Genomic DNA, 57,401 nt, shown 5'->3' with positions numbered 1-57,401 from the left:
CGCCGCCCCCGCCAACCTCCTCGGCGACTACGCGGGCGGCTCCCTGTACCTGGTCGTCGGCGTTCTCGCCGCCCTCCACCACGCGCGTGCGAGCGGCACCGGCCAGGTCGTGGACGCCGCGATCGTCGACGGCACCGCCCATCTCGCCACGATGATCCACGGCATGCTCGCCGCCGGTGGCTGGCAGGACCACCGCGGCGCCAACCTCCTGGACGGCGGCTGCCCCTACTACGGCACCTACGAGACCGCAGACGGCCGGTACATGGCCGTCGGCGCCCTGGAGCCGCAGTTCTACGCGGAGTTCCTCGCCCTCCTCGGCCTCGGCGACCGCACCGGGGCCCGCACGGACATCGCCCGTTGGGACGAACTGCGCGAAGAGATCGCCGCCCGCTTCAAGAGCCGGACCAGAGACGAATGGACGGCCGTCTTCGACGGCAGTGACGCGTGCGTGGCGCCCGTGCTGTCGCTGCGCGAGGCCCCGCACCACCCGCACCTGGCCGCCCGCGGCACCTTCACCGACCACGGCGGCATCACCCAGCCCGCCCCGGCCCCCCGCTTCTCCGCGACCCCGACCTCCGTCCGCACCGGCCCGGCCCGGCCGGGCGCCGACACCGCGGACGTCGCCCGGGACTGGGACGTCCCCGGGCTCCTCCCCGCGTCCCGAAACCCTCAGTGAAAGGCCTCCTCGTGAGCACCGAAGCGTACGTGTACGACGCGATCCGCACCCCGCGCGGGCGCGGCAAGGCAGGCGGCGCCCTGCACGGCACCAAGCCCATCGACCTGGTCGTCGGACTCATCCACGAGGTCCGCGCCCGCTTCCCGGACCTCGACCCGGCCGCCGTCGACGACATCGTCCTCGGCGTCGTCGGCCCGGTCGGCGACCAGGGCTCCGACATCGCGCGGATCGCGGCGATCGCGGCCGGGCTGCCCGACACGGTGGCCGGAGTGCAGGAGAACCGCTTCTGTGCCTCGGGACTGGAGGCCGTCAACCTGGCCGCGGCGAAGGTCCGTTCCGGCTGGGAGGACCTCGTCCTGGCGGGCGGCGTCGAGTCGATGTCCCGGGTGCCGATGGCCTCCGACGGCGGCGCCTGGTTCAACGACCCGATGACCAACCTCCAGGTCAACTTCGTGCCGCAGGGCATCGGCGCCGACCTCATCGCCACCATCGAGGGCTTCTCCCGGCGCGACGTCGACGAGTACGCCGCCCTCTCCCAGGAGCGGGCCGCCACCGCCATGAAGGACGGCCGCTTCGACAGGTCCGTCGTCCCGGTGAAGGACCGCAGCGGTCTGATCGTCCTCGACCACGACGAGTTCCCGCGCCCCGGCACCACCGCCGACTCCCTCGCCAAGCTGAAGCCGTCCTTCGCGGACATCGGCGAACTCGGCGGCTTCGACGCGGTCGCCCTCCAGCAGTACCACTGGGTGGAGAAGATCGACCACGTCCACCACGCGGGCAACTCCTCCGGCATCGTGGACGGCGCCTCGCTCGTCGCGATCGGCTCCAAGGAAGTCGGCGAGCGCTACGGCCTCACGCCCCGCGCGCGGATCGTCTCCGCAGCCGTCTCCGGCTCCGAGCCCACCATCATGCTCACCGGCCCCGCCCCCGCCACCCGCAAGGCCCTCGCCAAGGCCGGACTGACCATCGACGACATCGACCTCGTCGAGATCAACGAGGCGTTCGCGGCGGTCGTGCTGCGCTTCGTACGGGACATGGGCCTGTCCCTGGACAAGGTCAACGTCAACGGCGGCGCGATCGCGCTCGGCCACCCCCTCGGCGCCACCGGCGCGATGATCCTCGGCACCCTCGTCGACGAACTCGAGCGCCAGGACAAGCGCTACGGCCTCGCCACGCTGTGCGTCGGCGGCGGCATGGGCGTCGCCACCATCGTCGAGCGCATCTGACCCCCTCCCGACGGATCACACGGAGCACCTCCACATGAGCACTGAGCCCACCACCATCCGCTGGGAACAGGACCGCACCGGCCTCGTCACCCTCGTCATCGACGACCCGAACCAGTCCGCGAACACCATGAACCAGGCGTTCCGCGACTCGCTCGCCGCCGTCACCGACCGTCTGGAGGCCGAGAAGGACTCCATCCGGGGCGTCATCGTCACCTCCGCGAAGAAGACCTTCTTCGCGGGCGGCGACCTGCGCGACCTCATCCGCGTCACGCCCGAGACGGCCCAGGAGCTGTTCGACGGCGGCATGGCCATCAAGCGGAACCTGCGCCGCATCGAGAGCCTCGGCAAGCCGGTCGTCGCCGCCCTCAACGGCGCGGCCCTCGGCGGCGGTTACGAGATCGCCCTGGCCTGCCACCACCGCGTCGCCCTCGACGCGCCCGGCTCCAAGATCGGCTGCCCCGAGGTCACCCTCGGCCTGCTCCCCGGAGGCGGCGGCGTCGTCCGCACCGTGCGCATGCTGGGAATCGCCGACGCCCTGCTGAAGGTCCTCCTCCAGGGCACCCAGTACAGCCCGCGCCGCGCCCTGGAGAACGGCCTCGTCGACGACGTGGCCGCCACCCACGAGGAACTGCTCGCCAAGGCCCGCGCCTTCATCGACGCCAACCCCGAGTCCCAGCAGCCCTGGGACAAGCCCGGCTACCGCATCCCCGGCGGCACACCGGCCAACCCCAAGTTCGCCGCGAACCTGCCCGCCTTCCCCGCCACCCTGCGCAAGCAGACGGGCGGCGCCCCCTACCCGGCGCCGCGCAACATCCTCGCCGCAGCCGTCGAGGGCTCCCAGGTCGACTTCGAGACCGCCCAGGTCATCGAGGCCCGCCACTTCGTGGACCTCGCGGCCGGCCAGACGTCGAAGAACATGATCCAGGCCTTCTTCTTCGACCTCCAGGCCGTCAACTCCGGCGCCAACCGCCCCAAGGGCATCGAGCCCCGCACGGTCCGCAAGGTCGCCGTCCTCGGCGCCGGCATGATGGGCGCCGGCATCGCCTACTCCTGCGCCCGCGCCGGCATCGACGTCGTCCTGAAGGACGTCTCCCTGGAGGCGGCCCTCAAGGGCAAGGGGTACTCCGAGAAGCTGTGCGCCAAGGCCGTCGCCAAGGGCCGCACGACCCAGGAGAAGGCCGACGCGCTGCTCGGCCGCATCACCCCCACCGCCGAGGTCCAGGACCTGGCCGGCTGCGACGCCGTCATCGAGGCCGTCTTCGAGGACACGTCCCTCAAGCACAAGGTCTTCCAGGAGATCCAGCACGTCGTCGAGCCCGACGCGCTGCTGTGCTCCAACACCTCCACCCTGCCCATCACCGCGCTCGCCGAAGGCGTGGAGCGTCAGGGCGACTTCATCGGCCTGCACTTCTTCTCGCCGGTCGACAAGATGCCGCTCGTCGAGATCATCAAGGGTGAGCGCACCGGTGAGGAGGCGCTGGCCCGCGCCTTCGACCTGGTCCGGCAGATCAACAAGACGCCGATCGTCGTCAACGACTCGCGCGGCTTCTTCACCTCCCGGGTCATCGGCCACTTCATCAACGAGGGCGTCGCCATGGTCGGCGAGGGCATCGAGCCCGCCTCGGTCGAACAGGCCGCCGCCCAGGCCGGCTACCCGGCCAAGGTGCTGTCGCTGATGGACGAGCTGACGCTGACGCTGCCCCGCAAGATCCGGGCCGAGTCCAAGCGGGCGGTCGAGGAGGCGGGCGGCACCTGGACGGCCCACCCGGCCGAGGCCGTCATCGACCGCATGGTCGACGAGTTCGGCCGCACGGGCCGCAGCGGCGGCGCCGGCTTCTACGACTACGGCGACGACGGCAAGCGCACCCGCATCTGGCCCGGACTGCGCGAGCACTTCACCCGGCCGGGGCACCGGATCCCGTTCCGGGACATGCAGGAACGCATGCTGTTCTCCGAGGCGCTGGACACCGTCCGGCTGCTGGAGGAGGGCGTGCTGACCTCGGTCGCCGACGCCAACATCGGCTCCATCTTCGGCATCGGCTTCCCGGGCTGGACCGGCGGCGTGCTCCAGTACATCAACGGCTACGAGGGCGGCCTGCCCGGCTTCGTGGCACGCGCCCGTGAACTCGCCGAGCAGTACGGGGAGCGCTTCGCCCCGCCCGCGCTGCTGGTGGAGAAGGCGGAGAAGGGGGAGCGGTTCGCCGACTCAGCCCGCGCCTGACTCCCGTGACGCCTCGGTGAGCCACTCTCCCAGCTCTTCCCTCAGCGACCGCTGGAAAGCGGTGAGGAGCGCCTGCACCACCAAAGGCTGCATGTGCGCCGACAGGGACCGCACGTCCCGCGCGTCACGCTCCGCCACCTCGCCGCGGAAGAGCTGGGAGAGTTCCCGGGCCGCGGCGCGCGCGTGCTCGATGAGAACCTTGCGCGCCGCGAAGATCGCCTCCTGGGAGAGGGGCACGTCCAGCAGCCCGACACCCAGCCGGAGCAGACCGAGATCCGCCTCGTAGCCGCCGTCCGCCGGCCGCAGCACGCCCATCGCGACCAGCCGCTCGACGTCCTCGCCGTCGAGCGGCCGCCCGGCCCGCCGCTGAAGTTCGTGCCGCGTGACCGTCTCGACGGCGTCCGGCGCCCAGGAGGCGACCACCGCGCGGTGAACGGCGAGGTCGCGCGGGCTGAGGTCCGGCGGCAACCGGCGCAGATAGCGCTCGATGCCCGCCAGCGTCATGCCCTGCTGCCGCAACTCCTCGATCAGCGCCAGCCGGGCCAGATGCTCCTGCCCGTAGTGCCCCACGCGCCGGGGACCGAGCACCGGCGGAGGGAGCAGCCCCTTCGTGCCGTAGAAGCGCACCGTGCGCACCGTGACACCGGCCCGGGCGGCCAACTCGTCGATCGTGAGGGTCGGCTCCTCGGTGTCGGTCGTCATGTGCAGCAGTATCGCTGTCCCACCAGCGCTGTGAAACCTCCGGGGCCGAACGTGAAGGCCGTGTGAGAAGGAGCGCTCTGTGACGTGAGCCGCCGCGTCCACGGTGGCGTCATGTGGGGGATCACGTACGTCCGGGTGACGCCACCGTTCCGCCGATGAAGGGCGTCAAGGGAGTCGAGGGACCGGTCGGCTCAGCCCTGGCTGTCGAAGGCCCGCACCAGGCAGTCGCGGAGGGCCCGCGCGAGGGTGCCGCCGGGGTCCAGCCGGGGGTTGAAGATCGCGACGGTCAGGCCGACGGCACCGCCGCCGGACAAGGCCGTACGCAGTACCGTCTCCAGTTCCTGCCAGGTCAGACCGTCCGGCTGCCGGTAGTCGACGGCGGGCATGATCGCGTCGTCCAGCACGTCGACGTCGAGATGGACCCAGTACCCCGCCCCCGCCCCGTCCCCGGTCAGCAGCCGGACGGCGCGCCGGGCCGCCTCGGCCGCCCCCAGGGCGCGCACGATGTCCAGCTCCATCGCGTGCAGCCCGGACGGCAGCGGTTGCATCCCGTACGCCGCGGACTCCTCCGCGTCCCGGAACCCCAGGGCGACGACGTCCTCGTCCCGCACGAGCGGGCCCCGGCCCTCCAGGTCGGCCAGCACGCGCGGGCCGCGCCCGGTGGCCAGGGCGAGTTCCATGGAGGCCACCTCGTCGGCCGGCTCCGCCGAGGGCTGGTAGAAGTCGCTGTGCCCGTCGAGGAAGAGCAGACCGTGCCGGTCACGGCGGCGCAGCGCGAGCAGGGTGCCGAGCAGCACACTGCAGTCGCCGCCGAGCACGACGGGGAACCGCCCCTGGGCGAGGACCTCGCCCGCGGCGTCGGCCAGCGCCACGGAGTACGCGGCGATGCCGCCCGCGTTCAGCAGCCCGGTTTCCGGATCCCGCTCGGGGTCGTACGGCGGCGGTTCCACCCGCCCCGCCCGCGTGGCCCCGAGCCCTTCGGCCAGCCCGGCCCCGAGCAGCGCGCCCGGCAGCTCCTCCACCCCGGTCGGACGCAGCCCGAGCACGGAGGGTGCCTCGACGATCCCCACATCCCGCACGCCCGGCTCCTCGGTCAGCCCGACAACGCCGCCGGACCGACGGGCCCGGCGCACGGACCCACCGTAGTCCGAGGGGAGGTCCAAGGGAGGAAGGAAGCGCGCCCGCGCGTGCGATGCCCGGGCACGGCAGACCTGGTGCCAGGGCGCACCGCCAAGCCCTCGCCCCGGCTCCCCGGGTGAGGGGCGCCGCGCCACCCGGCGCGTCGGCCGGGGCCGCAGTACGCACACCCGCACCGCCCCAGCCGTACGCACCTCCACAAGCTGAACGCCCTGTCCGTTCGGGCTGTTCACGCGAGCGGGCCCGTGACCCGTCGAGCGGACCGGCCGTCTGCGGCAGCGCGCCGAGCCGCGGGAACCGCCGAGCCGCGGGAACCGCCGAGCCGCGGGAACCGCCGAACGCCGGAACCGCTGACACCGCCCGCCTACCCGCACCGCGGTAGACACCCGCCCCAAAGGCTCGTCCCGGACACGCCGGACCGTCAGCTGCCCTCTTCTGAACGGGAGTTCACCGATGTAGCGTCCGGCGCATGCCGAAACGCACGCGCTTCACGACCTGGAGACCGCTCGCGACGGCGGCCACCGCCGCCCTCTTGGCCACCCTGCTCACCCCGGCGGCCGCACAGGCCGCCCCCCGTGGGAGCGAACCCGTGTACTCGTACGGGAACGCCATCCGCGAGGCCGTCTGGGTGGACACCGGACTCGACGGCGACCGGGACGGAAGGACCGACCGGGTCGCCGTCGACATCGTCCGCCCCCGCGAAACCGCCCGGCAGGGCCGCAAGGCCCCCGTCATCATGGACGCCAGCCCGTACTACTCCTGCTGCGGGCGGGGCAACGAGAGCCAGAAGAAGACGTACGACGCACAGGGCCGTATCGCCCGGATGCCGCTGTACTACGACAACTACTTCGTCCCGCGTGGCTACGCCTTCGTCGGCGTGGACCTGGCCGGGACGAATCGCTCCGACGGCTGCGTCGACGTCGGAGGCCGCTCCGACATCCAGTCGGCGAAAGCGGTCGTCGACTGGCTGAACGGCCGCGCCAAGGCCTACACGAGCCGCACCGGCACCACCCGCGCCCAGGCGGGCTGGACCAACGGCCGCACCGGCATGATCGGCAAGAGCTGGGACGGCACCATCGCCAACGGCGTCGCCGCGACCGGCGTCAAGGGCCTGAAGACCATCGTCCCGATCAGCGCCATCTCCTCCTGGTACGACTACTACTTCCAGCAGGGCGCCCCCCTCTACGACTCCGGCCCCGAGTGGCTGTCGGACTACGTCAACAGCCCCGACGCCCGCGCCCAGTGCGACGCCGTCCAGCGCGAGCTCGTCGACGGGGCCCCGCGCACCGGCGACCGGACCCCGCTGTGGAGCGAGCGCGACTACGTGAAGGCCGCGCGCAAGGTGAAGGCCAGCGTCTTCCTGGTCCACGGCATGCAGGACCTCAACGTCCGCATGAAGCACGTCGGCCAGTGGTGGGACGCCCTCGCGAAGAACGGCGTCGACCGCAAGATCTGGCTGTCGCAGACCGGCCACGTCGACCCCTTCGATTTCCGGCGCGCGGAGTGGGTCAAGACGCTGCACCGCTGGTTCGACCACGAACTCATGGGCTACGACAACGGCATCGACCGCGAGCCCATGGCCGACATCGAGCGCGCCCCCGACCAGTGGACGACCTCCGCGCTCTGGCCGCCGAGCGGCACCCGGGCCACCACCCTGCGCCCCGACCGGGGCACCACGCCCGGCGTCGGCACCCTCGGCCTGCACCGCGGCCACGGCACCGAGAACTTCACCGACGACCCGGCGCGGAGCGAGATCGACTGGGCCGCGCGGATCGACCGGCCGACACCGGAGAAGGCCGGTTTCGTCACCGGGCCGCTCACCCGCGACCTGCGCCTGTCCGGCTCCTCCGAGGTCACCGTCACCGCGACCCCCAGCACCCCGACGGCCCACCTCTCCGCCGTCCTCGTGGACATCGGCCCGGCGACCATCCGCGACTACGCCGATCCCGGCGAAGGCATCACCACCCTCACGGACCGCACCTGCTGGGGCGCGAGCACCACCGCCGACAGCCCCTGCTTCAAGGAGACCGAGGCGAAGACCGCCGCCGTCGACTACACGGTCGTCAGCCGCGGCTGGGCGGACCTCGGCAACCACGCCTCGGACCTCAAGGGCGCCCCGCTCACCCCGGGCAAGCGGTACAGCATCACCCTCGACCTCGCGGCGACCGATCACGTCGTCCCGAAGGGCCACCGCCTGGCACTCGTCGTCGCCGGCACCGATCAGGGACTCATCGACCCTCCCTCCGACAAGCCGACCCTCACACTCGACCTCTCCCGCACCTCGGCGCGCGTCCCCTTCGTCGGCGGAGCCACCGCCTTCGTCCGCGCCACCACGGGCGCCGCGTCCGCCACCCCCGACGCCACCGTCCTGGACGGCGTAGGGGAGCCGCGCACCACGCACCGGGTCCCGGAGGCGAGCCGGTGACCCGGAACACCACCCGCGTCCGGGCGCTGATCGTGACCACCGCGGCCCTCGCGGCCTCCCTGGTCGCCGCACCGGCCCACGCGGCCCCCGGCACGGCGCCCCGCACCGGGTTCGAGCAGTCGAACGGCGTCCGCTGGACCACCCAGTCCGAGGAACAGGACTTCCTCAGGGCCGTCGACCGGTCCAGTGGCCGCGTCTCCATGACCCGCGTCGGAACGACGAAGCAGGACCGCCCGCTCCACCTGCTGCGGATCGGCAACCGCCCGAGCCCGGACAAGGTGCTGCTCGTCTGCAGCCAGCACGGCGACGAACCCTCCGGCCGCGAGGCCTGCCTGACCACCGTCCGCGACCTCGCCCACGCCCGCGACAGCCGCACCCGGCACTTCCTGGACCACACCACCGTCCTGGTCGTGCCCACCGCCAACCCGGACGGCCGGGCGGCCGACACCCGCGGCAACAGCGACGGCCTCGACATCAACCGCGACCACCTCGCCCTGAAGACCGCCGAGGCCCGCGCCCTGGCCGCCGTCATCCGCGACCAGCGCCCCGACATCGTCTACGACCTGCACGAATACGGCGCCACACCCCGGTTCTACGACAAGGACCTCTTCGACCTGTGGCCGCGCAACCTCAACACCCACGAGGCGGTCCACGGCGAGGCGCGGACCCTCTCCGAGGCGTACGTCCGCCCCGCCGCCCAGCGGGCGGGTCACTCCACGGGCACCTACGGCATCTGGACCGACCCGGAGACCGGTGAGCCGGTCGAACAGGTCGCCGGGGACGGACAGGAGCGCATCCTGCGCAACATGTCCGGGGTGAAGCACTCCGTCGGGCTGCTCATCGAGAGCCGCGTGGACCCGCTCACCGAGGCCGAGAAGGCGGACGAAGCCCTGAACAACCGTCGCCGCGTCATCTCCCAACTCGACGCCCTCAGGGGTCTGTTCCGCTATGCCGACCAGCGTCGCGACCGCCTCGCGGCAGCGACGGACAGGGCCCGGCTCGCGGGCCACGCCGCCACCGGCCCGGTCTACGTCGGCGGCGCCGACAACGACCCGCCCGACCCGGCCGACATCATCGAGAACCCGCCCTGCGGCTACCGCCTCACCGCCGCCCAGTACGCCGAGGTGGGCGACGAACTCGCACTGCACGGGGTGCGCGTGCGCCGGGACGCCGAGGGCGTGCTCGTCCCCCTGCGGCAACCCCTGCGGGCACTGGTGCCGCTGCTGCTCGACGACCGGGCCGAGTACCACCTGACCGGAGGTTCATCCGAAACCGCATGCTGAGAGGGGTGAAATTCCGCCATACGTGGTAGCAGCGTCTACGGAGGGCCTACGTCCTCGCCAGCTGTCCCGATGAAAGGTGCCGCCTGTGACGCAAGAACGACCGACCGACAAGGACTCCCCGGGAGGAGCCGCGCTGCCGGGATCGGAAGCGGGCCTGCCCGGTCAGGACCGGCCGCAGACCGACCGCATCGTGTTCGGCGTCACGGCGGTGCTCACCCTCGCCTTCGTGGTCTGGGGCGCGGTGGCGACCGACTCGCTCGAAGACGTCTCCACCAGCATGCTCGGCGGGCTGATGCACAACGGCGGCTGGGCGTTCATGCTCGCCGCCTCGGGCTTCGTGGTCTTCGCCCTCTGGATCGCGATCAGCCGCTACGGCCGTATCCACCTCGGTGCGGAGGGCGAGGAGCCCGAGTTCCGCACGGTGTCCTGGGTCGCGATGATGTTCAGCGCGGGCATGGGCATCGGCCTGATGTTCTACGGCGTGAGCGAGCCGCTGTCGCACTACGGCACGCCCCCGCCGGGGTCCGACCCGGCCGACTCCGGCGAGCGCATGGAGACGGCCATGGCCACCACCCTGTTCCACTGGACGCTCCACCCCTGGGCGATCTACGCGGTGGTGGGCCTCGCCATCGCCTACAGCACCTTCCGCAGGCGGCGCCGGCAGACCATCAGCGCCGTCTTCACCCCGCTGATCGGCAAGAAGAACGCCAACGGCGGCGTCGGCCGGGCCATCGACATCCTCGCGATCATCGCGACCGTCTTCGGCTCCGCCGCCTCCCTGGGGCTCGGCGCGCTCCAGATCGGCTCCGGTGTGCAGGAGCTGAAGTGGATGGACGAGGTGAGCACCGGGCTGCTCGTCACGATCATCGCGGTGCTGACCCTGGCCTTCGTCGCGTCCGCGATCTCCGGTGTGGAGAAGGGCATCCAGTGGCTGTCCAACACCAACATGGTGCTGGCGCTGGTGCTCGCCCTGTTCGTGTTCGTGGCCGGCCCGACCATCATCGTCCTGGACCTGCTGCCCACGTCCGTCTTCGCCTACCTCGGCGACCTGCCCCAGCTGGCCGGCCGGACCGAGGCGAGCGGCGGCGAGGGCGTCGCCGACTGGCTGAGCAGCTGGACGGTCTTCTACTGGGCCTGGTGGATCTCCTGGACGCCGTTCGTCGGCATGTTCATCGCCCGTATCAGCCGGGGCCGCACGATCCGCCAGTTCGTCGGCGGTGTCATCCTCGTTCCCAGCACGGTCAGCCTGATCTGGTTCGCGATCTTCGGTGGCTCGGCGATGAGGATGCAGGGGGACGGGCGGCTCGGCAAGGAGGCGACCCCGGAGGGCCAGCTCTTCGGCGTGCTCCAGCAGTTCCCCGTCGCCACGGTCACGAGCCTGCTCGTGATGGTCCTCGTCGGTATCTTCTTCGTCTCGGGCGCCGACGCGGCCTCGATCGTCATGGGCACCCTGTCCCAGAAGGGCGCGCTCGAACCGGGCCGGTTCGTGGTGGTGTTCTGGGGCGTGGTCACCGGTGCGGTGGCGGCGATCATGCTCCTGGTCGGCAGCGGCCAGGGCGACGCGCTGACCGGTCTGCAGAACCTCACGATCCTCGCGGCGGCGCCGTTCGTCATCGTGATGATCTTCATGTGCGTCGCCCTCATGCGCGACCTTCGCCGCGATCCGCTGATCGTGCGTGAGCAGATGGGCTCGGAGGCCGTCGAGATGGCCGTCATGGCGGGCCACAAGAAGTACGACGGCGAGTTCGAGTTCCGGGTCGGCCCGGGCCGCGGCCCGGACATCGAGGGAGACCCGATCGGCAAGCACTGATCCGTACGGCGGGGGCGGCCCGGGGATCAGAGGTCCGGGCCGCCTCCGCCTTCGCGTTCCGCGGCCCGGGTCGCGCCGCCGAACGTCCGCGTGATCCGGGCGGCGGCCAGCCGTTCTCGCGGTAGGGACGGGGCACGTGCCCCGTCAGCCGGAGACCAGCCGGGCCGCCTCCCGCGCACACCCCCAGGCCACGGTGACGCCCGCGCCGCCGTGGCCGTAGTTGTGCACCAGGAGCCGGCCGTCCGGCAGGGCCTCGCGCTCCAGGCGGACCGCCGGCCGGGTGGGTCGCAGCCCGACCCGGTGCTCCAGCACACGGGCCCCCGCGATCTCCGGCCGCAGGACCGCACAGCGGCGGACGATCGCCTCGGCCGTCGCGGGGTCGGGCTCCAGCGACCACGCGCCCTCCTCGGACGTCCCGCCGAGGACGAGCCCGTCCGGCTGCGGGAACAGGTAGGTGTGCTCCCCGGCCGCGTCGGTGGAGACCAGCCAGGTGTCGATCCCCGGGTTCTCCACGACGACCAGCTGCCCGCGCACGGGCCGTACGGAGGGATCCGGCACGAGCTCGCGCGCGGCGAGTCCCGTGCAGTTGACCACGACCGGCGCGTCCACCTCCGCGAAGGCGGACACCGTACGCGTCTCGACCACCCCGCCCGCCGCCACCAACCGCTCCCGCAGCCACGGCAGATGAGCCGGCATGTCGATCAGCGGCAGCCGAGCCCGGACACCCGTCCCCGCGTACTCCCGGGCCGTGGCCGCCCGCAGCCCCGGCACCCGCCCCGCCAGCCACCCCTCGGCCTCGTCGAGACGGGTCTCGCCCTGTACCCCTTCGACCATGCGTACGCCGGTGTGCTCGGGCCGCGCCGCCAACTCCTCGTACACCTCCAGCGACCGCAGCGCCCACACGCGTGCCGTCGCGACCGGCTCGATCCGGTACGGCCACCACAGCGCGCCCGCAACGGCTGAGGTGGTCGCCTCGACGGCGTCCCGCGTCCACACCCGTACCCGCCGGCCCTGCTCCGCGAGAACCAGCGCGGTCGTCAGCCCCGCCACCCCGCCGCCGACCACCACGATCTCGCCACTCGCCTCGCTCCGCATACCCGGACCGTAGCGGAACCTGTCATGCCGTGCTCACATCACCCGAAGTATGGGGATACTCACCGTATGTGTGCCGAGTACGCGACCTTCGGCCTGGCACCCGCGATGCGGGCCGGGGGAGTCCTCAACGACGGCGGTTACCAGGTTCACCGGGACTTCGTGGACTTCATCGTCGACGAACGCCCCCTGCTGTTCCAGCTCTCCGACCTCGACGCGGTCTCCCCGCTCGCCTCCGACGTCCCACCCGCGATCTTCACCGCGCAGGTCCGCAGCCTGCTCCTGGAGAGCGCGGCCCCGTTACCGGGCGGCCGGTACGTCGTCTACGGCTGCCCCGAGTGCGAGGACCTGGCCTGCGGTGCCGTCACCGCGGTCATCCGGAGCGACGGCGAGGACTTCGTCTGGCAGGACTTCGCCTGGCAGACCGGCGAACACGCCGACCTGGAGCGCAACGGCTACCACGGCATCGGCCCGTTCCGCTTCCGCGGCGCCGAGTACCGGACGGCGCTCGGCGCCCTGCTCAACGGCTCCGGGCCCCACCCCAGGCGCCGCGTCCTGCTGATCGGCGCCCGCGTCGCCGCCCTCGCCAAGCTCGCCGCGGCCCTGCGCACCATCGGCGTCGGCGCCGACATCACCCAGGACGCCCACCGTGTGTCTCCCGACGAACTGCGCGGTTACGGCGCCGTCGCCTTCGGCCACGCGGCGGGCGAGCGGGAACGTGCCGCCGTCCGGCGCGCCTTCGACAACGCCGGGGCCACGGCCGCCCACGTCGACGGCCTCGCCCCGATCGTCCCGCTCCTCGTCGCCCAGATCGAACACGCCCTGGACCGCAGCCCCGTCGCACTGCGCCGCCTCACCGGCCTCACCGCCTCCGACGCCGGGGCGGACCTCGAGGTCACCTCCGCCTGCCGCGTCACCCTCACCGCCTACCGCCTCGACCGGCTCTCCCGCACCCACACCCACGAGATCTTCGACGGCGTCCTCCCCCCGGGCCGCCACCGCGTCGCCCTCGACGCCAAAGCGGTCAGGGGCCAGGCGTTCGTCGTGGCGCGCACCTCCGGAAGCGTCCTGGTGACGGCCGTGCACCCCTGAGCGCCCGGCCGTTAGGATCGGCGCTCTGATGACTGCCACTCTCGTCGCCAAGAACCTCGCCGCCGGCCACGGCGACCGCTCCCTGTTCACCGGCCTCGACCTCGTCGTCGCGCCCGGCGATGTGATCGGCCTGGTCGGGGCCAACGGCGCGGGCAAGTCCACGCTGCTCAGGATGCTCGCCGGACTCACCGCACCCGAGCAGGGCGATCTGCGCCTGTCCCCGCCGACGGCCACCGTCGGACACCTCCCGCAGGAGCCCGACCGCCGGCCGGGCGAGACCGTACGGGCCTTCCTCGCCCGCCGCACCGGTGTCGCCGAGGCCCAGCGGGCCATGGACGAGGCGACCCAGGCCCTGGTCGACGGGGCACCCGGCGCCGACGACGCCTACGCCACGAGCCTGGAGCGCTGGCTCGGCCTGGGCGGCGCCGACCTCGACGAACGCGCCGAAGAGGTCGCCGACTCCCTCGGTCTCGCGGTCGACCTGGAGCAGCCGATGACGTCCCTGTCCGGCGGTCAGGCCGCCCGCGCCGGTCTCGCCTCCCTGCTGCTGTCCCGCTACGACGTCTTCCTCCTCGACGAGCCGACCAACGACCTGGACCTGGACGGCCTGGAGCGCCTGGAACGCTTCGTCGGCGGCCTGCGCGCCGGGACCGTGGTCGTCAGCCACGACCGCGAGTTCCTCGCCCGAACCGTCACCAAGGTCCTTGAACTCGACCTCGCCCAGCAGCAGATCAATCTCTTCGGCGGTGGCTACGAGGCCTATCTGGAGGAGCGGGAGGTCGCCCGCCGGCACGCCCGCGACGAGTTCGAGGAGTACGCGGACAAGAAGACGGCCCTCCAGGACCGCGCCCAGACGCAGCGTTCCTGGATGGACAAGGGCGTGAAGAACGCGCGCCGCAAGGCGGGCAACGACAACGACAAGATCGGCCGCAAGTTCCGCAGCGAGGCCAGCGAGAAGCAGGCCGCGAAGGCCCGCCAGACCCAGCGCATGATCGAGCGTCTGGAGGTCGTCGAGGAGCCCCGCAAGGAGTGGGAGCTGCGCATGGAGATCGCGTCGGCCCCGCGCTCGGGCGCTGTCGTCGCGACCCTGCGGGACGCCGAGGTGCGCCGCGGCGGTTTCGTCCTCGGCCCCGTCTCCCTGCAGATCGACTGGGCGGACCGGGTGGCGGTGACGGGCGCGAACGGCGCCGGCAAGTCCACGCTGCTCGCCGCCCTCCTCGGCCGGGTCCCGCTGGACGCCGGGCACGCCGCGCTCGGTTCGGGCGTCCTGCTCGGCGAGGTCGACCAGGCCCGCAAGCTGTTCCACGGTGAGGAGGCCCTGCTCGACGCCTTCCGCGCGGCCGTCCCGGACACCGAACCGGTCGAGATCCGCACGCTGCTGGCCAAGTTCGGTCTCAAGAGGGACCACGTCCTGCGGCCCGCGGGAAGCCTCTCCCCGGGCGAGCGCACCCGGGCCGCCCTGGCGCTGCTCCAGGGCCGGGGCGTCAATCTCCTCGTCCTCGACGAGCCGACCAATCACCTCGACCTGCCGGCCATCGAGCAGCTGGAGTCCGCCCTCGATGCCTATGAGGGCACCCTCCTGCTGGTCACCCACGACCGCCGCATGCTGGACGCCGTGCACGTCACCCGCCGCCTGGAGGTGGCGGACGGCAAGGTGACCGAGCGCTGACAGACTGTCAGGCGCCCGGCCGGTCGCGGACGGACCCGTCCTCGTCGCACTCCGGGTCGCTGTGGACATCGCGGGAGGAGCAGCGGACGCGTCGGCACGCGGGTTCGCCCTCGCCGGGCGCGGGCGGCTGTTCGCCGGGGCCCGGCACGGGGGCGGACCGGATGCGTGCACGTCTGCCGTGACGGCCCACGGTCAGGTCCCGCACCCGACATCCAGGCCATCAGGAAGTCCCGCTCGCCGGGCGTCCGGTGGCGCCCGTGCCGGACGACGGCGGCCATGCCCTCACTCCAGGCACCGGCAGGGGAGCGCCGGGACGTCGAACTCCCCTGCCAGGGGTGCGGGGCGTGCGGCTACCGTCGCGCGGGCGCGCCCGGCGAGGACGGACCGGCACCTCCCCCCGGCCGCCCCTCCGCAGCCGTCAGCGGCGCCCGTTCTTCGGATCGGCCAGACCCGCCCGACGCAACGCGTCGGCCATCGCGCTGTTGGCCGGCGGCGGAGCCTGCCGCTGCTGACCGCCGCGACCGCCGCCCTGGCCACCGCGACCGCCGCCCTGGCCCCCACGGCCACCGCCCTGCCGCTGCTGCGGCGGACGCCCGCCGCGCTGCCGGCGCTCGCCGGGACCGGCGTCCTGCCGGGAGGCCGCCTCGTCGTCCAGCCGCAGTGTCAGCGAGATCCGCTTGCGCGGGATGTCGACGTCGAGGACCTTCACCTTCACGATGTCGCCGGGCTTGACCACGTCGCGCGGGTCCTTCACGAACGTCTTCGACATCGCGGACACATGAACCAGACCGTCCTGGTGGACACCGATGTCCACGAACGCCCCGAACGCGGCGACGTTCGTCACGACGCCCTCCAGGACCATCCCGGACGACAGGTCGGAGATCTTCTCCACGCCGTCCTTGAAGGCGGCGGTCCTGAAGGCCGGCCGCGGGTCGCGGCCGGGCTTCTCCAGTTCCTTCAGAATGTCGGTGACCGTCGGCAGACCGAACATCTCGTCCACGAAGTCGTGAGGCTTCAGCGAGCGCAGCACCCCGGTGTTGCCGATGAGCGAGGCGACCTCCTGTCCGGCGGTCTTCACCATGCGCCGGACCACCGGATACGCCTCCGGGTGCACGCTCGACGCGTCCAGCGGATCGTCGCCGCCGCGGATCCGCAGGAAGCCCGCGCACTGCTCGTACGCCTTCGGGCCGAGCCGTGCCACCTTCTTCAGCTCACCGCGGGCCTTGAACGGCCCGTTCTGGTCGCGGTGCGCCACGATGTTCTCGGCGAGTCCGGAGGTGATGCCGGAGACCCGGGCGAGCAGCGGCGCCGAGGCCGTGTTGACGTCCACGCCCACACCGTTCACACAGTCCTCCACCACCGCGTCCAGCGAACGCGACAGCTTCACCTCGGACAGGTCGTGCTGGTACTGGCCGACGCCGATCGACTTCGGGTCGATCTTCACCAGCTCGGCCAGCGGGTCCTGGAGCCGGCGGGCGATCGACACGGCGCCGCGCAGCGACACGTCCATGTCGGGCAGCTCCTGCGAGGCGAAGGCGGACGCCGAGTACACGGACGCGCCGGCTTCCGACACCATCACCTTCGTGAGGTTCAGCTCCGGGTGCTGGGCGATCAGTTCACCGGCGAGCTTGTCGGTCTCGCGGGAGGCGGTGCCGTTGCCGATCGCGATCAGTTCGACCGCGTGCTCCTTCGCGAGCCGGGCCAGCTTGGCGATGGCCTCGTCCCACCGGTTGGCCGGGACGTGCGGGTGGATGACGTCCGTGGCGACGACCTTGCCGGTCGCGTCGACCACGGCGACCTTCACACCCGTGCGGAAGCCGGGGTCGAGGCCCAGTGTCGCGCGGGTGCCCGCCGGGGCGGCGAGCAGCAGGTCGCGCAGGTTCGCGGCGAAGACCCGCACCGCCTCGTCCTCGGCGGCCGTACGCAGCCGCAGCCGCAGGTCGATGCCGAGATGGACGAGGACGCGAGTGCGCCAGGCCCAGCGGACCGTGTCCTTCAGCCACTTGTCGCCGGGGCGGCCCCGGTCGGCGATCCCGAACTTGTGCGCGATGATCCCCTCGTACGAGGAGGGACCGTCCGTGGCCTCCTCGGGCTCCAGGACGAGGTCGAGGACCTCCTCCTTCTCGCCGCGCAGCATCGCGAGGACCCGGTGCGAGGGCAGCTCCGTGAACGGCTCGGCGCAGTCGAAGTAGTCGGCGAACTTCGCGCCCGCCTCCTCCTTGCCCTCCCGGACCTTGGCGGCGAGCCGCCCGCGCACCCACATGCGCTCGCGCAGCTCGCCGATCAGGTCGGCGTCCTCCGAGAACCGCTCGGTGAGGATGGCCCGGGCGCCGTCCAGGGCGGCCTGCGGATCGGCCACGCCCTTGTCGGCGTCGACGAACGCGGCGGCCGCGGCGAGGGGCTCGACGGAAGGATCGCCGAGCAGCCCGTCCGCCAGCGGCTCGAGGCCCGCCTCGCGGGCGATCTGCGCCTTGGTGCGCCGCTTGGGCTTGTACGGGAGGTAGATGTCCTCCAGGCGCGCCTTCGTCTCGGCGCCCCGGATGCTCGCCTGAAGCTCCTCGGTGAGCTTGCCCTGCTCGCGCACCGACTCCAGGATCGCCGTCCGCCGCTCCTCCAGCTCCCGCAGATAGCGCAGCCGCTCCTCGAGGGTGCGCAGCTGCGCATCGTCGAGCATCTCGGTCGCTTCCTTGCGGTAGCGGGCGATGAAGGGCACCGTAGAACCGCCGTCGAGCAGTTCCACGGCGGCCCTGACCTGCCGCTCCCGTACGCCGAGTTCCTCGGCGATCCTGCCTTCGATGGACACTGCGCTGATGGACCCGTTGGACCCGGGTGTCGTCACGATCCCGTACCGCCTTCTCCGCTGAGGTTGCGCGGCAATTGTGGCAGGTGGCACGGACACCCGGGGATCAGGGCGGCACCCGGCAGGTCGGGGTCCCGCTCAGGCCCTGCGGCTGCGGGTGGAGGACGAGGCTCCGCCGAAGAGCCGGGCGAGCGCCCGGAAGGGCAGCGTCACGACGGTGGCGATGGCCCCGCCGATCTGGCGCAGCACGTCTGCGATAGCACGGAACACGGAATTCCCCTTTCTCACTCCCGGCCGTGGCGGCCGGTGGAGAGCGGGTACCTCACCGGCGCGTCACTATGCGTCACCCTTGCCGATCAGATCCGCCGGGAACGCCCCCGCCACGAGCGCCGCGTGCGCGAACGTCGCGCTCAGCTCCGTCAGCCGGGCCACCCCCTCCGGGCCCAGGTGCTCGTACGGCGCACGGTCCAGGCGGTCCGTCTCGTGCTCGATCTCCCGGCGCAGGGCGACACCCTGTTCGGTGAGGTCGCCGGACGCCTCCAGCAGCCCGCGCTCCCGCAGCCGGTCCGTCGCCGCGTCCCACTCCTCCCGGCTCCAGCCCCGAGTGGAGAAGACCCACTTCGGGGTCATGCCCTTGCCCGTCGCCGTGTGGGTGACCATCGCCTCCAGCCCGTCCAGGCCCGCGGACATCAGGACGGCCAGGTGCCCGTCGCCCCGGTGCTCGCGCAGCAGCGTGGCCGCGTGCCAGTAGGCGAGGTGCGGCTCTTCGGGGAGGGGCAGGTCGGCGTGCGCGGAGTACAGCGGCCGTGCCTCGCGCGAGCAGGCCTCGGCGGCGCGCAGGGCGAGCCGCGCGGCCTCGGACATCTCCGCCGATGCGAGGGCCTCCTCGCCGAGCAGGCGGCGCAGCGTCGCGTCGACCGCACGCGCGCGTGCCGCCAGCACCTGCCCGGGTGTGGCGGTCTCCCACACCGCCGGCACGTGCCGGGCCACGAGCTCGTACTTGTAGTTGTAGAAGGCGGCCGTCACGGCTCCGGCCCCGACCGGCCCGAGGGCGGCCGACCGCACGGCGAAGTTCACGGCCCGCGGATCGCCGACCCCCACGCCGCCCAGCTCGCGCCCGAGGTCGGGTGAGAAGTAGTGCGTCGAGTGCAGAGAGTTGAGCATGTTGTGGCAGCGTCGGCCGGCGCGCGGCTCCAGGGCGGCAGTCGTCATGCCCGGCAGGTTACCAACCGCTTGGTATGTCCTCTAGGGCTCGATCTCGCATGGCAGGAAAGGTGGGGCACTCGTCATTGCGGCCACCCTTCGCCCCCGCGAACAATCGACGGCATGACCCAGCGCACGGTTCTCGTCGTCCTCTTCGACGGCCTGCAGAGTCTCGACGTCACCGGGCCCGTGGAGGTCTTCGCGGGAGCGGAGCTGCTCTCCCCGGGCGCCTACCGGATCCGCACGGCGTCCGTGGACGGCGGGCCCGTGCGGACCACCAGCGGCCTGACCCTCGTCCCCGACGGGTCCCTGGCCACCTCGCCCGACCCGGACATCCTCCTGGTCCCCGGTGGAACGGGCGGCCTGCGGCCCGATCCGCGTCTGGTCGACTGGGTGCGCGAGCACGGGCCGCGTGCCGCGCGCCTGATGTCGGTGTGCACCGGCGCGGCCGTGCTCGCCGAGGCCGGCCTCCTGGACGGCCGCCGCGCCACCACCCACTGGGCGTACTGCGAGCGGATCGCCCGCGCCCACCCGGCCGTCGAGATCGACCCCGACCCCGTCTACGTGCGCGACGGGAACATCGCCACCTCGGCCGGTGTCACCGCGGGCATCGACCTCGCCCTCGCCCTGGTCGAGGAGGACCTGGGCCGGGACATCGCCCTCACCATCGCCCGCCACCTGGTGGTGTTCCTGCGCCGCCCCGGGAACCAGGCTCAGTTCAGCGCCCAGCTCGCCGCCCAGACCGCACAGCGCGAACCCCTGCGCGAGGTTCAGCGGTGGATCAGTGACCACCCCGACGCGGACCTCTCCGTCGAGACCCTCGCCGCCCGGGCCCGCCTCTCGCCCCGCCACTTCGCCCGCGCCTTCCGCGCCGAGACCGGCATGACACCGGGCCGCTACGTGGACCGCGTCCGCCTCGAACACGCCCGGCGCCTCCTGGAGGACACCACCGGCGGCATCGAGGAGATCGCCCGCGGCAGCGGCTACGGCACGCCCGAGGGGATGCGCCGGGCCTTCGTCAGGACCCTGGGAACGCCTCCGGCCGAGTACCGCCGCCGCTTCCGCCCCGCCACCACACCCTGACCCACCTCGACATCAGCCGAAGGAGAGACGTTCATGCAGATCGCCATCGTCCTCTACGACCGCTTCACCGCCCTCGACGCCGTGGGCCCCTACGAGACGCTCGGCCGGCTCCCCGACGCGGAGACCGTCTTCGTCGCCGAGCAGCCCGGCCCCGTGCGCAACGACGGGGGGAACCTCGCGCTCACCGCCGACCGCGGGCTGGCCGACGTGCCCCGCCCCGACATCATCGTGGTCCCCGGCGGCCCGGGCCCCCTCCCGCTGGCGGCGGACGGCCCCCTGCTCACCTGGCTGCGCGCCGCCGACGAGACCAGCACCTGGACGACATCCGTGTGCACCGGCTCCCTGCTGCTCGCCGCCGCCGGACTCCTTCGGGGCCGCCGCGCCACGTCCCACTGGCTGGCTCTGGAGGAACTGAAGCGCCATGGCGCCGAGCCGACGGGGGAGCGGGTCGTCACCGACGGCAAGTACGTCACGGGGGCCGGCGTCTCCTCCGGCATCGACATGGGACTGACCCTGCTCGGCCGTATCGCGGGCGACGACCACGCCCGGATCGTCCAGCTCGCCACCGAGTACGACCCGCAGCCGCCCTACGACGCCGGATCGCCGGAAAAGGCCCCCGCGCACCTGGTCGAACTGGTCCGCACACACTCCGGTGTCATCCTGACGTAGGCACACTCCAGCCGAACCGCGGCGGCCGGCGCTCCAGGAACGCGGCGACGCCCTCCGCGGTGTCGCCGCTCCGGCTCGCCTGCCCCGCCCAGTGCGCGTCCCGGTCGGTACGCCCGTCCGCGAACTCCTTGGCCGCCGCCTGCGTCAGCTGCGAACGCGCCACCAGGATCCGGGTGAACTCGGCGACGCGCTTGACGAGTTCGCCCTCGGGCAGCACCTCGTCCACCAGTCCGGTCCGCAGGGCCCGCGGCGCGTCGATCAGCTCCCCCGAGAACAGCAGGTACTTGGCGGTGGCCGGCCCGACCAGGGACACCAGCCGCCGGGTGGAGGACGCCGGGTACACGATGCCGAGCTTCGCGGGCGTCACACCGAACGACGCCCCTTCCTCGGCGAACCGCAGATCACAGGCCGCCGCCAACTGCGCCCCGCCCCCCACGCAGTGACCCCGGATCGCGGCCAGCGTCGGTTTCGGGAACGCGGCCAGCGCCTCCTCGGCCCGCACGGCCAGCCCTTGTGCCTCCTCGGGCGAGCTCCGCAGCGTCGAGATGTCGGCCCCGGCGCAGAACGTCCCGCCCTCACCGGTCAGCACCAGCGCCCGCACGGCCGGATCGACGGCGGGTTCCTCCAGCAGTGTGGGCAGGGAGCGCCACATCGCGGCCGTCATGGCGTTGCGCTTCTCGGGATGACGGATGACGACCGTCGCGACCGAGTCGGTCACGCGGTACTCCAGCTGCGGCTCCATGCGCCGGATGCTATCCGGATGCCAAACCCGTACAACCCGAATAGTTCGCCGAGACGGCACAACAGGGACAGGACCAGTCCCACAACTGACCGTGTCATACGCCAACGGTCAGAAGTGCTCGATAGTTGCTGACTTCTGTTCAGTCCCGGGGTGTGAGGCGCATCGTTACCAACACTCGACGTGTGGCGACAATCGAGCGCGAGGGTGGCGACCGGACGATGGACGACGACGGGCGTGGGTCCGGCCCTCGCCCAGAGGGCGGCGCGGCGCCCCTCGGCCCCGGGCCCGCGGATCCGCTGCCCTACGAAGGGGTCTGGAGGTTCACCGCGCCGGCGGTCGACGCCTCGGTCCCCCAGGCGCGGCACGCCGTACGGGACCTGCTGCTGCGTCAGGGGGTGCCGGTCTCGGACGATCTGGCCCAGGGGCTGCTGCTGATCGTCTCGGAGCTGGTGACGAACGCCGTCAAGCACGCGGCGGTGCTGTCCCCGACGATCGCCGTCGAGCTGGCCGTCGGTGCCGAGTGGCTCCGGCTGTCGGTGGAGGACAACCACCCCTACCGGCCCACCGCCCTGGAGACGGACCACGCCCGGACCGGTGGGCGCGGACTGCTCCTGGTGCGGGAGATCACCCGCGAGGCGGGCGGGGTGTGCGAGGTGGACTACACGGCGAGCGGCGGCAAGGTGATCTGGGCCGCCCTGCCGCTCAAACCCGCGCGCTTGTCCTGAACCCCGCCGCCGGGGCCGGACTCACCAGCCCGCCGACGGGCCCGTCAGCTCCCTGATCGCCGGCCGGGCCGCGTCGAGGACGGTCATGAACCAGGACGAGAAGGTGTCCTTGGCGTGCCGCTCCGCGAGCTCCGGCGGGGTCACGAAGACCGTCGACGCCACCTCCTCCGGGTCTGGCCGCACCACGGCCTGCACCATGCCGATGAAGAGGTGGTTGTACTCCTGCTCCACCAGACCGGACTCCGGGTCCGGGTGGTTGTAGCGGACCGTGCCCGCCTCGGCCAGCAGGGACGGGGAGGCGCCGAGCTCCTCGAACGTGCGCCGTGCCGCCGCCGCGAAGGGCGCCTCGCCGGGGTAGGGGTGGCCGCAGCAGGTGTTGGACCACACGCCGGGGGAGTGGTACTTGCCCAGCGCGCGCTGCTGGAGCAGCAGCCGGCCGTACTCGTCGAAGAGGAACACCGAGAACGCGCGGTGCAGCCGCCCGGGCGGCTGGTGGGCGGCGAGCTTCTCCGCGGTGCCGATCGTCACGCCGTCCTCGTCGACCAGTTCCAGCAAAATCGCGTCCGCGGTGCCGTTCGACGGGGTGTGCGTCGCGGTGGCAGGTGTGATCGGCATACCCATCCTTCACATCGGTCTTCGCGCCCCAAGTCTGCCGTACCAATCCGGCACTCCCGGCACTTCGCGGCACGCCCGCATGTCCCGCGCGGTGGCGCGGACCGCGGCCGGCACCGGTCGGACGCCGGGGTAGGGACCCGGTAGGTGATCGTGCCCGGCCAGGGAGGCGGAAAATCGTCCCCACCGGAGCTGTGGGGCTCATGACGCGGGCGAGCAGCGGAGGGTTGCGTTCCTCGGCGCACTCGCAGTGGAGCGCGCCCCCTCAGTGGCAGAGCCGCGCCTCGTGCTCCGCGTGACCCCTCGGTTCCAGCTGGAACGTGCAGTGCTCCACGTCGAAGTGGTCGCCGAGGCAGCTCTGGAGCTCGTGGAGCATCTTCTCGTGGCCTATCGCGTTCAGGGCCTCCGAGCTGACGACCACGTGTGCCGACAGCACCGGCATGCCGGAGGTGATCGTCCAGGCGTGCAGGTCGTGGACGTCCTCGACACCGTTCGTGGCGAGGATGTGCGAGCGCACCTCCGCCATGTCGACGCCCTTGGGGGCGGCCTCCAGCAGCACGGAGAGCGTCTCGCTCAGCAGCTTCCACGTCCGGGGCGCGATCATCAGCGCGATGACGAGCGAGGCGATCGGGTCGGCGGCCTGCCAGCCCGTGAGCATGATCACCGAAGACGAGACGATCACCGTGACCGAACCCAGGGCGTCCGCCGCCACCTCCAGGAAAGCGCCCCGCACGTTCAGGCTCTCCTTCTGCCCGCGCATCAGCAGCGACAGCGACACCAGGTTCGCCGCCAGGCCGATCACGCCGAACAGCAGCGCCAGCCGGCCCTCGGTCTGAGCCGGCGTGATGAAGCGCTGGACCGACTCGTACACGACGTACCCGCCCACGCCCAGCAGCAGCAGGCAGTTGGCCAGGGCGGCGAGGATCTCGGCCCGGGCGTAACCGAAGGTGGCCCGCTCGCTGGGCGGCCGGTTCGCGAAGTGGATCGCGAGCAGCGCCATGCCGAGACCCAGGGCGTCCGTCGCCATGTGGGCCGAGTCCGCGACGAGGGCGAGCGAGTCGGCGAGGAGACCGCCGACGACCTGCACGACCACGATGCCGAGCGTGATCGCCAGCGCCATGCGCAGCCTGCCGCGGTACGCCGAGGTCGCCGTACCGCCGGCCGCCGCGCCGTGCGCGTGCCCGTGATCATGCCCAGCCCCCATGAGAAGTCAGCCTCCGTGTGTCCGCCTGATCGTGCTCGGGCACCCCAGTGAACTACGGGGAGGGGGTATGCGCAACGCGGCACTGAACACCGTTGTCATGTGCCCTGACCTGCGCAAACGATGGGCAGGTCAGGGCACCTGCAGGGGCTCGGGAGCGTGGTGCAGTCGCCAGCCCCGCCAGGCCGACTCGGCCATCTCGCGCACCCCGCGCCGGGCCGTCCAGCCGAGTTCGGCGGCAGCCCGGGCGGCCGACGCCACCGCCCGCGGGGCGTCACCGGGACGCCGGTCCTCGACGAGCGGGGGCCGGCGGTCACCGGTGACCTCGCCGATGACCGTGATGAGCTCACGGACCGAGACGCCCTCGCCGCGGCCGATGTTGACCGTCAGATCTCCTGTGAGGCCGCCCTCGGCCAGCCGCCGGGCCGCCGCCAGATGGGCCTCGGCCAGGTCGGCCACGTGGATGTAGTCACGCACGCAGGTGCCGTCCGGGGTCGGATAGTCGTCACCGAAGATCCTGGGCGCCTCGTCACGCGTCAGCCGGTCGAAGACCATCGGAACGATGTTGAAGACACCCGTGTCCGCCAGTTCCGGCGCGGCAGCGCCCGCCACGTTGAAATAGCGCAGGCATACGGTGGAGATCCCGTGCGCTTCTCCCGCCGCCCGCACCAGCCACTCCCCGGCGAGCTTGGTCTCGCCGTACGGGTTCACCGGCGCGCACGGGCTGTCCTCCGTGATGAGGTCCACACCCGGGTCGCCGTAGACGGCGGCCGACGAGGAGAACACGAAACGCTCGATCCCGGCTTCGGCCACCGCGTCCAGCAGCGTCACCAGGCCGCCGACGTTCTCCCGGTAGTAGCGCGTGGGCTGTGCCACGGACTCGGCGACCTGTTTGCGCGCCGCGAGATGCACCACACCCGTCACACCGTGCTCGGCGAAGGTCCGCTTCAGCAGCTCCCCGTCCAGCGACGAGCCCCGCACGAGCGGGACATCGGCCGGGAGCCGGGCGGGCACCCCGGCCGAGAGGTCGTCCAGGGCGAGGACACGCTCCCCGGCCTCGGTCATGGCCCTGGCCACATGGGCTCCGATATAGCCGGCACCGCCGGTGATCAGCCACGTCATGGTCGCCCACCCTATGCGGCCCCGGACGGGCGCCACACCAGGTCCCCGATGTCCGCTCTGGCAGGCGCGGTTTGTGGGGCGGGCCCCGGATCCCCGATGATGATCGCGGCAGGGGCTTGTGCGAACCGCGTCGATCCATCCGCCGAACGGCCGGTGAACGGGGCCTTCGCGGCATCCGATACCCTCTGCCGACATGCCGCCCGGGAGCCACCGGAGAGGGCACCCCCACCATGTACGTCACCGGCGCGGACGCGTCGGTACCCAGGGAGTGAATTCGGTTGTCGACCGCCATCCTCACCGGCCAGCCGGTCCCCGGATCGTCGATCGAGGCCGACCTGCGCGCCCTCGGGTTCGACGTGCGGACCGCGCCCGACGCCGTCGAGGCCGAGACGCTCCTCGCCGAGGTGCCGGGCGACGAACGGGTCGCGCTGGTCGACGCCCGGTTCGTGGGGCACGTGCACGCGCTGCGCCTCGGTCTCACCGACCCCCGCTTCCCGCTCTCCGCGATCCCCGGCGCCGTCACCGCTCAGCCCGCCGGCCGTCAGGCACTGACCCGGGCGATGGCCCGCGAGAACTCGGCCGGCGGCGGCACCACCCTGGTCGACAGCCTCGCCGACCGCATCCTCACCGCCCTCGACGCCGACGACACCGACGTGCACCGCCCCGAGCTGGGCACCCTGGTCGCCGCCGTCCCCGCCGACCCGCAGGCCCGCAACGAGGCCCGGCAGGCGGTCGCGGACGTCGACGACGAGGCCGTACGCCTGAAGTCGGCCGTGAAGGCCCGCGACGGCTTCTTCACCACCTTCTGCATCAGCCCGTACTCCCGCTACCTCGCCCGCTGGTGCGCCCGCCGGGGCCTCACGCCGAACCAGGTCACCACCGCCTCGCTGCTCACCGCCCTCATAGCGGCGGCCTGCGCGGCCACCGGCACCCGCGGCGGCTTCGTCGCGGCCGGCGTCCTGCTGATCGCGTCCTTCGTGCTGGACTGCACCGACGGCCAGCTCGCCCGCTACTCGCTGCAGTACTCCACGCTCGGCGCCTGGCTGGACGCCACCTTCGACCGGGCCAAGGAGTACGCCTACTACGCCGGCCTCGCCCTCGGCGCGGCCCGCGGCGGCGACGATGTCTGGGCCCTGGCCCTCGGCGCGATGGTCCTGCAGACCTGCCGGCACGTCGTGGACTTCTCCTTCAACGAGGCCAACCACGACGCCACCGCCAACACCAGTCCCACCGCCGCCCTCTCCGACAAGCTCGACAGCGTCGGCTGGACGGTCTGGGTGCGGCGGATGATCGTGCTGCCCATCGGTGAGCGCTGGGCGATGATCGCGGTCCTCACCGCCGTCACCACCCCCCGCATCACCTTCTACGCGCTGCTCATCGGCTGCGCCTTCGCGGCGGCGTACACCACGGCGGGGCGGGTGCTGCGGTCGCTGACCCGCAAGGCCGAGCGGACCGACCGGGCGGCCGGCGCCCTGGCCGACCTCGCCGACAGCGGCCCGCTCGCGCAGGGCTTCGCAGAGGCGTTCAAGAAGGCCGCCCGCAAGCTGCCGGGCTTCACCGCCCCCGCCGTCGCCCTGCTCGGCGGTCTGGCTGTCGTCCTCACCGCGGCGCTGACGGACTTCGGCGGCCCCTGGCCGATCGTCGTGGCCCTCGGCTACGCCCTGACCTCCGGCCTCGCCGTCGCCCGCCCCCTCAAGGGCCCCCTCGACTGGCTCGTCCCCCCGGTCTTCCGTGCCGCCGAATACGGCACCGTCCTCGTCCTCGCGGCCCGAGCGGACGTGAACGGAGCCCTTCCTGCGGCTTTCGGGCTGGTGGCCGCGGTCGCCTACCATCACTACGACACGGTCTACCGCATTCGCGGCGACGCCGGAGCGCCCCCGGCCTGGCTGGTGCGCTCCATCGGGGGGCACGACGGGCGGACGCTGCTGGTCACCGTCCTCGCCGCGCTGCTCACCGCCTCGCAGTTCAAGGTCGCGCTCACGGCACTGGCCGTGGCCGTCGCCCTGGTGGTGCTCGTCGAGAGCATCCGCTTCTGGGTCGCCGCCCACCGGGGTGGCGCACCCGCCGTACACGATGAAGGAGAACCCGCATGATCGGCCTCGTGCTCGCGGCCGGCGCCGGACGGCGCCTGCGTCCCTACACCGACAGCCTGCCCAAGGCGCTGGTGCCGGTGGGCCCCGCGGGCATAGAAGGCGAACCCACGGTTCTCGACCTGACCCTCGGCAACTTCGCCGAGATCGGTCTCACCGAGGTCGCGGTCATCGTCGGCTACCGCAAGGAAGCCGTGTACGCGCGCAAGGAAGCCCTTGAGCGGAAGTACGGCCTCCAGCTCACCCTCATCGACAACGACAAGGCCGAGGAGTGGAACAACGCCTACTCCCTGTGGTGCGGGCGTGACGCCCTCAAGGACGGGGTGATCCTCGCCAACGGCGACACCGTCCACCCGGTCTCCGTCGAGAAGACGCTGCTCGCCGCCCGCGGCGACGGCAAGAAGATCATCCTCGCTCTGGACACGGTCAAGGACCTGGCCGACGAGGAGATGAAGGTCGTCGTCGACCCCGCCCACGGCATGACGAAGATCACCAAGCTGATGGACCCCGCCGAGGCCACCGGCGAGTACATCGGCGTCACGCTGATCGAGGGCGACGCGGCTCCCGAGCTGGCCGACGCGCTCAAGACCGTGTGGGAGACCGACCCGCAGCAGTTCTACGAGCACGGCTACCAGGAGCTGGTCAACCGCGGCTTCCGTATCGACGTGGCGCCGATCGGCGACGTCAAGTGGGTGGAGATCGACAACCACGACGACCTCGCCCGTGGACGGGAGATCGCGTGCCAGTACTGACCCGCCTCATCCCCTCGCCGCTCGTCGTCGACATCCGTCCGGGTGCCCTCGACGACCTGGCGTGCGTCCTCGCCGACGAGCGCATCTCGCACTCCGGCCGCCTCGCCGTCGCCGTCAGCGGCGGCTCCGGCGCCAAGCTGCGTGAGCGCATCTCGCCGAGCATGCCCGGCGCCACCTGGTACGAGGTCGGCGGCGGCACCCTCGACGACGCGGTCCGGCTGGCGAGCGACATGAAGGCCGGCCACTTCGACGCGGTCGTCGGCCTCGGCGGCGGCAAGATCATCGATTGCGCCAAGTTCGCCGCGGCACGCGTCGGCCTGCCCCTGGTCGCCGTGCCGACGAACCTCGCGCACGACGGCCTGTGCTCCCCGGTCGCCACCCTCGACAACGACGCGGGCCGCGGCTCCTACGGTGTGCCGAACCCGATCGCGGTCGTCATCGACCTGGACGTCATCCGCGAGGCCCCGGTCCGTTACGTCCGCGCCGGCATCGGCGACGCCGTCTCCAACGTCTCCGCGATCGCGGACTGGGAGCTGGCCAACCGGGTCAAGGGCGAGCGGATCGACGGCCTCGCCGCGGCCATGGCCCGCCAGGCCGGCGAAGCCGTACTGCGGCACCCGGGCGGCATCGGGGACAACGACTTCCTCCAGGTGCTGGCCGAGGCGCTGGTCCTCAGCGGCATCGCCATGTCGGTGTCGGGCGACTCGCGGCCTTCCTCCGGGGCGTGCCACGAGATCAACCACGCCTTCGACCTGCTCTACCCGAAGCGCGCGGCCGCCCACGGCGAGCAGTGCGGTCTCGGCGCGGCCTTCGCGATGTGGCTGCGCGGCGCGCACGAGGAATCGGCGTACATGGCGGAAGTGCTGCGCCGGCACGGCCTGCCCGTGCTGCCGGACGAGATCGGCTTCACGACGGACGAGTTCGTCAAGGCCGTCGAGTTCGCCCCGGAGACCCGGCCCGGCCGCTACACCATCCTCGAACACCTCGACCTGAACACCGAACAGATCAAGGACACCTACGCCGACTATGTCAAGGCCATCGGTAGCTGAACTCCGCCCCGTCGTCCACCCCCCAGGGGTGAAGGACAGGCGCAGCGGTGAGCACTGGATGGGACGCCTCTACATGCGCGAGGTGTCCCTGCGGGTCGACCGCTACCTGGTCAACACCAGGGTCACGCCCAACCAGCTCACGTATCTGATGACCGTCTTCGGCGTGCTCGCGGCCCCGGCACTGCTCGTGCCGGGGATCGCGGGTGCCGTGCTCGGCGTGGTGTGCGTCCAGATGTACCTCTTGCTGGACTGCGTCGACGGCGAGATAGCGCGCTGGAAGAAGCAGTACTCGCTCAACGGCGTCTATCTGGACCGCGTCGGCGCCTACCTCACCGACGCCGCGGTGCTCACCGGCTTCGGCCTGCGCGCCGCCGACCCGTGGGGCAGTGGCCGCATCGACTGGCTGTGGGCCTTCCTCGGCACCCTGGCCGCGCTCGGCGCCATCCTGATCAAGGCCGAGACCGACCTCGTCGGCGTCGCCCGGCACCAGGCCGGCAAGCCGCCGGTCAAGGAAGCCGCCGCCGAGATGCGCTCCTCCGGCATGGCGCTGGCCCGCAAGGCCGCGGCCGCCCTGAAGTTCCACCGGCTGATCCTCGGCATCGAGGCCTCCCTGCTGGTCCTGGTGCTGGCGATCGTCGACCAGACCCGCGGCGACCTGTTCTTCACGCGCCTCGGCGTGGCGGTGATGGCCGGCATCGCGCTGGTGCAGACCCTGCTGCACCTCGTGTCCATCCTCGCCTCGAGCAGGCTGAAGTGAGCGGTATGAAGGTCGGCGCAGTCATCATCACGATGGGCAACCGGCCCGAGGAACTGCGCGCCCTCCTCGACTCCGTCGCCAAGCAGGACGGCGACCCGGTCGCGGTGGTCGTCGTCGGCAACGGCTCGCCGGTGCCGGACGTCCCCGAAGGCGTCCGCACGATCGAACTGCCCGAGAACCTCGGCATCCCCGGCGGCCGCAACGTCGGCGTCGAGGCCTTCGGCCCGGCCGGCCGGGACGTCGACATCCTGCTCTTCCTGGACGACGACGGGCTGCTCGCGGGCCACGACACGGCCGAGCTGTGCCGCGAGGCGTTCGAGGCCGACCCGAAGCTCGGCATCGTGAGTTTCCGCATAGCCGACCCCGAGACCGGCGTCACCCAGCGCCGCCACGTGCCCCGGCTGCGGGCCTCCGACCCGATGCGCTCCTCCCGCGTCACCACCTTCCTCGGCGGTGCCAACGCCGTCCGCACCCGCGTCTTCGCCGACGTCGGCGGACTCCCGGACGAGTTCTTCTACGCCCACGAGGAAACCGACCTGGCATGGCGGGCCCTCGACGCGGGCTGGATGATCGACTACCGGTCCGACATGGTGCTGTACCACCCGACGACCGCCCCCTCACGGCACGCGGTCTACCACCGCATGGTCGCCCGCAACCGCGTCTGGCTGGCCCGCCGCAACCTTCCCGCGCCGCTCGTCCCGGTCTACCTCGGCGTGTGGCTGCTGCTCACTCTCCTGCGCCGTCCCTCCCGCAGTGCGCTGCGGGCCTGGTTCGGCGGATTCCGCGAGGGCTGGACCAGTTCCTGCGGCCCCCGCCGGCCCATGAAGTGGCGTACGGTGTGGCGGCTGACCCGGCTGGGCCGGCCCCCCGTCATCTGACAAGCTCGTATCCGGGAACACCCGGGAGCCCCCCGGGCCGTACCCTGGCCCCGGTTCATGCCAGGCCGGCACAGGCCGAGCATCTCGAAGACGAAAGTTTCCACTAGTGAGTGAGACAACGCACGACGCCACGGTCGCGGTGAGCGCGCCCGCGGCGCCCGACGAGGGCCTCACGGCGAGGGAACTCGCCGCCAAGCACGGGCTGACCGTGAGCGGCGCCCGTCCGTCCCTCATCGAGTACGTCCGTCAGCTCTGGGACCGGCGGCACTTCATCCTCGCCTTCTCCCGGGCGAAGCTGACCGCGCAGTACAGCCAGGCCAAGCTCGGCCAGTTGTGGCAGGTGGCCACGCCACTGCTGAACGCCGCCGTGTACTTCTTCATCTTCGGCATGCTGCTGGAGGCCGACCGGGGCCTGCCCCGCGAGGTGTATGTCCCGTTCCTGGTCACGGGCGTGTTCGTGTTCACCTTCACGCAGAGTTCGGTGATGGCGGGCGTGCGCGCGATCTCCGGCAACCTCGGCCTGGTCCGCGCCCTGCACTTCCCACGGGCCTCGCTGCCGATCTCCTTCGCGCTGCAGCAGCTCCAGCAGCTGCTGTTCTCGATGATCGTGCTGTTCTCCATCGCGGTCGGCTTCGGTCACTACCCGGATCTGTCCTGGCTGCTGATCGTGCCGGTGCTGGCTCTCCAGTTCTGCTTCAACACCGGTCTCGCGCTGATCATGGCCCGGGCCGGGGCCAAGACCCCCGACCTGGCGCAGCTGATGCCGTTCGTGATGCGGACGTGGATGTACGCGTCCGGGGTGATGTTCTCCATCCCGGTCTTCCTCGCTGACAAGCCGGGGTGGATCGCGAACGTCCTGCAGTGGAATCCCGCCGCGATCTACATGGACCTGATGCGCTACGCGCTGATCGACGACTACGGCTCCCGGTACCTGCCCGACCACGTGTGGGCGGCCGCGGGCGGCTGGGCCGTGCTGTTCGCCCTCGGCGGTTTCGTGTACTTCTGGAAGGCGGAGGAGAGGTACGGCCGTGGCTGAGCAGAACCAGGATGCGCGGATCCCCACCGTCATCGCGGACGATCTGCACATCGTCTACCGCGTCAACGGCGCCAAGTCCGGCAAGGGCAGCGCCACCGCCGCCCTCAGCCGCATCCTCAAGAGGGGCTCCGCCGACGGGGAGCGCGGCGTGCGCAAGGTGCACGCCGTGCGCGGCGTCTCCTTCGTCGCCTACCGCGGCGAGGCCGTCGGCCTGATCGGCTCCAACGGTTCCGGCAAGTCGACCCTGCTGCGGGCCATCGCCGGACTGCTCCCCGCCGAGCAGGGCAAGGTCTACACCGACGGCCAGCCCTCGCTCCTCGGCGTCAACGCGGCCCTGATGAACGACCTCACCGGCGAACGGAACGTCATATTGGGCGGGCTCGCCATGGGCATGTCCCGTGAGGAGATCACCGATCGCTACCAGGGCATCGTCGACTTCTCCGGCATCAACGAGAAGGGCGACTTCATCACCCTGCCCATGCGGACCTACTCCTCCGGCATGGCGGCCCGGCTCCGCTTCTCCATCGCCGCGGCCAAGGACCACGACGTCCTGATGATCGACGAGGCCCTGGCGACCGGTGACCGGAAGTTCCAGAAGCGCTCCGAGGACCGCATCCGGGAGCTGCGCAAGGAAGCCGGCACGGTGTTTCTGGTCAGCCACAACAACAAGTCCATCCGCGACACCTGCAACCGCGTCCTGTGGCTGGAGCGCGGCGAGCTGCGTATGGACGGCCCCACGGACGAGGTGCTCAAGGAGTACGAGAAGTTCACGGGCAAGTAACCGGGCTCGGTCGGGGCCCCGCCGGAACTGCTCCGGCGGGGCCCCGCGTCTGCAAAGGAAACGTCAACTCCGGCCCATCTCAGGAATCTTGGGGCCAATCGGTGCGTTCTCGTGATGCGCAGGACACCCTGACGAACCGTGTCGCGTTGTACAACGTAAGCTGTACCGGTCCCGAAACACGGCAATCAGGGCAATAATGCGCGACACCGACCGTCGGCCCACCGTGCGGGCAGGTGGGCGGCGTGTCCGAAATAGTGTGTATTGGGTCGGCAGTGTAGAACGGGAGATGTGACGGCGATGGCTACGGAAACTCCCCAGCTCCACGCAGCACGTGCCGTCCCCGCGCCGGGCAGCCGGCGGTGACGGGAACCGGCACGGTGCGCGCCCTCGATCCGGAGCGCGGCACGCTCGACAAGGCCGCCGGTGAGAACTTCCCGGTGGCCCCCTTCTTCCTGCCCCGGGCCTGGCGCACCGACCTCATGGCCGTCTACGGCTTCGCCCGCCTGGTCGACGACATCGGCGACGGCGATCTCGCCCCCGGCGGCGCCGACGCCCGCCTGCTCGGCGTCTCCCCCGACGAGGCCGAGGACCGGCTGGTCCTGCTGGACGCCTTCGAGGCCGACCTGCGCAGGGTCTTCGACTCGACGCCCCGTCACCCCCTGCTGCGCCGGCTCCAGCCGACGGTGCGCCGCTGCTCGCTGACCCCCGAGCCGTTCCTCGGCCTGATCGCCGCCAACCGTCAGGACCAGCTGGTCAGCCGCTACGAGACCTACGACGACCTGCTCGCCTACTGCAAGCTGTCCGCCGATCCCGTCGGCCGTCTCGTCCTCGCCGTCACCGGCACCTCGACACCCGAGCGGATCCGCCGCTCCGACATGATCTGCACGGCTCTCCAGATCGTCGAGCACCTCCAGGACGTGGCGGAGGACCTCGCCCGCGACCGCGTCTACCTGCCGGCAGCCGACATGAAACGCTTCCACGTCCGGGAAGCGGATCTCGCCGGGGAATCCGCCGGAGCGTCGGTGCGTGCGCTGATCGCGTACGAAGCGCGAAGGGCCCGTGATCTCCTGAATGAAGGCGCCCCCCTGGTGGGTAGCGTCCACGGCAGGCTGAAGCTGCTGCTCGCGGGGTTCGTGGCGGGGGGGAGGGCGGCCGTCCACGCGATCGCCGCCGCCGAATTCGACGTTCTTCCCGGCCCGCCCAAGCCCGGCAAGGTCCGGTTGCTGCGTGAGGTGGGCGTGACTCTGCGAGGAGAGGGGTGATCCGGACCGTGGAGTCGGAACCACACGCGTCACCACCGGTACTCGCCGCCTACAGCTACTGCGAGACCGTCACCGGGCGGCAGGCCCGCAACTTCGCCTACGGCATCCGGCTGCTGCCGACGCCCCAGCGCCGTGCGATGTCGGCGCTGTACGCCTTCTCGCGGCGGGTCGACGACATCGGCGACGGCGCGCTCGCCGACGACGTCAAGGTGGCCAGGCTGGAGGAGACCCGGACGCTGCTCACCCGGATCCGCGGGAACGAGGTCGACGAGGACGACACCGACCCGGTCGCCGTCGCCCTCGCGCACGCAGCCGGCCAGTTCCCGATCCCGCTCGGTGGCCTGAACGAACTCATCGACGGTGTCCAGATGGACGTCCGCGGTGAGACGTACGAGACCTGGGACGACCTGAAGGTCTACTGCCGCTGCGTGGCGGGCGCGATCGGGCGTCTCTCGCTCGGCGTGTTCGGCACGGAACCGGGGGCGCGCGGAGTGGACCGCGCGCCGGAGTATGCCGACACGCTCGGGCTCGCACTGCAGCTCACCAACATCCTCAGAGACATCCGCGAGGACGCGGTCGACGGGCGGACCTACCTGCCCGCCGACGATCTCGCCAAGTTCGGCTGCTCGGCCGGCTTCAGCGGGCCGCGGCCGCCGGAGGGCTCCGACTTCGCGGGCCTCGTGCACTTCGAAGTGCGACGGGCCCGCGCTCTGTTCGCCGAGGGCTACCGGCTGCTCCCCATGCTCGACCGGCGCAGCGGCGCCTGTGTGGCCGCCATGGCCGGCATCTACCGCCGGCTCCTCGACCGCATCGAGCGCGACCCGGAGGCCGTGCTGCGCGGCCGGGTCTCGCTGCCGGGCCGCGAGAAGGCCTACGTCGCCGTGCGCGGCCTGTCCGGCCTGGACGCCCGGCACGTGACCCGGCGGACCGTCAGGAGGCGTGCGTGACCGATACCGATGCCACCGCCGACGCGAAGCGGCGGGCAACCCTCCGGCCCGGGGCCGCGTCCCTGACGGAGACGGCCGGTCGTGCACCGTTCGAAAAGCACGCCCGGGCCGCGGGGGAGGGTGCGCGATGACCCACGGAACACGGTCCCGGGGACCGGTGGCGCAGGGGCGGCACGCCGTCGTGGTCGGCGGCGGGCTCGCCGGTGTCACCACCGGGCTCGCGCTCGCCGACGCCGGAGTACGCGTCACCCTGCTGGAGGGCAGGCCGCGGCTGGGCGGTCTGGCCTTCTCCTTCCGGCGCGGAAAGCTGACCGTCGACAACGGCCAGCATGTCTACCTGCGTTGCTGCACCGCCTACCGCTGGTTCCTCGACCGCGTCGAGGGCGCGGCGCTGGCCCCGCTGCAGGACCGGCTCGACGTCCCCGTCCTCGACCTCGCCCGTCCCGAGGGGCGGCGGCTCGGCCGGCTGCGGCGGGACGCCCTGCCCGTGCCGCTGCACCTGGGGCGCAGCCTCGCCACCTATCCGCACCTGTCGCTCGCCGACCGCGCCAGGGTGGGCCGGGCCGCGCTCGCGCTCAAGGGACTCGACCTCGCCGATCCGGCGCTGGACACCCAGGACTTCGGCAGCTGGCTGGCCGCCCACGGCCAGTCGGCACGCGCCGTCGAGGCCCTGTGGGACCTCGTCGGGGTCGCCACCCTCAACGCGGTCGCCTCCGACGCCTCCCTGGCGCTCGCCGCGATGGTGTTCAAGACCGGTCTGCTGTCCGACCCGGGCGCGGCCGACATCGGCTGGGCGCGGGTCCCGCTGGGTGACCTGCACGACCGGCTGGCCCGCAAGGCACTCGACTCCGCGGGAGTACGCACCGAGGTCCGCACGCGCGTCACCTCCGTCTCCTCGGACGGGGAGGGGCGGTGGAGCGTGCGGGTCCCCGGCGAGACGCTGGAAGCCGACGCTGTGGTCCTCGCCGTTCCGCAGCGCGAGGCGTACGACCTGATCCCTTCGGGCGCCCTCGACGCGCCCGAACGGCTCCTGGAGATCGGCACCGCGCCGATCCTCAACGTCCATGTCGTGTACGACCGGAAGGTCCTCGGCCGGCCGTTCTTCGCCGCCCTCGGCAGCCCGGTGCAGTGGGTCTTCGACCGGACCGAGGCGTCCGGGCTGCGCGAGGGCCAGTACCTCGCCCTGTCGCAGTCGGTCGCCCAGGACGAGATCGACGAGCCCGTGGCCGTGCTGCGCGAGCGGTACCTGCCCGAGCTGGAGCGGCTGCTGCCCCCGGCCCGCGGCGCCGCAGTGAGGGACTTCTTCGTCACCCGGGAGCGCACCGCGACGTTCGCTCCCGCCCCCGGCGTCGGGCGCCTCAGGCCCGGCACCCGCACCAAGGCACCCGGCCTGTACCTGGCCGGAGCGTGGACCGCCACCGGGTGGCCCGCGACCATGGAGAGTGCGGTCCGCAGTGGTGTGAGCGCGGCGGACGCCGTGCTGGGCGCCCTGGGCCGGCCCCGCCCGCAGCACCTCTTCGCGTTCGAGGAGGCGGCATGATGCCGGCCCAGGCCGGAGCGGCAGGCGGCCCCCGCACCCCCGGTACCGCGACAAGAGGAGAGACTGTGCCCACTGTGCCCCCGGCCCCGAAGAATGCCGAGGCGGTGGACGTGACCGCGCTGCTGGAGCGCGGCCGAACCCTGGCCACACCGGTACTGCGGGCGGCCGTCGACCGCCTGGCCCCTCCCATGGACACTGTTGCCGCCTACCACTTCGGCTGGATCGACGCCCAGGGCAGGCCCGCGGAGGGGGACGGCGGCAAGGCCGTGCGCCCCGCCCTCGCGGTGCTGTCCGCCGAGGTCATGTCGGCCGCCCCCGAGACCGGCGTTCCCGGCGCCGTCGCCGTGGAACTCATCCACAACTTCTCCCTCCTGCACGACGACCTCATGGACGGCGACGAGCAGCGCCGCCACCGTGACACGGTCTGGAAGGTGCACGGCCCCGCCCAGGCCATCCTGGTCGGCGACGCGCTGTTCGCCCTCGCCAACGAGGTGCTCCTCGAACTCGGCACCGTAGAAGCAGGCCGCGCCACCCGCCGCCTGACCACCGCCACCCGCGCCCTCATCGACGGCCAGGCCCAGGACATCTCCTACGAGCACCGCGACCGCGTCAGCGTCGAGGAGTGCCTGGAGATGGAGGGCAACAAGACCGGTGCCCTGCTCGCCTGCGCCAGCTCCATCGGCGCGGTCCTCGGCGGCGCCGACGACCGCACCGCCGACACCCTGGAGAAGTACGGCTACCACCTGGGGCTCGCCTTCCAGGCCGTCGACGACCTGCTCGGCATCTGGGGCGACCCGGTCTCCACCGGCAAGCAGACCTGGAGCGACCTGCGCCAGCGCAAGAAGTCCCTGCCGGTCGTGGCCGCCCTCGCGGCGGGCGGCTCCGCCTCCGAGCGGCTCGGCGAGATCCTCGCCGCCGACGCCAAGAGCAGCGGTGCCGAGAGTTTCTCCGAAGAGGAGTTCGCGGCGCGCGCCGCCCTCATCGAGGAGGCCGGCGGCCGCGAGTGGACCGCCGACGAGGCACGCCGTCAGCACACCATCGCCATCGAGGCCCTCGACGCAGTGGACATGCCCGACCGGGTGCGGGAGCAGTTCACGGCGCTCGCGGACTTCGTCGTCGTACGGAAGAGATGATCACTATCGGTCGAATAGCCCTCGCGTAGTCGCCGGCCGGTGCCGCGAGTCATCACGGAGCACCGGCCGACGGCGGACCCACAGCAGCTGCACACCTTGCACCACTGCACGAAGGGGAAGCCATGACAGCGACGACCGACGGAAGCACCGGGGCCCCGCCGCCCCGCGCCGCCGCGGCCAGCGACACCGACGCAGACATCCCCGCGGCGGCCGGGGTTCCGGAAGCCGCCGCACGCGCCGCCCGGCGTGCCACCGACTTCCTGCTCTCCCGGCAGGACCCCGAGGGCTGGTGGAAGGGCGACCTCGAGACCAACGTCACGATGGACGCCGAGGACCTGCTGCTCCGTCAGTTCCTCGGCATCCGCGACGACAGGACCACCCGGGCCGCCGCCCTGTTCATCCGGGGTGAGCAGGGCGAGGACGGTACCTGGGCCACCTTCTACGGCGGACCGGGCGACCTGTCCGCCACCGTCGAGGCGTACGTCGCGCTCCGCCTGGCCGGTGACGCGCCCGACGCCCCGCACATGGCGAAGGCGTCCGCCTGGATCCGCGCGCAGGGCGGCATCGCCGCGGCCCGGGTCTTCACCCGGATCTGGCTGGCCCTGTTCGGCTGGTGGAAGTGGGAGGACCTGCCCGAACTCCCGCCGGAACTCATCTTCTTCCCGTCGTGGGTACCGCTCAACATCTACGACTTCGGCTGCTGGGCGCGCCAGACCATCGTCCCGCTGACGATCGTCTCCGCCAAGCGGCCGGTACGCCCCGCGCCCTTCCCGCTCGACGAGCTGCACACCGACCCGGCCCGGCCCAACCCGGCCAAGCCCCTTGCGCCGCCGTTCAGTTGGGACGGGGCCTTCCAGCGGATGGACAAGGGCCTGCACGCCCTGCGGAAGGTCGCCCCGCGCAGACTGCGCAGAGCCGCCATGAACAGCGCCGCCCGCTGGATCATCGAGCGGCAGGAGAACGACGGCTGCTGGGGTGGCATCCAGCCCCCGGCCGTGTACTCGATCATCGCCCTGCATCTGCTCGGCTACGACCTCGGACACCCCATGATGCGCGAGGGGCTGGCCTCCCTCGACCGGTTCGCCGTGTGGCGCGAGGACGGGGCCCGGATGATCGAGGCCTGCCAGTCTCCGGTGTGGGACACCTGCCTGGCGGCCATCGCCCTCGTCGACGCCGGACTGCCCGCCGATCACCCGCAGTTGGTGAAGGCGGCCGACTGGATGCTCGGCGAGGAGATCGTCCGGCCCGGTGACTGGTCGGTGAAGCGGCCCGGACTGCCGCCCGGGGGCTGGGCGTTCGAGTTCCACAACGACAACTACCCCGACATCGACGACACCGCCGAAGTCGTCCTCGCGCTGCGCCGGATCACCCACCACGACCCGGAGCGGCTCGACGGGGCCATCGCACGCGGTGTGCGCTGGACGCTCGGCATGCAGTCCAGGAACGGCGCCTGGGCCGCCTTCGACGTCGACAACACCAGCCCCTTCCCCAACCGGCTGCCGTTCTGCGACTTCGGCGAGGTCATCGACCCGCCCTCCGCCGACGTCACCGCGCACGTCGTCGAGATGCTCGCGGTGGAAGGGCTCTCCCACGACCCGCGCACCCGGCGCGGCATCGAGTGGCTGCTGGCCGAACAGGAGTTGGACGGCTCGTGGTTCGGGCGCTGGGGCGTCAACTACGTCTACGGCACCGGGTCCGTCGTGCCCGCCCTGACCGCCGCCGGCATCCCCGCCGCCCACCCCGCGATCCGGCGGGCCGTGGCCTGGCTGGAGTCGGTCCAGAACGACGACGGCGGCTGGGGCGAGGACCTGCGCTCCTACAAGTACGTCAAGGAGTGGAGCGGCAGGGGCGCCTCGACCGCCTCGCAGACGGCCTGGGCGCTGATGGCCCTGCTCGCGGCGGGGGAGCGGGACTCCAAGGCCGTCGAACGCGGTGTCGAGTGGCTCGCCGCCACGCAGCGGGAGGACGGCTCCTGGGACGAGCCCTACTTCACGGGGACGGGCTTCCCGTGGGACTTCTCGATCAACTACCACCTGTACCGGCAGGTCTTCCCGCTCACCGCGCTCGGCCGCTACCTGCACGGAGAGCCCTTCGCCCAGAAGCTGCGGGCGGCCGGGGCGGCCGGGGAGCTCCGGGGGAGCCGGGCCGGGATGCCGCTCGTCGAGGCCAAGGGGAGCGGATGAGCGCACAGCCCGCCCCGGCCCCGCTGCTGATCGCCTGCGCGCTCGGCATCGAGCAGTTCGCCCTGCGCGCGGGCGGCCGCGGCGGGGCCGGCGGGCCGGTCACGGTGCTGCGGACGGGCATGGGACCGGTCGCCGCCGAACGGGCCGTCACCCGCGTGCTGGCCGACCCTGCCCTGCGTGACGCCGCCGTGCTGGCCACCGGATTCTGCGCCGGGCTCGCGCCGGGCATGCACCCCGGCGATCTGGTCGTCGCCGAGGAGACCCGCGGCCCACGCGGCACGACCCCCTGCGTCGGGACCGGCCTGCTGGTCGGGGAACTGGCCCGCGCACTGCCCGGGCGGACCGTGCACACCGGCCCGCTCACCGGCTCCGACCACGTCGTGCGCGGCCCCGAACGGTCCGCTCTGCGCGCGACGGGGGCGATCGCGGTCGACATGGAGTCCGCCGTCACGCTCCTGAGCGCCGTGCGCGTGGGCGAGCGCCCGGTTGCGGCCGTCCGGGTGGTCGTGGACGCCCCTGAACATGAACTCGTCCGGATCGGCACGGTACGCGGTGGAATATCGGCTTTCCGCGTTCTTCGTTCCGTCCTTCCCGCTTTCTTTGAATGGCACCGTTCCTTGCTGCTCCCCAGGAGGTGAGCCAGATGGCCATGCCGCTCCGACAGTCCATCAAGGTCGCTACATACTTGGCTGAACAGAAGATCCGCCGACGGGACAAGTTTCCGCTGATCGTGGAGCTGGAGCCGCTGTTCGCCTGCAACCTCAAGTGCGAGGGGTGCGGCAAGATCCAGCATCCGGCCGGGGTGCTGAAACAGCGGATGCCCGTCGCCCAGGCCGTGGGGGCGGTCATGGAGTCCGGTGCCCCGATGGTGTCCATCGCCGGTGGTGAGCCGCTGATGCACCCGCAGATCGACGAGATCGTGCGTCAGCTGGTGGCCAAGCGGAAGTACGTCTTCCTCTGCACCAACGCGATGCTGCTGCGCAAGAAGATGGACCACTTCACGCCGTCGCCCTACTTCGCCTTCGCGGTGCACATCGACGGGCTGCGCGAGCGGCACGACGAGTCGGTCGCCAAGGAGGGCGTGTTCGACGAGGCCGTGGAGGCGATCAAGGAGGCCAAGCGGCGCGGCTTCCGGGTCACCACCAACTCGACCTTCTTCAACACCGACACCCCGCAGACCATCATCGAGGTGCTGAACTTCCTCAACGACGACCTCCGGGTCGACGAGATGATGATCTCTCCCGCCTACGCCTACGAGAAGGCCCCCGACCAGGAGCACTTCCTCGGCGTGGAGCAGACCCGGGAGCTGTTCAAGAAGGCCTTCTCGGGCGGCAACCGGCGGCGCTGGCGGCTCAACCACTCCCCGCTCTTCCTGGACTTCCTGGAGGGCAAGGTCGACTTCCCGTGCACGGCGTGGGCGATCCCCAACTACTCGCTCTTCGGTTGGCAGCGCCCCTGCTACCTGATGAGCGACGGGTACGTGCCGACGTACCGGGAGCTCGTCGAGGACACCGACTGGGACAAGTACGGCCGCGGCAAGGACCCGCGCTGCGCCAACTGCATGGCGCACTGCGGCTACGAGCCCACGGCCGTCCTCGCCACCATGGGATCGCTGAAGGAGTCCCTGCGCGCCATGCGCGAGACGGTCTCCGGGAACCGGGAGTGAGGCCATGACCGCCATTGAGCTGGGCGTCCCCGAGGTACCGGTCCGGCCGGTCGCGGAGCGGCGCGTCTCGCGCCGGATCCAGGTCGGTCCGGTGGCGGTCGGGGGCGGGGCCCCGGTGTCGGTGCAGTCGATGACGACGACCCGCACGTCGGACATCGGCGCCACCCTGCAGCAGATCGCGGAGCTGACCGCGTCCGGCTGCCAGATCGTCCGGGTCGCCTGCCCCACCCAGGACGACGCGGACGCGCTGGCGACCATCGCCCGCAAGTCGCAGATCCCGGTGATCGCGGACATCCACTTCCAGCCGAAGTACGTGTTCGCCGCCATCGAGGCGGGCTGCGCGGCGGTCCGCGTCAACCCGGGCAACATCAAGCAGTTCGACGACCGGATCAAGGAGATCGCCCAGGCGGCGAAGGACCGCGGCACCCCGATCCGCATCGGCGTCAACGCCGGATCACTGGACCGGCGCCTGCTCCAGAAGTACGGCAAGGCCACCCCGGAGGCCCTCGTCGAGAGCGCGCTGTGGGAGGCGTCCCTGTTCGAGGAGCACGGCTTCCGGGACATCAAGATCTCCGTCAAGCACAACGACCCGGTCGTCATGATCGAGGCCTACCGGCAGCTCGCCGAGCAGTGCGACTACCCGCTGCACCTGGGCGTGACCGAGGCGGGGCCCGCGTTCCAGGGCACGATCAAGTCGGCGGTGGCGTTCGGCGCGCTGCTGTCCCGGGGCATCGGCGACACGATCCGGGTGTCGCTGTCCGCGCCGCCGGCCGAGGAGGTAAAGGTCGGCATCCAGATCCTCCAGTCCCTCGGGCTCAAGGAGCGCCGGCTGGAGATCGTCTCGTGCCCGTCCTGCGGTCGCGCCCAGGTCGACGTCTACAAGCTGGCTGAGGAGGTCACGGCGGGACTCGACGGCATGGAGGTGCCGCTGCGGGTCGCCGTCATGGGGTGTGTGGTCAACGGGCCCGGCGAGGCGCGGGAGGCCGATCTGGGGGTCGCCTCCGGCAACGGCAAGGGGCAGATCTTCGTCAAGGGCGAGGTCATCAAGACCGTCCCCGAGTCCAGGATCGTGGAAACGCTGATCGACGAGGCGATGAAGATCGCCGAGCAGATGGAGCAGGACGGCGTGGGGCCGGGGGAGCCGGCCGTCACCGTGAGCTGAGCAGCACGGAATGCGAAGGGGGCCCGAGCGTGACGATTCTGGAGAGCATCCGGGGACCACACGACCTGAAGGCGCTGTCCGAGGCGGAACTGGGAGAACTGTCCGAAGAGATCCGTGAGTTCCTGGTGCACGCGGTGGCCCGGACCGGCGGCCACCTCGGACCCAACCTGGGCGTGGTGGAGCTGACCGTCGCCCTGCACCGGGTCTTCGAGTCGCCGGTCGACCGCATCCTGTGGGACACCGGCCACCAGAGCTACGTCCACAAACTGCTGACCGGACGCCAGGACTTCTCCAAGCTGCGCGGCAAGGGCGGCCTGTCCGGCTACCCCTCACGCGAGGAGTCCGAGCACGACGTCATCGAGAACAGCCATGCCTCCACCGCCCTCGGCTGGGCCGACGGGCTCGCCAAGGCACGCCAGGTGCGGGGCGAGAAGGGCCATGTCGTCGCGGTCATCGGCGACGGCGCCCTCACCGGAGGCATGGCCTGGGAGGCGCTGAACAACATCGCGGCCGCCAAGGACCGTCCGCTGATCATCGTCGTCAACGACAACGAACGCTCCTACGCCCCCACCATCGGCGGTCTCGCCGACCACCTCGCGACGCTGCGCACGACCGACGGCTACGAGCGGGTCCTGGCCTGGGGCAAGGACCTCCTCCAGGGCACGCCCCTGGTCGGCCACACCCTCTACGAGGCCCTGCACGGCGCGAAGAAGGGCTTCAAGGACGCGTTCGCCCCGCAGGGCCTGTTCGAGGACCTGGGCCTGAAGTACGTGGGGCCGATCGACGGGCACGACATCGGGGCCGTGGAGTCCGCGCTGCGGCGTGCGAAACGCTTCCACGGACCGGTGCTCGTCCACTGCCTCACGGAGAAGGGCCGCGGCTACGAGCCCGCCCTCGCCCACGACGAGGACCACTTCCACACCGTCGGCGTCATGGACCCGCTGACCTGCGCACCGCTGTCCCCGACGGGTGGTCCCTCCTGGACCTCGGTGTTCGGCGAGGAGATCGTCCGGATCGGCGAGGAACGCCAGGACGTGGTGGCGATCACCGCCGCCATGCTGCACCCGGTCGGTCTCGGCACCTTCGCCGAGCGGTTCCCGGACCGCGTCTGGGACGTCGGCATCGCGGAGCAGCACGCGGCCGTGTCCGCGGCGGGACTGGCGACGGGCGGCCTGCACCCGGTCGTCGCCGTCTACGCCACCTTCCTCAACCGCGCCTTCGACCAGCTGCTCATGGACGTCGCCCTGCACCGCTGCGGGGTGACTTTCGTCCTGGACCGGGCCGGGATCACCGGTGTCGACGGGGCCTCCCACAACGGCATGTGGGACATGTCCGTCCTCCAGGTCGTGCCCGGTCTGCGGATCGCCGCGCCCCGGGACGCCGACCAGCTGCGCGCCCAGCTGCGTGAGGCCGTCGCCGTCGACGACGCGCCGACGCTGCTGCGGTTCCCGAAGGAGTCCGTCGGCCCCTCGATCCCGGCCGTGGACCGGGTGGGCGGACTGGACGTGCTGCACCGATCGTCTGCGCCGCAGGTCCTCCTGGTGGCCGTCGGCGTGCTGGCGCCGGTCTGCCTCCAGGCCGCCGAGCTGCTCGAAGCGCGCGGCATCGGCTGCACCGTCGTCGACCCTCGCTGGGTCAAGCCCGTCGACCCGGCGCTGACGGGCCTGGCCGCCGAACACCGCCTGGTCGCCGTGGTCGAGGACAACAGCCGCGCGGCCGGGGTCGGTTCGGCCGTGGCGCTGGCCCTGGGTGACGCCGACGTCGACGTGCCGGTACGGCGGTTCGGCATCCCCGAGCAGTTCCTCGCGCACGCCAAGCGCGGTGAGGTGCTCGCCGACATCGGCCTGACACCCGTCGAGGTCGCCGGACGGATCAGCGCGAGCCTGACCGTCAAGGAAGAGCTGTCCAAGGAGCCACAGGAATGACAACCGCCGAGTCCGCGCCGGAGTCGTCGCAGGCCGGGGAGTTCGACCTCGGCACACTGCTGGCCGAGCGCGGAGCCGAGCGCTACGAGCTGCACACCCGCTACCTCAACCACCAGCTCCCGCGCATGCTGCACACCATCGGCTTCGACAAGGTGTACGAGCGCGCCGAGGGCGCCTACTTCTACGACGCGGACGGCAACGACTACCTGGACATGCTCGCCGGCTTCGGGGTGATGGGGCTCGGCCGTCACCACCCCGTCGTGCGCAAGGCGCTGCACGACGTGCTGGACGCCTCTCTCGCCGACCTCACCCGGTTCGACTGCCAGCCGCTGCCCGGCCTGCTGGCCGAGAAGCTGCTCGCGCACAGTCCCCACCTGGACCGGGTGTTCTTCGGCAACAGCGGCACCGAGGCCGTCGAAGGGGCCCTGAAGTTCGCCCGGTCCGTCACCGGCAGACCCAGGGTCCTGTACTGCGCGCACGCCTTCCACGGCCTGACCACCGGCTCCCTCTCGGTGAACGGCGAATCCGCCTTCCGGGACGGCTTCGCCCCACTGCTGCCGGACACGGCCGTACCGCTCGGCGATCTCGACGCGCTGGAGAGGGAGCTGAAGAAGGGCGACGTCGCCGCGCTGATCGTCGAGCCGATCCAGGGCAAGGGCGTCCTGGAGGGCCCGCCCGGCTGGCTCCGGGCCGCCCAGGAACTGCTGCACCGGCACAAGGCGCTGCTCATCGCCGACGAGGTGCAGACCGGCCTCGGCCGGACCGGCGACTTCTACGGCTATCAGCACGAGGAGGGAGTGGAACCCGACCTCGTGTGCGTGGCCAAGGCGCTCTCCGGCGGCTATGTGCCGGTCGGCGCCACGATCGGCAAGGACTGGATCTTCAAGAAGGTCTACTCGTCCATGGACCGGGTGCTCGTCCACTCGGCGAGCTTCGGATCGAACGCGCAGGCGATGGCTGCGGGCCTCGCGGTGCTGTCGGTGATGGAGAACGAGCAGATCGTCGCGAACGTCCGGGCCACCGGGGAGCAGCTCAGATCCCGGCTCGCGGCGCTCACCGAGAAGTACGAGATGCTCGCCGAGGTCCGCGGCCGGGGCCTGATGATCGGCATCGAGTTCGGCCGGCCGAAGTCGCTGAAGCTGCGCAGCCGCTGGGCCATGCTCCAGACCGCCCGCAAGGGGCTCTTCGCCCAGATGGTCGTCGTGCCGCTGCTGCAGAAGCACCGGATCCTCACCCAGGTCTCCGGCGATCACCTGGAGGTGATCAAGCTGATTCCGCCGCTGATCATCGGCGAGCGGGAGGTGGACCGGTTCGTCGACGCCTTCACGGCCGTGATGGACGACGCGCACAACGGCGGGCTGGTGTGGGACTTCGGCAAGACGCTCGTCAAGCAGGCCGTCGCCAACCGCTGAGACTCCGCTCGTCCGCATTTTTGCCTGGGAGGCAAAAAATTTGCCGGTGAGGCAAAGGTCCGACTGAATGGAGGCATGAGCTCCTCCGAGACCGAGCGGCCCCACGGGGCCGACTCGCCGGGCGAACCGGCGGCCGGTGCGCTGCCCGCCGTCGCGCCCCGGCTACGGGCACTGAGACGGCAGGCCTCCCTGACGCTGGAGGCCGCGGCCCGCGCCGCCGGGCTGTCGCCCGCCCATCTCTCCCGACTGGAGACCGGGCAGCGCCAGCCCTCGCTGCCGATGCTGCTCGCACTCGCCCGTGTCTACGGTACGACGGTCGCCGAGCTGCTCGGTGAGACGGTCGTCGGCCGGGACGCCGTCATCCGCGCGGCCGACATGGAACCGACCGTGGCGGGCGGCTGGACGTACTGGCAGGCCGGTGCCCCCGGCCGCGGGATGCAGGCCCTGCGCGTCCACGTCCCCTACGGCTCCCAGGGCGACGTCGTGCGCGTCCATCCCGGTGAGGAGTGGCTGCATGTGCTGCGCGGCCGGCTGCGGCTGCGCCTCGGTGACACCACCCACCGGCTGGCGGCCGGCGACAGCGCCCACTTCGACTCGCTCACCCCGCACCGGATCGCCGCCGAGGACCACGACGGCGTCGAGCTGCTGTTCGTCCACACCCTGCTGCAGAGCCCCACGGCCGCCCTGTGCCTGGGCCCCACCCCCGGAGACCTGTCATGAGCGACCTGGAGGAGAAGTTCCCCCGCGCCCTGTGGGTGAGGCTGTTCGTCTACCTCATCGCCGGCCACATCTTCGCCGCGTTCGTGTACCTGCTGTTCGAGGTCGGGGCGAAGTAGCCACTCCCCGGGCGGCGCCTCAGTCGAGGAGCCGCTCGCGCAGCCGCTCCCGGGTCTCCGGGCTGAGCCGCAGTCCCTTCTCCAGATAGGCGTCGACCCCGCCCCAGGTCTCCTCGATGGTGTCGAAGGCCGTCTGCAAGTACTCGGCGCGCGCGTCGAAGAGAGGGCTGAGCAGCTCCATGACCTCGGGGGAGTAGGCCGAGGCGACGGAGCTGCTGCGGTGCACCTTGTAGCGGCGGTGCTTGGCGTTCGACTTCAGGTAGTCCTCGACGATCGCCTCGCGCTCCACGCCCACCGCGAGCAGCGTCACCGCGACGGACAGACCCGCGCGGTCCTTGCCCGCCGCGCAGTGCATCAACGCGGGAACGCTGTCCTGCGCGAGCGCGTGCAGCACCCGGGAGTGCTCGCCCGTGCGCTCCTTGACGATCATGCGGTACGAGGCGATCATCCGGTCCGCGCCCTTGCCGTCGGCGAGGATCGCGCGCAGCTGGTCCAGGTCGCCGTCGCGGACCATCTTCCAGAACTCGGCGCCGTCGGCCGGGTCGCTCAGCGGCAGGTTCACATTGCGCACGCCGGGCAGCTCGACGTCCGGCCCCTCGAGCTTCTGGTCGGCCGCGTTGCGGAAGTCGAAGATCGTGTGCAGGCCCAGGGTGGTCAGGAAAGCGGCGTCCTCCCCGGTCGCGTGGGCGAGATGGCCACTGCGGAACAGCACTCCGTGCCGCACCCGCCGGCCGTCCACGGTCGGAAGTCCGCCCACATCACGGAAGTTGCGCACTCCGGCCAGCTCGGGCTCGGTCGACGGGACCTGCTGTGTCACGAGGGCTCCTCCCCTTCGGCGCCGCCGGCTCGGCTCGTCGACGGGCGTCACTCGACGATACGACATGCCTGCCTGGGGCAATGAGTTGTCCACAGGCGTTGCCCGGAGGCCCCACCGCACTCGATGATGTTGCCGCCTGGTCGCACCTGAGCGGGCTTGTTCGAATCTGTGAGGGCATGATGCTGGAGATCTCCGAAGACGGTCGTACATGGGTGCTCTCCGGGCCGGCCAGCAGCTACGCCGTCCATGTCACCGACCGGGACGAGTTGCTGCACCTGCACTGGGGTCCCCGGATCGGGCTCGCCGACGCCGAGGCCCTCGCCGTGCGGCCGCTGCCGGACTACTGGCCCTTCGAGTCCCCGCTCGACGGACGCGAGGAGTACCCGGTCGAAGGCGGCCCCCGTTTCGTCCGCCCCGCCCTGTCCGTGCGCACGGCCGAGCGGCGCGGCACCGAGTGGGTCTTCGAGGGGCACGACACGGAGGACGACGAGCTGCGGCTCCGGTTCCGCGACGGTGACCTGGCCGTCACGCTGCACTACCGGGTGCGCTCCGGGGCGGACGTCGTCGAGCGCTGGGTGACCGTCGACAACCGGGGACCGGCCGTCGAGCTGCTGCGCACCGACTCCGCGACCTGGACCCTGCCCGACCGGGACGCCTGGCGACTGTCGCAGCTGCACGGCCGCTGGGGTGCCGAGTCCCGGCTGACGCGCTCCGGCCTCACCCACGGGGAGAAGGTCATCGGCAGCCGCCGCGGCCACACCTCCCACCAGCACCTGCCCTGGGTCGCCCTCGACACCGACGCCACCGAGGAGCACGGCGAGGTCTACGGCTGCGCCCTCGGCTGGTCCGGCTCCTGGCGCATCGCCGTGGCCCGGCTCCCCGACGCCCGCGTGCAGATCACCGGCGGGGCCGGCTACGACGACTCCGGCCTGCTGATGCTCGGCACCGGGGAGTCGTACACGACCCCTGTCTTCGCCGGGCTCTGGAGCGACGGCGGTTTCGGCGGGGCGAGCCGCGCCTGGCACGCCTATCAGCGGGCGTATGTGATCCCGGACGCCGAGCAGGACCGGCCGGTGCTGTTCAACTCCTGGGAGGCCACCGAGTTCGACATCTCCGAGGAGCAGCAGCGGGCGCTCGCCGAGCGGGCCGCCGCCCTGGGCGTCGAGCTGTTCGTGGTCGACGACGGCTGGTTCGGGGCGCGCACCAGCGACCGGGCCGGGCTCGGCGACTGGACCCCCAACCCCGACCGCTTCCCGGGCGGGCTGAAGCCGCTCGCCGACCACGTGCACGGCCTCGGCATGCGGTTCGGCATCTGGGTCGAGCCCGAAATGGTCAACCCGGACAGCGACCTGTACCGGGCGCATCCCGACTGGGTGCAGTACCAACCAGGACGAAAGAGGACGGAGTTCCGCAATCAGCTCGTCCTCAACCTGGCTCGCGAGGACGTCCGGGAGTACCTGTGGGAGCAGCTCGACGGGCTCCTCTCCGGCGCTCCGGTCGACTACGTGAAGTGGGACTTCAACCGCTGCTTCACCGACGCCGGGTGGCCGGACGACCCCTACCCGCAGCGGCTGTGGGTCGACCACGTGCGCGGCCTGTACGCCCTGCTGGACCGGCTGCGGGCCGCCCACCCGGGTGTGGCCTTCGAGTCCTGCTCGGGCGGCGGCGGCCGGATCGACCTCGGGGTGCTGAGCCGTACGGACCAGGTGTGGACCTCCGACAACACCGACCCCCTCGACCGGCTCGCCATCCAGCACGGCTTCAGCCAGCTCCACCCGGCCCGGGTCATGGCCGCCTGGGTCACCGACAGTCCGAACGCCATGCTCAACCACCGGGCCAGTTCGCTGCGGTTCCGGTTCGTCAGCGCCATGGCCGGGGTGCTCGGGGTCGGCGGCGACCTCACGCGGTGGACGCCGGAAGAGCTCGCCGAGGCGGAGCGGTGGGTGGGGCTCTACAAGGAGATCCGGCCCGTGGTGCAGCGCGGCGACCTGTACCGGCTGCGGCCCCCGGAGGGCGGGCTGAGCGCCGTGCAGTACGTCCTCGGCGGGGAGACCGTCGTCCTCGCCTGGCTCCAGGCGCAGCACTACGGCGAGCCTGTCCCGGCGCTGCGGCTGCGCGGCCTCGACCCGACAGCGGCATACGAATGCCTCGAAACGGGCGAAGTTCACCGAGGGGCCGTGCTGCTGCATCACGGATTGCGGGTCGGTCTGAGTGGAGATTTCGACGCCACCGTCGTCCGCCTTAAGCGCAAGTAGTCGTTCTGCCCGAATAGGGAGTTTCGGCCGCTAAGGGGTAACGTGCCCCGATCGTAAGAGGGATGAGGTCGGGGTGCGTGACCATCGTCATACTCGTGACGATGTGTTGCCGTCATGTTCACGTAATTTCCATGGCGGCAAGGGTCATTGAGGAAAGCGGAAGATCGGTATTCCACGCTCGGTGACGGCATGTGGGTCGGCGGGTCAAGGAAAACACCGTCACGGGCAACCGCAAGCTTGTCCCATTGCGTCTTGGTCGCTTACGTTCCACACCCATCCGGACGGACGCCTAATCCTGCCGCCGCCCGGAGCCCCACACACTGACCCGACGTACGGCAGGAGCGGGGGACCCACAGGTAAGACGCCTGTTCCGGTTCCCGGAACGGCTTGGGGTTAAGCCGCGCCTCGGCGCGACCGGGCATCTCCAGCCCGCACCCGACAGCTCACCTCGCAGGCGACGGAGAGGAATTCGTCATGCCCGCGAAGGGTAAGCACCGCCGCCCCAAGACCCAGCGTTTCACCCGCTCCATCGCCGTCGCCGGAACGGGCGGGGCCGCTCTCGCCCTGCCGCTCATGGGGACCACCGGCGCCCACGCCGCCACCCCGCAGTCGGCTCCGGACAAGGCCGTCCAGTCGGCTCCGGCCGCCGGCGAGAAGGCCGCCGGCAAGGCCACCGGCGCCCACACGTACACCGTGAAGGCCGGCGACTACCTCGCGAAGATCGCCGACGACCAGCACGTCAGCGGCGGCTGGAAGAAGCTCTACGCGGACAACCGTGACGCCGTCGGCTCCGACCCGTCGCTGATCCACCCGGGTCTGAAGCTGTCGATCGGCAAGAAGGCCGCGAGCGCGCCCAAGGCCTCGGTCCCGTCCGCGCCGAAGGCCTCGGCCGCGAAGCCCTCGGCCGCCAAGCCGCCCGCCGCCGAGTCGGCCCCGAAGGCGGAGACCGCCGCGAAGCCGGCCGCCGCCAAGCCCGCCGCCCAGAGCAACGCCAGTGGCTTCACCCTCCCGGTGGCCGGTGCCACCGTCAGCACCCCGTACCGCATGTCCGGCAGCATGTGGTCCAGCGGTTACCACACCGGTGTCGACTTCGTCGTCCCGACCGGCACCTCCCTCAAGGCCGTCGGCGCGGGCACCGTCGTCTCCGCCGGCTGGGGCGGCGCCTACGGCAACCAGGTCGTCATCAAGCTCGCCGACGGCTACTACGCCCAGTACGCCCACCTGTCCCAGCTCTCCGTCTCGGCCGGCCAGACCGTGACCGCCGGGCAGCAGGTCGGCCTGTCGGGTGCCACCGGCAACGTGACCGGACCGCACCTGCACTTCGAGATCCGCACCACGCCGGACTACGGCTCGGACGTGGACCCGGTCGCCTTCCTGCGCTCGCACGGCGTCTCCGTGGGCTGACCGACCGCACGATCACCTGCCTGACACGCGACCGAAGGCCGGACCCCGATCCCGGGTCCGGCCTTCGGCGTGTCCGTGTCGATCGCCTCAAGGGATCGACAGCGGGCGGCAGTTGGGACACAGTGATCACGTCGAGAGTGCAAGCGCTTTCTGAAGGAGCTGTGTCCCGTGCCGACCACCCGCAGAACGTTCGCAGCCCTGTCCGCCGGAGCCGCCCTGGCGGCCCTTTCCCCGACGGCCGGCGCGCACGCCGCCTCCCGTCATCGCCGCCTCGTCGCCCGTGACGATTTCTGCCACGGCCTCGGGCAGTGGGCGACCGAACTCCAGGACGGCGGTACCGTCACCGCCTCCCGCGGCATCCTGGAGATCGACGTACCGAGCGGCGCTACCGTGTGGTTCAGGCAGCGGCTCGAAGGGCCGTACCTGCTCGAATACACCGCGACCCCGGTCTCCGCGGGCGGGGTGAACGACCGGGTCTCGGACCTGAACAACTTCTGGAACGCGACCGACGTCCGCTCCCCGGAGGATCTCCTCGCCACACCGCGCGCCGGGGCCTTCGACGAGTACGACCACCTCACGGCGTACTACGCGGGCTACGGCGCCAACCACAACACCACGACCAGGCTGCGCCGTTACGTCGGTCAGCCCGGTGTCCGCCCTCTGGTCCTCGACTACGCCGAGCCGCTGCTGGTGCCCAACGAGCCGAACCGGGTCCGCATCGTCTCCGACGGCTCCACGGTCCAATGGTGGAACAACGGTCGACTCGTCTTCGGTCACATCGACCCGCAGCCGTACACGAGCGGGCACTTCGCCTTCCGGACCGTCTGGAGCCATTTTCGGATCAGCGGATTCCGGGTCTGGCGGTTCACCCGGAAACATCCCTGACGATTCCGGAGTTGGCGAACCCTTGGGAAGTGGCTTATCTCACCGCCAGTCAACCCTTTCCTACGGTCGCGTAGGTCACATTCGAAGGTGAATCATGGACTGTTGTGGCAGACGATTCGAAGAGTGACAGCAGAGTAGTGATCGGGTCGTACGTAGCGGTGGGGGACAGCTTCACCGAGGGCGTGGGTGATCCCGGCCCCGACGGGGCGTTCGTCGGCTGGGCCGACCGGTTCGCCGTCCTGCTCGCCGACCGCAGGCCCGAGGGCGACTTCCAGTACACCAATCTCGCCGTACGCGGAAAGCTCCTCGACCAGATCGTGGCGGACCAGGTTCCGCGGGCCGTCGCCATGGCCCCGGACCTCGTCTCGTTCTGCGCCGGGGGCAACGACATCATCCGGCCCGGCACCGACCCCGACGAGGTCGCCGAGCGCTTCGAGCGGGCCCTGGTCCAGCTCACCGCGGTGTCCGGCACGGTCATGGTGACGACCGGATTCGACACCCGTGGCGTGCCCGTGCTCCGGCACCTGCGCGGCAAGATCGCCACCTACAACGGGCACGTCCGGGCCATCGCGGACCGGTACGGCTGCCCGGTGCTCGACCTGTGGTCCCTGCGCAGTGTCCAGGACCGCAGGGCCTGGGACGCCGACCGGCTGCACCTGTCGCCCGAGGGGCACACGCGCGTGGCGCTCCGCGCGGGCCAGGTGCTCGGCCTCGAGGTGCCGGCCGACCCCGAGCAGGCGTGGCCTCCGCTGCCCCCGCGCGGCGTTCTCGACGTGCGGCGGGACAACGTCGCCTGGGCGCGCGATTTCCTGGTGCCGTGGATCGGGCGCCGATTGCGCGGAGAGTCGTCGGGCGACCATGTGACGGCCAAGGGGGCGCTGTCACCGGACGACATCAGGATGCGGATCGCAACGGTGGCGTAAGAGCGGTTCACTGCGCGGGCGGGCCGTGCCGGGTGGAACACCGGCGCGGCCCGCCCGCGCGGAAGCACCGGCTACGACGGCATCAGCCGCTCGTCCCCCCCCAGCCCCAACTCGCGGGCCAGTGCCTCCTCCACCCACTCCTGAGCCCGTGCTCGCGGTACCGCGCCGGCGTAGGACGTCAACTGCACGGCCAGGCCGTCGAGGAGGGCGGTGAGACGCAGGGCCGTGCCCTGCGGGTCCGGACAGCGGAACTCGCCGGCGGCCACACCCTCCGCGATGACCTCGGCGAGAGCGGCCTTCCACTGCCGGTCGAGGTCCTGGGCCACCTCCCGCAGCACCGGGTCGCGCAGTGCCGCCGCCCAGCCCTCGATCCACAGGCGCCAGCCCTTGGCCTGCCCGGTCGGGGCGTACCACCGTACGGCCGACCGCAACCGGCGCAGCGCCGGCGAACGGCGGCCGAGCAGCTTGCGCAGATGCGCGAGATCGCCCTCCGCCGCGTGCCGGAACGCGGCGGCGACCAACTGCTCCTTCGTGGAGAAGTGATAGAGGACCAGCGCGTTGCTCACGCCGAGCGCGGAGGCCACGTCGGCGATCCTGACCGCCGCCACACCCCTCGCCTCGATCTGCTCGATGGCGGCCCGCAGCAGATCCCCGCGCCGCTGAGCCACACTCAACCGGACTCTGGTCACCCGGTCACCCTACCCACGCGCGTGCGGCGCCTCGACGGGGCGTTTCGGCCTGTGCGGCCTCGGCCCGCGACGGCGGTCGCCGAGAGGACGACGATGCCCTCACCGGTACCACCCGAACCGCTCCGCGATCAGCGGCAGCCGGTCCGCCGCGATCGCGTGGGCCGCGGCCCGCGGTGTCGTCCCGTCGGTCCGGGCGCGGGCCAGCATCCGCTCGACCAGGGCCCGCATCGACCGCCGGGTGTACGTGAACGCCTCCTCGGCGTCGGCGCCGATGTCCCCGAACAGCGTCCACCACCACCAGGCGTTCGTCCCCGAGTTGACCACGACGTCCGGCAGCACGGTCACCCCGCGCGCGGCCAGCGGGAGCTCCGCCTCCGGCCGCACGGGCATGTTGGCCGCCTCCACGACCCAGCGGGCCGTGATGCGCCCCTGGTTCCCGGCGTCGATGGCGTACGACACGGCGGCCGGCACCAGTACGTCCGCGTCCGCCGACAGCCAGGCGTCGCCCGGCAGTTCGCGGTCGCCGGGCCGCAGCGCCGAGCGGTCCACCGTGCCGTGGGCGTCCCTCGCGGCGAGCAGCGCCTCGACGTCGAGACCCGCCGGGTTGGCGACCGTGCCCTTGACGTCGGCCACGGCCACGACCGTGAGCCCCGCGCGTGTGAGGAAACGCGCGGTGGCCCCGCCCATGGTGCCCAGCCCCTGGAGGGCTACCCGCGTCCCCGTGTACGGCACACCGGCCAGGTCCAGGGCGGCCAGGGCGGCTTCGGCCACACCGCAGCCGCCGGCCAGCTCGTCCAGCCCGATGCCGTCGACCTCGATCGCGAACGCGTCCCGGAGCCGCCGCCGGGCCTCGGCCTCGTCGTCCAGCAGCGGATACACGGCCTGGATCGAGGAGATCAGCCCCGCCTCGGCGGCGGCCCGGTCCACCAGGTCCTGGGTCAGCCCCAGGTCCTCGCCCGTGGTCCAGCAGCTCTCTATGTACGGCCGCATCGCCCGCAGATAGCGCACCAGCAGCGGGTACGCCTCCGGGTCCCGGGGGTCGCAGTCGATGCCGCCCTTGGCACCGCCGAGCGGGACGTAGCGGCTCGCGGGGTCGTAGTGCAGGGCCTCCTTCACGGTCATGCCGCGGGCCAGATCGGCGACCTCCTCCAGGGTGCAGCCCGGGCGCATCCGCAGACCGCCGCTGGCGACCCCGCGCACCAGCCGGTCGACGACCAGGAAGCCCTGCCGTCCCGTGAGGTGATCGGTCCAGGTCAGGGACAGTAGGGGGATGGCCATGCGGGCTCCTTCGCCGTCGGGTCCGCCGTCGGATTACTGAATCATCGGTCAGTATCATCTTCGGTGGGACCCCTGGGGCCCGGTGATGTCGGAGGGGCCGACCATAATGGAAAACCTGACCGACTCCACCTGGAGGTACCGTGGCCGGTTTCCGTACCCCGAACTCCGGGATCCGCGCGCTGCGGCCCGGGGCGTTCGGCGCGGACCCTGATGGTGAGCGCATGGCGCGCATCCGCAGATCGCCCCACTTCAAGGACGGGGTCTTCCAGAACCCCGGCGGCGCCGCGCGGACCCGGCCCTCGGGCTCGACCCTGGACTTCGCGAAGGTCTTCTTCGACAAGGACACCCGGCCCCGCCGCACCCCGAAGGGCACCGTTCCGGTGCACTCCACCACCCTCGCCGACATCGGGCGACCCCCGGCCACCGGGCTTCGCCTGACCTGGATGGGGCACTCCAGCGTGCTCGCCGAGATCGACGGCCGGCGCGTCCTGTTCGACCCGGTGTGGGGCGAGCGCTGCTCCCCCTTCTCCTTCGCCGGACCCAAGCGGCTGCACCCCGTGCCCGTGCCGCTGGCGGCGCTCGGCCCGGTCGACGTCGTGGTCATCTCGCACGACCACTACGACCATCTGGACATGCCCACCATCAAGGCGCTCGCGGGCACGGACACGCTCTTCGCCGTGCCCCTCGGCGTCGGCGCGCACCTGGAGCGCTGGGGCGTGTCCGCCGACCGGCTGCGCGAGCTGGACTGGCACGAGGCCACCAGGATCGGCGGCCTCACCCTGACCGCCACCCCGGCCCGGCACTTCTGCGGCCGCGGGCTGCGCAACACCCAGCACACCCTGTGGGCGTCCTGGGTCGTCGCCGGTGAGGAGCGCCGGATCTACCACAGCGGCGACACCGGCTACTTCGACGGTTTCAAGGAGATCGGCGCCGAGCACGGACCGTTCGCCGCCACGATGATCCAGATCGGCGCGTACTCCGACTTCTGGCCCGACATCCACATGACGCCTGCCCAGGGGGTTCAGGCCCACCTTGACCTGCAGGGAGGTGGTCCGGGCGGGGTTCTGCTGCCGATCCACTGGGGCACGTTCAACCTGGCGCCACATGCGTGGGCGGAGCCGGGGGAGTGGATGAAGGACGCGGCTGAGGAGGCCGGCCAGGCGGTGGCGTTCCCGCGGGCGGGTGAGCCGTTCGAGCCGGCGGGGAAACTGCCGGTGGAGGCGTGGTGGCGGGCGGTGTCCGCTCCGATCGCGTACTCCTGGCGGCGTCCCCGAGGCGCTGAGGGTGGGGCCGAGACGAGCAGGGGTGATCTCGACCTTGCCGGTGAGCGGTGACGTCGGTCGTGGACGAGCTCGGCGAGATGGCCCGGATGATGGAACGTCTTACGGCTGAGGAGCAGGATCGTGTGCTGGGAGCCTTGGACGGGGCGCCCCGTGCGGAGCGTGAAGCCACTGCTCAGCGCTTCAGGCCCTTGCCGTCCGTGGACGGCTCGTCTCGGGCTGTCGTCCGAACACGCATCTTGGAGCGCTGAACCAGCCGGAGGGAGCCCAGGCTGGGCAGCGCTCGGCCGCACTGCTGGGAGATTGTCGGAGGCAGTGTCTTGGTGCGGCACATGACGTGTGAAGGGCCCTTAGTGTCCACGCTGATCACCGGCTGGCCAGCGTCCCGATGATCACGGGCCTGCTCGTCGAGATAGCGGCGCCCAGACGGCGCTGGCCTACACCCCGGGCGGCGCACCGACAATCTCACCAAGTACAGGACCACCTACGACTACGACTCCCAGGACCGCCTGCGCTGCGCCCCGGAAGCCGACTCCGCAGGCACGCGCAAGGCGTCGTGGCTGTACTGCTGGGACAAGGCAGGCAACCTCACCAGCCAGGACGGCAGCAAGAACGCCTGCCCCGGCGGCACCACCTACACCTACGACGACGCGAGCGAACTGACCGGCAAGAGCTACGACCTGGTCCACGCCGGCACGGTCAACTCCGAGCGCAGCAAGCTCGGTTCGACCTGGTTCCACCACACCGCACTCGGCCTTGCATCCACGACCACGTCGACACCGGATTCATCCGCGAACCGGCGGGCACCTTGAACTCCATGACGACTGGGGGAAGGTCCTACTACTACCTCACCGACGCCACGGGCCACGTCCTCGGCCTGGTCGACGACGCGGGCAAGCGCACCCACACCTACGCCTACGGCCCCACAAGCGGGTCGTAGGGGTGGAGCGTGGGGGGGGGGGGGGGGGGGG

50 protein-coding genes and 1 riboswitch (1 of these 51 only partly in view) are annotated in these 57,401 nt (G+C 71.7%); of the genes, 37 read left to right on the top strand and 13 right to left on the bottom strand.

Going from position 1 to position 57,401, the window contains the following annotated elements; all coding sequences use genetic code 11:
- The 3 genes in view from QNO09_RS05025 to QNO09_RS05015 are tightly spaced (at most 34 nt apart) and all read left to right on the top strand, a layout consistent with a single transcriptional unit that may run on beyond the window.
- A protein-coding gene (locus QNO09_RS05025; protein WP_283968805.1) for a CaiB/BaiF CoA transferase family protein crosses the window boundary here: on the top strand, window positions 1–676 show its 3' portion. 470 nt of this gene lie to the left of the window's left edge; the window shows 676 of its 1,146 coding nt (coding positions 471–1,146); the start codon falls outside the window, past its left edge; it ends in the stop codon at window positions 674–676.
- 11 nt (window positions 677–687) lie between these two features.
- Window positions 688–1,902, top strand: a complete 1,215-nt coding sequence (locus QNO09_RS05020) for an acetyl-CoA C-acetyltransferase (protein ID WP_283968804.1) — start codon at window positions 688–690, stop codon at window positions 1,900–1,902.
- 34 nt (window positions 1,903–1,936) lie between these two features.
- Window positions 1,937–4,123 carry a 3-hydroxyacyl-CoA dehydrogenase NAD-binding domain-containing protein gene (locus tag QNO09_RS05015; protein ID WP_283968803.1) on the top strand — a complete coding sequence of 729 codons (2,187 nt, stop codon included), beginning with the start codon at window positions 1,937–1,939 and terminating at the stop codon, window positions 4,121–4,123.
- Here QNO09_RS05015 and QNO09_RS05010 read toward each other — a convergent pair.
- Both QNO09_RS05010 and QNO09_RS05005 read right to left on the bottom strand, forming a co-directional pair.
- Entirely contained in the window at window positions 4,109–4,825 is a 717-nt protein-coding gene (locus tag QNO09_RS05010; RefSeq protein ID WP_283968802.1) for a MerR family transcriptional regulator, read from the bottom strand. The genes QNO09_RS05015 and QNO09_RS05010 overlap by 15 nt on opposite strands.
- A gap of 191 nt (window positions 4,826–5,016) precedes the next feature.
- Window positions 5,017–5,904, bottom strand: coding sequence for an arginase family protein (locus QNO09_RS05005; RefSeq protein ID WP_283968801.1), 888 nt, complete (start codon window positions 5,902–5,904; stop codon window positions 5,017–5,019).
- Between the two features lie 527 nt (window positions 5,905–6,431).
- On the opposite strand from QNO09_RS05005, the gene QNO09_RS05000 reads away from it, so the two are divergent.
- From QNO09_RS05000 to QNO09_RS04990, 3 genes are all read left to right on the top strand, one after another.
- Window positions 6,432–8,387 carry a Xaa-Pro dipeptidyl-peptidase gene (locus tag QNO09_RS05000; protein WP_283968800.1) on the top strand — a complete coding sequence of 652 codons (1,956 nt, stop codon included), beginning with the start codon at window positions 6,432–6,434 and terminating at the stop codon, window positions 8,385–8,387.
- Window positions 8,384–9,670, top strand: coding sequence for a M14 family metallopeptidase (locus QNO09_RS04995; RefSeq protein ID WP_283968799.1), 1,287 nt, complete (start codon window positions 8,384–8,386; stop codon window positions 9,668–9,670). The genes QNO09_RS05000 and QNO09_RS04995 overlap by 4 nt, the downstream gene beginning before the upstream one ends.
- 85 nt (window positions 9,671–9,755) lie before the next feature.
- Entirely contained in the window at window positions 9,756–11,480 is a 1,725-nt protein-coding gene (locus tag QNO09_RS04990) for a BCCT family transporter (RefSeq protein ID WP_283968798.1), read from the top strand.
- A gap of 144 nt (window positions 11,481–11,624) precedes the next feature.
- Here QNO09_RS04990 and QNO09_RS04985 read toward each other — a convergent pair whose 3' ends face one another.
- Complete coding sequence (locus QNO09_RS04985) at window positions 11,625–12,575, bottom strand: NAD(P)/FAD-dependent oxidoreductase (RefSeq protein WP_283968797.1); 951 nt, start codon at window positions 12,573–12,575, stop codon at window positions 11,625–11,627.
- A gap of 66 nt (window positions 12,576–12,641) precedes the next feature.
- On the opposite strand from QNO09_RS04985, the gene QNO09_RS04980 reads away from it, so the two are divergent.
- Together QNO09_RS04980 and QNO09_RS04975 are read left to right on the top strand one after the other, a co-directional pair.
- The gene (locus QNO09_RS04980; RefSeq protein ID WP_283968796.1) at window positions 12,642–13,664 is read left to right on the top strand and encodes an oxidoreductase; all 1,023 of its coding nucleotides are present in this window, start codon (window positions 12,642–12,644) and stop codon (window positions 13,662–13,664) included.
- A gap of 28 nt (window positions 13,665–13,692) precedes the next feature.
- On the top strand, window positions 13,693–15,333 hold the full coding sequence (locus QNO09_RS04975) for an ABC-F family ATP-binding cassette domain-containing protein (protein WP_283968795.1): 1,641 nt from the start codon (window positions 13,693–13,695) through the stop codon (window positions 15,331–15,333).
- 418 nt (window positions 15,334–15,751) lie between these two features.
- On the opposite strand, the gene QNO09_RS04970 is transcribed toward QNO09_RS04975, so the two are convergent.
- The 3 genes from QNO09_RS04970 to QNO09_RS04960 form a co-directional block, all read right to left on the bottom strand.
- Window positions 15,752–18,172, bottom strand: coding sequence for a Tex family protein (locus QNO09_RS04970; protein WP_283968794.1), 2,421 nt, complete (start codon window positions 18,170–18,172; stop codon window positions 15,752–15,754).
- 99 nt (window positions 18,173–18,271) lie between these two features.
- Complete coding sequence (locus tag QNO09_RS04965) at window positions 18,272–18,403, bottom strand: LPFR motif small protein (protein ID WP_252100478.1); 132 nt, start codon at window positions 18,401–18,403, stop codon at window positions 18,272–18,274.
- A 66-nt stretch (window positions 18,404–18,469) separates the two neighbouring features.
- Complete coding sequence (locus QNO09_RS04960; protein WP_283968793.1) at window positions 18,470–19,345, bottom strand: SCO6745 family protein; 876 nt, start codon at window positions 19,343–19,345, stop codon at window positions 18,470–18,472.
- A 114-nt stretch (window positions 19,346–19,459) separates the two neighbouring features.
- Here QNO09_RS04960 and QNO09_RS04955 point away from each other — a divergent pair, with 114 nt between their 5' ends.
- Both QNO09_RS04955 and QNO09_RS04950 read left to right on the top strand, forming a co-directional pair.
- Window positions 19,460–20,419, top strand: coding sequence for a GlxA family transcriptional regulator (locus QNO09_RS04955; RefSeq protein WP_283968792.1), 960 nt, complete (start codon window positions 19,460–19,462; stop codon window positions 20,417–20,419).
- 33 nt (window positions 20,420–20,452) lie between these two features.
- Window positions 20,453–21,088, top strand: a complete 636-nt coding sequence (locus QNO09_RS04950) for a DJ-1/PfpI family protein (protein WP_283968791.1) — start codon at window positions 20,453–20,455, stop codon at window positions 21,086–21,088.
- Here the strand turns inward: QNO09_RS04950 and QNO09_RS04945 are convergent.
- The gene (locus QNO09_RS04945; RefSeq protein ID WP_283968790.1) at window positions 21,075–21,830 is read right to left on the bottom strand and encodes an enoyl-CoA hydratase/isomerase family protein; all 756 of its coding nucleotides are present in this window, start codon (window positions 21,828–21,830) and stop codon (window positions 21,075–21,077) included. The two genes, QNO09_RS04950 and QNO09_RS04945, sit on opposite strands and share 14 nt — an antisense overlap.
- A 218-nt stretch (window positions 21,831–22,048) precedes the next feature.
- Between QNO09_RS04945 and QNO09_RS04940 the strand changes: the two genes are divergently transcribed.
- Complete coding sequence (locus QNO09_RS04940) at window positions 22,049–22,555, top strand: ATP-binding protein (RefSeq protein WP_283968847.1); 507 nt, start codon at window positions 22,049–22,051, stop codon at window positions 22,553–22,555.
- Between the two features lie 21 nt (window positions 22,556–22,576).
- Here QNO09_RS04940 and idi read toward each other — a convergent pair whose 3' ends face one another.
- From idi to galE, 3 genes are all read right to left on the bottom strand, one after another.
- Window positions 22,577–23,170, bottom strand: coding sequence for an isopentenyl-diphosphate Delta-isomerase (gene idi, locus QNO09_RS04935; protein ID WP_283968789.1), 594 nt, complete (start codon window positions 23,168–23,170; stop codon window positions 22,577–22,579).
- Window positions 23,171–23,432: 262 nt separating this feature from the next.
- The gene (locus QNO09_RS04930; protein WP_283968788.1) at window positions 23,433–24,371 is read right to left on the bottom strand and encodes a cation diffusion facilitator family transporter; all 939 of its coding nucleotides are present in this window, start codon (window positions 24,369–24,371) and stop codon (window positions 23,433–23,435) included.
- 129 nt (window positions 24,372–24,500) lie between these two features.
- Window positions 24,501–25,490 carry a UDP-glucose 4-epimerase GalE gene (gene galE, locus QNO09_RS04925; RefSeq protein WP_283968787.1) on the bottom strand — a complete coding sequence of 330 codons (990 nt, stop codon included), beginning with the start codon at window positions 25,488–25,490 and terminating at the stop codon, window positions 24,501–24,503.
- 278 nt (window positions 25,491–25,768) lie between these two features.
- Here galE and QNO09_RS04920 point away from each other — a divergent pair, with 278 nt between their 5' ends.
- The 20 genes from QNO09_RS04920 (at window position 25,769) to QNO09_RS04830 (ending at window position 46,899) form a co-directional block, all read left to right on the top strand.
- A complete protein-coding gene (locus QNO09_RS04920) occupies window positions 25,769–27,583 on the top strand; it encodes a DUF5941 domain-containing protein (RefSeq protein WP_283968786.1) in 1,815 nt (604 codons plus the stop codon).
- The gene (locus tag QNO09_RS04915; protein ID WP_283968785.1) at window positions 27,580–28,332 is read left to right on the top strand and encodes a phosphocholine cytidylyltransferase family protein; all 753 of its coding nucleotides are present in this window, start codon (window positions 27,580–27,582) and stop codon (window positions 28,330–28,332) included. Before QNO09_RS04920 ends, QNO09_RS04915 begins: the two co-directional genes overlap by 4 nt.
- Window positions 28,320–29,381 carry an iron-containing alcohol dehydrogenase family protein gene (locus tag QNO09_RS04910; RefSeq protein WP_283968784.1) on the top strand — a complete coding sequence of 354 codons (1,062 nt, stop codon included), beginning with the start codon at window positions 28,320–28,322 and terminating at the stop codon, window positions 29,379–29,381. The genes QNO09_RS04915 and QNO09_RS04910 overlap by 13 nt, the downstream gene beginning before the upstream one ends.
- Complete coding sequence (locus tag QNO09_RS04905) at window positions 29,359–30,138, top strand: CDP-alcohol phosphatidyltransferase family protein (RefSeq protein ID WP_283968783.1); 780 nt, start codon at window positions 29,359–29,361, stop codon at window positions 30,136–30,138. Before QNO09_RS04910 ends, QNO09_RS04905 begins: the two co-directional genes overlap by 23 nt.
- Before the next feature lie 5 nt (window positions 30,139–30,143).
- Complete coding sequence (locus tag QNO09_RS04900; RefSeq protein WP_283968782.1) at window positions 30,144–31,016, top strand: glycosyltransferase family 2 protein; 873 nt, start codon at window positions 30,144–30,146, stop codon at window positions 31,014–31,016.
- A gap of 106 nt (window positions 31,017–31,122) precedes the next feature.
- Window positions 31,123–32,052, top strand: coding sequence for an ABC transporter permease (locus tag QNO09_RS04895; protein ID WP_283968781.1), 930 nt, complete (start codon window positions 31,123–31,125; stop codon window positions 32,050–32,052).
- Window positions 32,045–32,833 carry an ABC transporter ATP-binding protein gene (locus tag QNO09_RS04890; protein WP_283968780.1) on the top strand — a complete coding sequence of 263 codons (789 nt, stop codon included), beginning with the start codon at window positions 32,045–32,047 and terminating at the stop codon, window positions 32,831–32,833. Before QNO09_RS04895 ends, QNO09_RS04890 begins: the two co-directional genes overlap by 8 nt.
- A gap of 359 nt (window positions 32,834–33,192) precedes the next feature.
- Entirely contained in the window at window positions 33,193–34,095 is a 903-nt protein-coding gene (gene hpnC / locus QNO09_RS04885; RefSeq protein WP_283968779.1) for a squalene synthase HpnC, read from the top strand.
- Window positions 34,092–35,042 (top strand): presqualene diphosphate synthase HpnD, encoded by a 951-nt coding sequence (gene hpnD, locus QNO09_RS04880; RefSeq protein WP_283968778.1) that lies wholly within the window; start codon window positions 34,092–34,094, stop codon window positions 35,040–35,042. Before hpnC ends, hpnD begins: the two co-directional genes overlap by 4 nt.
- The gene (locus QNO09_RS39845; RefSeq protein ID WP_451521132.1) at window positions 35,039–35,173 is read left to right on the top strand and encodes a DUF6380 family protein; all 135 of its coding nucleotides are present in this window, start codon (window positions 35,039–35,041) and stop codon (window positions 35,171–35,173) included. The genes hpnD and QNO09_RS39845 overlap by 4 nt, the downstream gene beginning before the upstream one ends.
- Complete coding sequence (gene hpnE / locus QNO09_RS04875) at window positions 35,170–36,582, top strand: hydroxysqualene dehydroxylase HpnE (protein ID WP_283968777.1); 1,413 nt, start codon at window positions 35,170–35,172, stop codon at window positions 36,580–36,582. Before QNO09_RS39845 ends, hpnE begins: the two co-directional genes overlap by 4 nt.
- A 65-nt stretch (window positions 36,583–36,647) precedes the next feature.
- Complete coding sequence (locus tag QNO09_RS04870) at window positions 36,648–37,715, top strand: polyprenyl synthetase family protein (protein ID WP_283968776.1); 1,068 nt, start codon at window positions 36,648–36,650, stop codon at window positions 37,713–37,715.
- A 122-nt stretch (window positions 37,716–37,837) separates the two neighbouring features.
- Window positions 37,838–39,898 carry a squalene--hopene cyclase gene (gene shc / locus QNO09_RS04865; protein ID WP_283968775.1) on the top strand — a complete coding sequence of 687 codons (2,061 nt, stop codon included), beginning with the start codon at window positions 37,838–37,840 and terminating at the stop codon, window positions 39,896–39,898.
- Window positions 39,895–40,536: a phosphorylase family protein gene (locus QNO09_RS04860; protein WP_283968774.1), complete on the top strand. Its 642-nt coding sequence runs from the start codon at window positions 39,895–39,897 to the stop codon at window positions 40,534–40,536. Before shc ends, QNO09_RS04860 begins: the two co-directional genes overlap by 4 nt.
- Window positions 40,537–40,541: 5 nt before the next feature.
- Window positions 40,542–41,564: an adenosyl-hopene transferase HpnH gene (gene hpnH, locus QNO09_RS04855; RefSeq protein ID WP_283968773.1), complete on the top strand. Its 1,023-nt coding sequence runs from the start codon at window positions 40,542–40,544 to the stop codon at window positions 41,562–41,564.
- 4 nt (window positions 41,565–41,568) lie between these two features.
- Window positions 41,569–42,726, top strand: coding sequence for a flavodoxin-dependent (E)-4-hydroxy-3-methylbut-2-enyl-diphosphate synthase (gene ispG / locus QNO09_RS04850; protein WP_283968772.1), 1,158 nt, complete (start codon window positions 41,569–41,571; stop codon window positions 42,724–42,726).
- Window positions 42,727–42,755: 29 nt separating this feature from the next.
- Window positions 42,756–44,651: a 1-deoxy-D-xylulose-5-phosphate synthase gene (gene dxs, locus QNO09_RS04845; protein ID WP_283968771.1), complete on the top strand. Its 1,896-nt coding sequence runs from the start codon at window positions 42,756–42,758 to the stop codon at window positions 44,649–44,651.
- Window positions 44,648–46,063, top strand: a complete 1,416-nt coding sequence (locus tag QNO09_RS04840) for an aspartate aminotransferase family protein (protein WP_283968770.1) — start codon at window positions 44,648–44,650, stop codon at window positions 46,061–46,063. Before dxs ends, QNO09_RS04840 begins: the two co-directional genes overlap by 4 nt.
- A 75-nt stretch (window positions 46,064–46,138) precedes the next feature.
- Window positions 46,139–46,783 carry a helix-turn-helix domain-containing protein gene (locus QNO09_RS04835; protein ID WP_283968769.1) on the top strand — a complete coding sequence of 215 codons (645 nt, stop codon included), beginning with the start codon at window positions 46,139–46,141 and terminating at the stop codon, window positions 46,781–46,783.
- Window positions 46,780–46,899 carry a DUF6126 family protein gene (locus QNO09_RS04830; protein ID WP_283968768.1) on the top strand — a complete coding sequence of 40 codons (120 nt, stop codon included), beginning with the start codon at window positions 46,780–46,782 and terminating at the stop codon, window positions 46,897–46,899. Before QNO09_RS04835 ends, QNO09_RS04830 begins: the two co-directional genes overlap by 4 nt.
- 19 nt (window positions 46,900–46,918) lie before the next feature.
- On the opposite strand, the gene QNO09_RS04825 is transcribed toward QNO09_RS04830, so the two are convergent.
- Window positions 46,919–47,716, bottom strand: a complete 798-nt coding sequence (locus tag QNO09_RS04825) for a tyrosine-protein phosphatase (RefSeq protein ID WP_283968767.1) — start codon at window positions 47,714–47,716, stop codon at window positions 46,919–46,921.
- A 179-nt stretch (window positions 47,717–47,895) separates the two neighbouring features.
- On the opposite strand from QNO09_RS04825, the gene QNO09_RS04820 reads away from it, so the two are divergent.
- From QNO09_RS04820 to QNO09_RS04805, 4 genes are all read left to right on the top strand, one after another.
- The gene (locus QNO09_RS04820; RefSeq protein ID WP_283968846.1) at window positions 47,896–49,971 is read left to right on the top strand and encodes an alpha-galactosidase; all 2,076 of its coding nucleotides are present in this window, start codon (window positions 47,896–47,898) and stop codon (window positions 49,969–49,971) included.
- A gap of 315 nt (window positions 49,972–50,286) precedes the next feature.
- Window positions 50,287–50,441, top strand: a riboswitch (cyclic di-AMP (ydaO/yuaA leader).
- Window positions 50,442–50,445: 4 nt separating this feature from the next.
- Entirely contained in the window at window positions 50,446–51,375 is a 930-nt protein-coding gene (locus tag QNO09_RS04815) for a M23 family metallopeptidase (RefSeq protein ID WP_283968766.1), read from the top strand.
- A 168-nt stretch (window positions 51,376–51,543) separates the two neighbouring features.
- On the top strand, window positions 51,544–52,260 hold the full coding sequence (locus QNO09_RS04810; protein ID WP_283968765.1) for a DUF6250 domain-containing protein: 717 nt from the start codon (window positions 51,544–51,546) through the stop codon (window positions 52,258–52,260).
- 137 nt (window positions 52,261–52,397) lie between these two features.
- Complete coding sequence (locus QNO09_RS04805; RefSeq protein ID WP_283968764.1) at window positions 52,398–53,183, top strand: SGNH/GDSL hydrolase family protein; 786 nt, start codon at window positions 52,398–52,400, stop codon at window positions 53,181–53,183.
- 71 nt (window positions 53,184–53,254) lie between these two features.
- On the opposite strand, the gene QNO09_RS04800 is transcribed toward QNO09_RS04805, so the two are convergent.
- Entirely contained in the window at window positions 53,255–53,872 is a 618-nt protein-coding gene (locus QNO09_RS04800; protein ID WP_283968763.1) for a TetR/AcrR family transcriptional regulator, read from the bottom strand.
- A 99-nt stretch (window positions 53,873–53,971) separates the two neighbouring features.
- The gene (locus QNO09_RS04795) at window positions 53,972–55,150 is read right to left on the bottom strand and encodes a Glu/Leu/Phe/Val dehydrogenase dimerization domain-containing protein (protein WP_283968762.1); all 1,179 of its coding nucleotides are present in this window, start codon (window positions 55,148–55,150) and stop codon (window positions 53,972–53,974) included.
- 140 nt (window positions 55,151–55,290) lie between these two features.
- On the opposite strand from QNO09_RS04795, the gene QNO09_RS04790 reads away from it, so the two are divergent.
- Window positions 55,291–56,484: an MBL fold metallo-hydrolase gene (locus QNO09_RS04790; protein ID WP_283968761.1), complete on the top strand. Its 1,194-nt coding sequence runs from the start codon at window positions 55,291–55,293 to the stop codon at window positions 56,482–56,484.
- Between the two features lie 763 nt (window positions 56,485–57,247).
- Window positions 57,248–57,370, top strand: coding sequence for a hypothetical protein (locus tag QNO09_RS39655; protein ID WP_349636947.1), 123 nt, complete (start codon window positions 57,248–57,250; stop codon window positions 57,368–57,370).
- Window positions 57,371–57,401 lie beyond the last annotated feature (31 nt).

The organism is Streptomyces sp. 378 (assembly GCF_030124145.1).
Taxonomy (GTDB): domain Bacteria; phylum Actinomycetota; class Actinomycetes; order Streptomycetales; family Streptomycetaceae; genus Streptomyces.
Note: the sequence above shows the minus strand (reverse complement) of the source record. Positions and strands in the feature narration are given on the sequence as shown.

What these genes read in the sequence shown, in the direction of transcription:
- QNO09_RS05015 (WP_283968803.1), top strand. Translation starts at nt 1,937, where the DNA reads ATGAGCACTGAGCCCACCACCATCCGCTGGGAACAGGACCGCACCGGC.
- QNO09_RS05010 (WP_283968802.1), bottom strand. Translation starts at nt 4,825, where the DNA reads ATGACGACCGACACCGAGGAGCCGACCCTCACGATCGACGAGTTGGCC.
- QNO09_RS05000 (WP_283968800.1), top strand. Translation starts at nt 6,432, where the DNA reads ATGCCGAAACGCACGCGCTTCACGACCTGGAGACCGCTCGCGACGGCG.
- QNO09_RS04985 (WP_283968797.1), bottom strand. Translation starts at nt 12,575, where the DNA reads ATGCGGAGCGAGGCGAGTGGCGAGATCGTGGTGGTCGGCGGCGGGGTG.
- QNO09_RS04980 (WP_283968796.1), top strand. Translation starts at nt 12,642, where the DNA reads ATGTGTGCCGAGTACGCGACCTTCGGCCTGGCACCCGCGATGCGGGCC.
- QNO09_RS04975 (WP_283968795.1), top strand. Translation starts at nt 13,693, where the DNA reads ATGACTGCCACTCTCGTCGCCAAGAACCTCGCCGCCGGCCACGGCGAC.
- QNO09_RS04960 (WP_283968793.1), bottom strand. Translation starts at nt 19,345, where the DNA reads ATGACGACTGCCGCCCTGGAGCCGCGCGCCGGCCGACGCTGCCACAAC.
- QNO09_RS04955 (WP_283968792.1), top strand. Translation starts at nt 19,460, where the DNA reads ATGACCCAGCGCACGGTTCTCGTCGTCCTCTTCGACGGCCTGCAGAGT.
- QNO09_RS04950 (WP_283968791.1), top strand. Translation starts at nt 20,453, where the DNA reads ATGCAGATCGCCATCGTCCTCTACGACCGCTTCACCGCCCTCGACGCC.
- QNO09_RS04945 (WP_283968790.1), bottom strand. Translation starts at nt 21,830, where the DNA reads ATGGAGCCGCAGCTGGAGTACCGCGTGACCGACTCGGTCGCGACGGTC.
- QNO09_RS04940 (WP_283968847.1), top strand. Translation starts at nt 22,049, where the DNA reads ATGGACGACGACGGGCGTGGGTCCGGCCCTCGCCCAGAGGGCGGCGCG.
- idi (WP_283968789.1), bottom strand. Translation starts at nt 23,170, where the DNA reads ATGCCGATCACACCTGCCACCGCGACGCACACCCCGTCGAACGGCACC.
- QNO09_RS04930 (WP_283968788.1), bottom strand. Translation starts at nt 24,371, where the DNA reads ATGGGGGCTGGGCATGATCACGGGCACGCGCACGGCGCGGCGGCCGGC.
- galE (WP_283968787.1), bottom strand. Translation starts at nt 25,490, where the DNA reads ATGACGTGGCTGATCACCGGCGGTGCCGGCTATATCGGAGCCCATGTG.
- QNO09_RS04915 (WP_283968785.1), top strand. Translation starts at nt 27,580, where the DNA reads ATGATCGGCCTCGTGCTCGCGGCCGGCGCCGGACGGCGCCTGCGTCCC.
- QNO09_RS04905 (WP_283968783.1), top strand. Translation starts at nt 29,359, where the DNA reads ATGTCAAGGCCATCGGTAGCTGAACTCCGCCCCGTCGTCCACCCCCCA.
- QNO09_RS04900 (WP_283968782.1), top strand. Translation starts at nt 30,144, where the DNA reads ATGAAGGTCGGCGCAGTCATCATCACGATGGGCAACCGGCCCGAGGAA.
- hpnE (WP_283968777.1), top strand. Translation starts at nt 35,170, where the DNA reads ATGACCCACGGAACACGGTCCCGGGGACCGGTGGCGCAGGGGCGGCAC.
- shc (WP_283968775.1), top strand. Translation starts at nt 37,838, where the DNA reads ATGACAGCGACGACCGACGGAAGCACCGGGGCCCCGCCGCCCCGCGCC.
- QNO09_RS04860 (WP_283968774.1), top strand. Translation starts at nt 39,895, where the DNA reads ATGAGCGCACAGCCCGCCCCGGCCCCGCTGCTGATCGCCTGCGCGCTC.
- hpnH (WP_283968773.1), top strand. Translation starts at nt 40,542, where the DNA reads ATGGCCATGCCGCTCCGACAGTCCATCAAGGTCGCTACATACTTGGCT.
- ispG (WP_283968772.1), top strand. Translation starts at nt 41,569, where the DNA reads ATGACCGCCATTGAGCTGGGCGTCCCCGAGGTACCGGTCCGGCCGGTC.
- QNO09_RS04840 (WP_283968770.1), top strand. Translation starts at nt 44,648, where the DNA reads ATGACAACCGCCGAGTCCGCGCCGGAGTCGTCGCAGGCCGGGGAGTTC.
- QNO09_RS04835 (WP_283968769.1), top strand. Translation starts at nt 46,139, where the DNA reads ATGAGCTCCTCCGAGACCGAGCGGCCCCACGGGGCCGACTCGCCGGGC.
- QNO09_RS04830 (WP_283968768.1), top strand. Translation starts at nt 46,780, where the DNA reads ATGAGCGACCTGGAGGAGAAGTTCCCCCGCGCCCTGTGGGTGAGGCTG.
- QNO09_RS04820 (WP_283968846.1), top strand. Translation starts at nt 47,896, where the DNA reads ATGCTGGAGATCTCCGAAGACGGTCGTACATGGGTGCTCTCCGGGCCG.
- QNO09_RS04815 (WP_283968766.1), top strand. Translation starts at nt 50,446, where the DNA reads ATGCCCGCGAAGGGTAAGCACCGCCGCCCCAAGACCCAGCGTTTCACC.
- QNO09_RS04795 (WP_283968762.1), bottom strand. Translation starts at nt 55,150, where the DNA reads ATGGCCATCCCCCTACTGTCCCTGACCTGGACCGATCACCTCACGGGA.
- QNO09_RS39655 (WP_349636947.1), top strand. Translation starts at nt 57,248, where the DNA reads ATGACGACTGGGGGAAGGTCCTACTACTACCTCACCGACGCCACGGGC.